The following is a 55,567-nucleotide window of genomic DNA, read 5'->3' on the forward strand; positions in this document are numbered from 1 at the left end:
CCCCGGCCGGCCCGCGCCCGCCCCCGCGCCGGGCCCGGCGGCGGCCCGCCCGGGGCCCCCCGGGCGCGCCCCGCGCCCGCGCCCCGCCCCCCCCCCCCCCCCCCCCCCCCCCCCCCCCCCCCCCGCCGCCCCCGCGGGGAGCGGCACACCAGCCCCGGTTCCTGGTTCGTCCTGCTCTGCGTCGTCGCGGTGCTCGGCGCCTGGCTGTACAGCCTCTTCGGGCGGTACCCCTACTGAGGTGCCGCCCCGGTCAGAAGGCGGTGACGGGGTAGTGGTCGGAAAGGTTGGTGTAGGTGTACTGCGTGCCCCAGCTGGAGACCGTCCACGGCGCGCTCTGCTCCAGGACCACGTTGTTGGTCCAGCCCGCGGGGCGGGCGTTCCCGGCCCGGTAGAGGACGTAGTCGAGGTCCTCGCGCGGGTCGGTGGGGTAGCGGTAGGAGGCGATCGAGTTCAGCTGGGTGTCGAAGGAGTACGGGTGGCCGGTGCGGGCGTCGGCCGCCACCAGGCCCGCGTCCGCGAGCATCGTGCCGTACTCGGGCGTGTGCGAGTCGACGTTCATGTCGCCCGCCACGACGACCTGCTCGTTCGCCGGGATGTTCTTGGCGTCGAGGAAGGCGTCGATCGTCTTGAACTGCCGGCTGCGCATCTGCGCCGCCTCGCCCGCCGAGCAGCCCGGGTCGGTCGACTGCGCGTGCGTGCCGACGACGTGGACGAGGCTGCCGTTCACGTTCAGGACGGTGTAGGCGAAGCCCTTGTTCGAGTACCAGTCGGCGCCGCAGGCGTCCTTGTAGACGTACTGCTCCTTGCGGACGATCGGCCACTTGCTGAGGATCGTCACCCCGCCGTCCTCGGGCGTGGTCGAGGAGTAGGCCCCGCCGGTGGCGTCCCAGCCGGTCTTGCCGCGGCCGACGACGGGGGTCTGGTACGGGTACTGCGCGGCGGCGTTCGCCTTGAGGGCGTCCGAGGCGGAGTTGTCGAAGGCCTCCTGGAGTACGACGACGTCCTGCCCCTGGAAGAAGGGCGCGGCGGGGATCGCCTTGGCCCGGTGGTCCTGCCCCCAGTTCGGGTACAGGGTCTTGGAGAACAGGAAGGTGTTGTAGGTGAGCACCTTCAGCCGGGGTGCCTCGGTGGAGGCGGCGGTCGCGGCCGGGGCGGCCGTCACCAGGGTGGCGGCGGCGAGCGCGAGCGAAAGGGCGGCGCCGGGGGCGCGGCGGAGCGCGGCGAACGACACGTGAACTCCCATGAGTACGTGGGGGGTTGGACTGGCGCCGCACATACAATCAGCCGGGGTTACCTTCCGGTAGCCTTTGGATGCCGGGAATCTTGCCGAGCCTGCAAGATCACGCCAACTCTCGCCCGAGTGCCCGATTTGGTGTGTTTTGGAGCAGGTAGAATGCGCGCATGACCCTCGCGACGAACTCCACTGTCTTCAAGATGGACCTCGGTCCGCTCAACCCCGTCTGGGCCGAGCTCATCCTCGGTCTGGTGTTGTTCGGGCTCACCTTCCTGATCCTGGCGAAGGGCATCCTTCCGAAGATCAAGCGCACCCTCGACGAGCGCGACGACGCCATCGAGGGCGGCACCGGCCGCGCCGACGACCTGCGCGCCGAGGCCGCCGCGATCCGCGAGCAGTACGAGGCGGAGCTCGCCGAGGCCCGCCACGAGGCCGCCCGCATCCGCTCCCAGGCCACCGAGGAGGGCTCGGCCGCCATCGCCGCGGCCCGCGCCGAGGGCCAGGCCGAGCGCGACGCGATCCTCGCCGCCGGCTCCGCCAAGATCGCCGAGGAGCGCGCCGCCGCCGAGCGCGAGCTCAACGCCGACGTCGAAGCCTGGGCCCACGCCCTCGCCGCCCGCATCGTCGGCGAGCCGGTCGGCGCCGACCGCGCCTGATCCCGCACTCCCCCGAAGGGGCCGTCACCAGGGCCGCAGCGCCCGCGTGACGGCCCCTTCGTCATGGGTGCAGTCTGGACACGTGAGGAGAAGGCCATGGACCGTGTGAAGCCGCTCGACGACCGCGCGAAGCCGCTCGACCGCGCCCCGGCCGGTCACGACCCCGTGCCGCCGCCCGTCGGCGGAGTGCTGTGGAGCGTCGCGGGGGACGTCCGGGCGCTCCTGATGCTGCCCGCCGCCCTCACCCTGCAGGTCGCCCACCCCGCGATCGGCGCCGGCGTCGACGACCACTCCGTCTTCCGCACCGACCCCTGGGGCCGCGGGGAACGGTCCCTGCGCTCGCTCCAGCTGTGGATCTACGGTGGCGAGGAGGCCGCCCGGGAGGGCCGCCGGCTCCGGGAGCTGCACCGGACCATCCAGGGCACCGACGCCCACGGCCGCCGCTACCACGCCCTCACCCCGGCCTACTACTCCTGGGTGCACGCGACCGGCTTCCCGATCTACCGGCACGGCCTCCGCCTCCTCGCCCGCCCCCTCACCGAGGCGCAGGAGCGGCAGCTCTACGCCGAGTGGCTCCGGGTCGGCCGGGTCCTCGGCATCCACGACCGGGACATGCCCCGGACGATCGAGGACTTCTGGCCGTACTACCGGAAGGTCCTCGCCGAGGAGATCGAGGCCACCACCGTCGTACGGGAGCTGCTCGACACCGACGCGCCGGTGCCCGCCCCGGACCGGGGCCCGCTGCCGCTGCGGCTCGCCCTCCGTCTCCTGTGGCCCGTCCTCCGCCGCCCCTTCCTGAGGCTGCGGGCCTTCCTCACCGTCGGCCTGATGCCGCCGGACGCCCGGGAGGCCATCGGCCTGGAGTGGACGGACGCGCAGGAGCGCACCCTGCGCCGGTTCGCCCGGGTCGTCCGGGCCGTGGTCCCCGTCCTGCCCGAGCGGCTGCGCTATCTGCCCCTGGCCCGGAAGGCCCGCGCGGCCGCCCGCGCCCAGTCCTAGCACCCACGCCCCGCCCCGTTGCGAGCGCGCCGACCGGTGCGGCGCCCACCCTGTTGCGGGCGCGCGCCCGCAGGGGCGGTGCCCACCCCGCGCCCCCCCCGTTGCGGGGGCGCCCGCCGGTGCGGTGCCCCCGCCGTTGTGGGCAGTCCCCGCGGGGCGGTGCCCACCCCCGCGCCCCCCGTTGTGGGCAGTCGTTCCGCTGGGGCGGAACGGGTGGGCACAACAGACCCGCGCCCTGCCGGCGTCAGAGGCTGTGGTGCCTGAACCCGCACCCCTAGGTGCGCCGCGCACGGGGTGCGGGTCCAGGCGCGGAACGCGGAGGCGCCGCTAAGGGCGCCGTCCCGTGTGCCCACCCGTCCCGCCCCAGCGGGACGATTGCCCACACGGGCAGCGGGGAGCCGCCCCCCAGGGCGGGCGCCCACACGGGCAGGGGCCGCCCGCCAGGGCGCGGGTCCCGCGCGGGCGGGGCCTCGTCCCGTCGTGGGGGCGCCGCGCGGGGGCGGGCCGGGGCGCAGCGAAGCCTTTCGGCCCGGCCCGCGGCCGGATCAGTGCCCGGCGTGGCCCTCGTGGATCGTGTTCGTCTCCGCGATCTTCTTCCACGACTTCGGCTGCGCGGGCCTCGCCGGCTTCGCGACGGAGCGGGCCGACGGCGCCGCCGCCGCGGCGGCCTGCCCGGCCGGGGCCGCCGCCGGAGCGGCCGGCTTCGACGGCTGGTAGAGCCAGGTGTCGAAGAGCGCGGCCAGCGGCTTGCCGGAGACGCGCTCCGCGTACCGCACGAAGTCCGAGACGTGCGCGTTGCCGTACGCGTGCTCCTGCGGCCAGCCCTTCAGGATCGCGAAGAAGTCCTCGTCGCCGACCTCGTTGCGCAGCGCCTGGAGCGCCAGCGCGCCCCGGTCGTACACGGCGCCGTGGAACTGGTTCTCGGCGCCCGGGTCGCCCGGCTTCACCGTCCAGAACGGGTCGTCGGCCGCCCGGGTGGCGTACACGTAGTCCGCCAGCTCCTGGGCCGTGCCCTCGCCCTCCTTCTCCGACCACAGCCACTGGCTGTAGCGGGCGAAGCCCTCGTTGATCCAGATGTCCTTCCAGTCGGCCACGGACACGCTGTCGCCGTACCACTGGTGCGCCAGCTCGTGGACGACCACCGACACGTTCGATCCGTTGGCGAACTGGCGCGGGCTGTAGAAGGGACGGGTCTGCGTCTCCAGGGCGAAGCCGCTGGTCACGTTCGGCACGTAGCCGCCCAGGGAGTTGAAGGGGTACGGCCCGAAGACCGACTCCAGCCACTCCGCCACCTCGGTCGTGCGCTCGATCGAGGCGCGCGCCGCGCCCGCGTTGTCGCCGAGGTCCTTGCTGTACGCGTTGAGGACGGGCAGCCCGTTCGCCGTCCTGTCCGTCGTGATGTCGAACCTGCCGACGGCCAGCGTCGCCAGGTACGTCGCCTGCGGCTTGTTGGAGCGCCAGTTGAAGCGGGTCCAGCCGAGCCGCGAGGACTGCGACTGCAGCACGCCGTTGCTGATGGCCTGGTGGCCGTCCGGCACCAGGACCGACACGTCGAAGGTGGCCTTGTCCAGCGGGTGGTCGTTGGACGGGAACCACCAGACGGCCGAGTCGGGCTCCTGCGCGGCCACGCCGCCGTCGGGGGTACGGGCCCAGGCCGACCAGCCGTCGATCTTGAACTCGGAGGGCTTGCCCGCGTAGCGGACGACCACCGAGATCGGCGTGCCCTTCGCCAGCGGGGACGCCGGGGTGACCTCCAGCTCGTGGTCGCCCGACGTGGCGAACTTCGCCGGGCGGCCGTTCACCCGGATCTCACTGACCTTCAGACCGAGGTCCAGGTTGAATCGGGACAGGTCCTGCTTGGTGGTGGCGAGGATCGTCGCCGTCCCCTCCAGGAGGTCCGTCGCCGGCTGGTACTTCAGCCGCAGGTCGTAGTGGGAGACGTCGTAACCGCCGTTGCCGCTGGCGGGGTAGTAGGAGTCGCCGATGCCCGGGGCGCCCGGGGCGAAGGAGGCCGCCGATGCCGGGATCGCCAGCAGCAGGGAGGCCGCGAGGGCGCTCGGAACGATGAGTCTGCGGTGCACAGGTGCTCCCCAAGTCATAAGAAACGTAAGACGCGCGGGTGGTCGTCGGTCCTTAGTTCGACCTTATTCAGCCCTCCGACGCACCGTCACGTCCAGAGGACCTCCCGTCACACGATCGCCATTCGGCCGACATGAACCCGTCCGTCACCGGAATGCCCCCGAATCCCCCCTGATTCCCTACGGCACTCTTTTGCCCGGGAGTTGACCGGGGTACGTTCCGGCGCATGCCGATGCGAAAGCGGAGAACCCGCGGAGCCCGACTGACGTACGGAACCCTCGTGTCCGCGGCCACGGCCGCCCTGTTCGCCACCCTGGTCACCCCCGCCGGAGCCCGGCCGGAACCGGTGTCGTCCTTCCCGCGCGAGTCCCGGCCCGTCCACTCGTACGCCGACGCCGTCCGCGAGTCCGTCTGGGTGGACACCGGCCTCGACGGCGACGGCGACGGGCGAGCCGACCGGGTGGCCGTCGACATCGTGCGGCCCCGCGAGCCCGCGGCGGCCGGCCGGAAGGTCCCGGTCATCATGGACGCCAGCCCGTACTACTCCTGCTGCGGGCGCGGCAACGAGGGCCAGAAGAAGACCTACGACGCCGACGGCAACCCCGTCCAGCTCCCGCTCTTCTACGACAACTACTTCGTCCCCCGCGGCTACGCCTTCGTCGCCGTCGACCTCGCCGGCACCAACCGCTCCGACGGCTGCGACGACGTCGGCGGACGCTCCGACGTCCAGTCCGCGAAGGCCGTCGTCGACTGGCTGAACGGCCGCGCCCGCGGCTACACCTCCCGCACCGGCGGAACCCCGGCCCGCGCCACCGCCTGGAGCACCGGGAACGTCGGCATGATCGGCAAGAGCTGGGACGGCACCATCGCCAACGGCGTCGCCGCCACCGGCGTCGAAGGGCTGAAAACGATCGTTCCGATCGCCGCGATCTCCTCCTGGTACGACTACTTCCACTCACAGGGCGCGCCGCTCTACGACGCCAACCCGAGCTGGCTCTCCGATTACGTGGACAGCCCCGAGGCGCAGGGCCGCTGCGGCGCCGTCCAGGACCGGGTCACCGCGGGCACCCCCTACAGCGGCGACTGGACCCCGGCCTGGACCGAGCGCGACTACGTGAAGGACGCCGGCAAGGTCAGGGCCAGCGTCTTCGTCGTCCACGGACAGCAGGACCTCAACGTCCGCACCGGCCACTTCGGCCGGTGGTGGGACGCGCTCGCCGCCCAGGGAGTCGAGCGGAAGATCTGGCTCTCCCAGACCGGACACGTCGACCCCTTCGACTTCCGGCGCGCCGACTGGGTCCGCACCCTGCACCGCTGGTTCGACCACTACCTCCTCGGCTACGACAACGGCGTCGACCGCGAACCCGTCGCGGACGTCGAGCGGGCGCCGGACGTCTGGGCCACCGACCGGCAGTGGCCGGCGCGCGCCGCGACGACCACCACCCTGCGCCCCGCCCCCGGCGCCGCCTCCGGACCGGGCGTCCTCGGCCGCGCGCCCGCCGCCCCCGGCTCCACCGCGACCTTCACCGACGACCCCGCCCTGGGCGAACTGGACTGGGCCGCCCGGATCGACGGCGCGACCCCCGAGAAGGCCGGGTTCGTCACCCGTCCGCTCTCCCGGGACCTGCGGATCTCCGGCTCCTCGAAGGTGACGGTCACCGCGACCCCGACCACCTCCACCGCGCACCTCTCCGCCGTCCTCGTCGACCTCGGCCCCGACACCATCCGGGACTACGCGGCGGACGGCGAGGGCATCACCACCCTCACCGACCGCACCTGCTGGGGCGCGAGCACACCCGGCGACAGCGCCTGCTTCAAGGAGACCGCGGCCCGGACGGCGGACGTGGCGTACACGGTCGTCAGCCGGGGCTGGGCCGACCTCGGCACCTGGGCCGACCCGCGCCGGGAACGCCCGCTGACCCCCGGAAGGGCGTACACCCTCACCCTGGACCTCGCCCCGACCGACCACGTCGTCCCGGCCGGCCACCGGCTCGCCCTGATCGTCGGCGGCACGGACAAGGACCTCCTCGACCCTCCGTCGACCACCCCGACCCTCACCCTCGACCTCGCCCGCACCTGGGCGAAGCTGCCCCTCGTCGGCGGCGCCGGGGCGTTCGAGCGGGCGACGACCGGAGCGGCCCCGGCCGTGCCCTCGCCCACGACGGGCCCGTCCCTGAGCGGTCCCGTCCCGCCGGCCGCCGTCACCGGGCCGCGGCTGCCCGGCCCGGGAGCGGCCCGATGAACTCTCTCACCAGACACCGGAGTTCCCGGCGGACGTTCGCCCTCGTCGTGGGGGCCGCCGTCCTCGCCCTGCCGCTCGTCACCGTCCCCGCCAAGGCGGCGGACAGCGCGCCCGCGCGGGCCCTGCCGCGCACCGGCTTCGAGGAGAGCCGGGGAGCCCGGTGGACGACCGGGGCGGAGGAGGGCGAGTTCCTCGCGGCGGTCGACCGGGGGAGCGACCGGGTGTCGCTGCGCGAGATCGGCACCACCGGCCAGGGCCGTCCGCTGCGGCTCGCCGCCCTCGGCACCGGCGGCACGACCGTGCTGCTCGTCTGCAGCCAGCACGGCGACGAGCCGGCGGGCCGGGAGGCCTGTCTGAGCACGGTGCGCGACCTCGCGTACGCCCGGGACCCGGAGACCCGGCGGTTCCTCGCCCGCACCACCCTCCTCGTCGTCCCCACCGCCAACCCCGACGGCCGGGAGGCCGACACCCGGGGCAACGGCGACGGGATCGACGTCAACCGCGACCACCTCGCCCTGCGGACCGCCGAGGCGCGCGCGATCGCCGCCGTCGTCCGCGACCGGAAGCCCGCTCTCGTGTACGACCTCCACGAGTACGGCGCCACCCCCCGCTACTACGACAAGGACCTGCTCGCCCTCTGGCTCCGCAACCTCGACACCGACCCGCGCGTCCACGACGAGTCCCGGACGCTCTCGGAGTCCTACGTCCGGCCCGCCGCCGGGCTCGCCGGTTACAGCAGCGGCATCTACGGCATCTGGACCGACCCCCTCACCGGCGAGCCGGTCAAGCAGGTGGCCGGTGACGGCCAGGAGCGGATCCTGCGCAACACGGCCGGCGTCAAGCACTCCGCCGGGCTGCTCGTCGAGACCCGGGTGGACGCCCTCGACCAGGCGGAGAAGGACGATCCGGCCCTCAACCACCGGCGTCGCGTCGCCACCCAGCACGCCGCGCTGAAGGGGGCCTTCGCCTATCTCGACGAGCGGCGCGGGCCCCTCACGGCGGCCACCGTCCTCGCCCGGCACGCCGGCTTCGCCGACCGGGGCCCGGTCTACCTCGGCGGCGCCGACAACGACCCGGCCGAGCCGGGGGAGATCCTCGCCGACCCGCCCTGCGGCTACCGCCTGGACGCCGCCCAGTACGCCGAGGCCGGCGACGAACTCGCCCTGCACGGCGTGACCGTACGACCGGAGGGCGCCGGGGCGTTCGTGCCGCTGCGCCAGTCGCAGCGCGCGCTCGTCCCGCTGCTGCTGGACGCGCGGGCGACCTATCACCTCGTCAGTGGGAGTCCTGTGGAGAGCTGTTGACGATCGGGTGCCCCCGGCCGGGCGTGGCGTGATTCCGATGTTTGCCGAGGTAAAGTTACCTGCTGGTACTGACCATGCCTCGAACGGGCCCTCATGGCCCCGAAGTTGGAGAACCATCATGCGCCACACCAAGCCCGCGCGCCGTACCCTGACGGCCCTGCTCGCCACGACGCTGCTCGCCGGGGGCGTGCTGCTCGGGCAGACGGCGACCGCCGAGCCGGCCGCCGCCAAGACCGTCACCTGCAACGTCAAGGCGCTGCGGGCGGAAGCCCACCGGGAGCGCGACCGGGCCGCCCGGCTCAAGAGGGACGGCGCCCCGGCCGAGGCCCGCAAGGCCCTCGCCCACGCCGACGCCCTGGAGCGCCGCGCCAAGCAGTGCGCCGACGCGGACAACAACAGCAGGCCGCCGCTCTGGAAGTAGGCGGCGGTACGTCGCGCGGGGCGGTTGCCATCCGAAAGGACGGCAACCGCCCCGCGGTCGTTCCGGTCGTTCAGCCGGCGACCAGGTCCGCCGCCGCCTCCGCACAGCCCCAGGCCACCGTCACCCCCGCGCCGCCGTGGCCGTAGTGGTGGACGAGCCGCCCGCCGCCCGGCAGCGGCACCGCCTCGATCCGCACCCCGCCCGTCCGCGCGGGCCGCAGCCCCACCCGGTGCCCGAGGATCCGGGCCCCCGCGATCTCCGGCCGCACCCGCGCGCACCGCGCCACGATCGCCGCCGCCGTCGCCGGATCCGGGACGAGCCGCTCGTCGTCCTCCTCCGCCGTCCCGCCGAGCACCAGACGGTCGGCATGGGGGAAGTAGTACGTGGTCTCGCCCGCCGACTCGTCCGCGGCCGTGAACCACTCCTCGATCCCCGGGTTCTCCACCAGCACCAACTGCCCCCGCACCGGCCGCACTCCGGGATCCGGTACGAGCTCCCGCGCCGCGAGCCCCGTGCAGTCGACCACCACCGGGGCCAGCGCCGCCGCCTCGTCGAAGCCGGCGACCCCGCGCTCCTCGAAGACCCCGCCCATCGCCTCGAACCGGCCGCGCAGGAAGGCCAGGTGGACCGGCATGTCGATCAGCGGCAGACGCGCCGCGAGCCCCGTCCGGTACGGCCCCGGAACCTCCTCCGGCGCCAACTGCCGCAGCCCCGCGACCTCCCCGGCCCACGGACCGAGCCCGTCGAGGACCGTGCCCGCGTGGACCCCGGACACCCACCGGACCCCGCTGCGCCCCGGATCGACGGCCAACTCCTCGTACACCCGCAGGGAGGCGAGCGCCCAGGCCCCGACCTCGGCCGCCGGCTCGATCCGGTACGGCCACCACAGGGCGCCCGCCACCGCCGAGGTCGTTCCCGTCACGGGGTCCCGGGACCATATCCGTACCCGGAGACCCCGTTCCGCCAGCCTCGTCGCCGTCGTCAGACCGACGACCCCGCCTCCCACCACGATCACGTCGCTCCTCATGACCGGACCGTACCGGGAACGGCCCGGACCGTACCGGGACCGGGACATTTCCGGGACGGCGCGGCCACGGAAGGGCGGAAGACTCGAGTCATGCCGGTCCCGCACACGTCTCTCGACCTCGTCCCCGCCGCCCCCTCGGACGGCGACCCCCGCCACCACGACTTCCTCGTCGACGGCAGGCCGCTGCTCCACCGGCTCGACGAGAACGACGGCCACGACGCCGTCTCGCCCCTCGCGGCGGACCTCCCGCCCACCGTCCGCGCCGAGCACGCCCACCGCCTCCTCCTGGCCGACGGCACCCGTCAGGTGATCCACTCCTGCCCCGACTGCGAGGACCCCGGCTGCGGCGCGGTCACCGCCGTCGTCGCCCGCGAGGGCGGGGACGTCGTCTGGCGCGACTTCGCCTGGCAGACCGGCACCGCCGCCGACCCCGTGCGCGAGGGCTACCCCGGTGTGGGGCCGTACCGCTTCCACGGCGCGACCTACCGGTCCGTACTGCTCCGGCTCCTCGAATCCTCGGCGTGTCTCCGCGTCGCCTAGGATTCGTTCCCTGATGACTGCAACCCTCGTCGCCAAGGACCTCGCCGCCGGCCACGGCGAACGCACCCTCTTCGCCGGGCTCGACCTAGTCGTCGCCCCCGGTGACGTCATCGGCCTCGTCGGCGTCAACGGCGCCGGCAAGTCGACCCTGCTGCGGCTGCTCGCCGGGCTCGACACCCCGGAGGAGGGCGAGCTGCGGCTCTCCCCGCCCACCGCCGCCGTCGGCCACCTCCCGCAGGAGCCCGAGCGGCGCGCGGGGGAGACCGTGCGGGAGTTCCTCGCCCGCCGCACCGGCGTCGCCGCGGCCCAGGCCGCCATGGACGAGGCCACCCAGGGCCTCGTCGACGGCACGCCCGGCGCGGACGACGCGTACGCCGTCACCCTGGAGCGCTGGCTGAACCTCGGCGGCGCGGACCTCGACGAGCGCGCCGAGGAGGTCGCCGACTCCCTCGGCCTCACCGTCGGCCTCGACCAGCCGATGACGGCCCTCTCCGGCGGCCAGGCCGCCCGCGCCGGCCTCGCCTCGCTGCTGCTCTCGCGCTACGACGTCTTCCTGCTCGACGAGCCCACCAACGACCTCGACCTCGAAGGCCTGGAGCGCCTGGAGTCCTTCGTGAAGGGGCTGCGCGCCGGGACGGTCGTCGTCAGCCACGACCGCGAGTTCCTCACCCGCACCGTCACCAAGGTCCTCGAACTCGACCTCGCCCAGCAGCAGATCACCCTGTACGGCGGCGGTTACGAGGCGTACCTGGAGGAGCGGGACACCGCCCGGCGCCACGCGCGCGAGGAGTACGAGGAGTACGCCGACAAGAAGGCCGCCCTCGAAGGGCGCGCCCTCATGCAGCGCAACTGGATGGACAAGGGCGTCCGCAACGCCCGCCGCAAGGCCTCCGACAACGACAAGATCGGCCGGAAGCTGCGCGGCGAGGCCAGCGAGAAGCAGGCGGCGAAGGCCCGGCAGACCCAGCGCATGATCGAGCGCCTCGACGTGGTCGAGGAGCCCCGCAAGGAGTGGGAGCTGCGCATGGAGATCGCCGCCGCGCCCCGCTCCGGCTCGGTCGTCGCGACCCTGCGCGAGGCCGAGGTCCGCCGCGGGGACTTCGCCTTCGGGCCCGTCACCCTCCAGATCGACTGGGCCGACCGGGTCGCCGTCACCGGCGCCAACGGCGCCGGGAAGTCGACCCTGCTCGCCGCCCTCCTCGGCCGCCTCCCGCTGGACTCCGGCGACGCGGTCCTCGGCTCGGGCGTCGTCGTCGGCGAGGTCGACCAGGCCCGGAAGCTCTTCCACGGCACGGAGACGCTCCTGGAGGCCTTCTGCGCGGCCGTGCCCGACACCGAGCCCGCCGAGGTCCGCACGCTGCTCGCCAAGTTCGGCCTCAAGGCCGTCCACGTGCTGCGGCCCGCCACCACGCTCTCCCCGGGCGAGCGGACGCGCGCCGCGCTCGCCCTGCTCCAGGGCCGGGGAGTGAACCTCCTCGTCCTCGACGAGCCGACCAACCACCTGGACCTGCCGGCCATCGAGCAGCTGGAGTCCGCCCTGGACTCGTACACCGGCACGCTGCTGCTCGTCACCCACGACCGGCGCATGCTCGACGCGGTCCGCACCACCCGCCGCATCGAGGTCGCCGACGGCAAGGTGACCGAGCTCTGATGCCGGTTCCGCGTCCACGGCGCCCGCGGTGACCGTCTCCTTCGGCCGGGGTCCCGTGGCGGCGCGAGTCCTCGCCGCCGCCCGTGGGGGCGTCGTCGACGTGCTCTCCTCGAACGGCTCCACCGTCGCCGCCCGGGCCGCCTCCGGCGGCGCGACCGTCGTCGCGGGCTCCCCGCGCGACCACTCGGCCGGGGCGAGGCGGCTGCGCGACCGGGGGGACGGCACGGCGGACCGCCCGCTCGCCGTCACCGCGTCGGGCGAGCGGCGGCCCGACGGCTCGCCGCGCCCGGCCCCGGAGGACCTGCCGGGCGCCGGAGCGCTGCTCTCCGCCCTCCGGGGCACGCACACCCTGACCCCGGAGGCGACCGCGGCGGCCACGCTGCGGGACGCGACCGAGGACCCGGTCGCCGCCTTGCACGGCTGCGACTCGGGCCGTGAACTGTACGAGTACGGCTTTCCGCAGGACGTGGCCGTGGCCGCCGGGCTCGACCGCTCGACGACTGTCCCCGTCCTGGTGGAGGGCGCTTTCCAGGAGGCACGATGACCGACCTACTGACCCGGCTGACCGAGATGCTGGACGATCTGGACGCGGACGTGGACGAGACGATCGACCTCGCCGACGAGATCGCCGCCTCGGGCGACGCCGGTCTCCTGCCGCGCCTCCAGGCGGAGCTGGACCGGGCCCTCGCCGAGCGGAACGCCTACGCGCGGGAGCTCCTCGGCGGTGTTCTCGCCGCCCTCGGCGGCCCGGACGTCCTCCCCGCCCTCGTCCGGGCCTCCGCCGTCGACCTCGGGGACGACCAGGACGGCCTGGCCGCCGAGATCGTCGACCTGGTCCAGGCGGACCCGAAGGAGGCCCGTCGCCTCCTGCAGCCGATGACCGGGGACGAGGACCTCTCGGTCGCGAACCGCGCCGACTGGGCGCTGCGCTTCCTGCCGTAGCCCGCGGGGACGCGAAGAGGCCACGGCCCGGTGGGCCGTGGCCTCGCCGCACGAGGACGCGGGGGTCGGCGGTCTACCAGTAGGTGCTGCAGGTGACGTCGCCCGTGCCGGTGTCCTTCAGGCACACGCGGTAGTAGTAGCCGCTGCCGCCGAGCATGTTGGACCAGTCGGAGCCCGGGTCCGGGATCTTGACCGAGAGGCTGCGGACGAGCGGGCCGGCGTAGCCGTTGTGCTTCTCGATGTAGCCGAGGTGGTCCCACCAGTTGTCGGGGCCGTACGGGTCGGTCACGCGGACCCAGGCGGCCTGGCACTTGGGCGACCACCGCAGCTCGGCCTTGTCGATGCCATCGGAGACGGAGGCCTTGGTGACGGCGTCGCCGTCACAGGCCTGCGAGACCGGTCCGAGGTTGTCGCAGCCCGCGCCGGTGCAGCCGGCGGCGTACGAGGTGCCCGCGAGCGGGACCAGGGCCATGGTCATCGCGGCGGCGGAAACGCCCGCCACCTTCGCGATCATGCGCTTCATGGTGTGTTGCTTCCTTCTGGTGCGGGAGCTTCTCGCGGCCTCTGTGGAGGTCGCGGTCGATCTTGATTGCCTGTTCTGTCCGCGTCAACAGGTGAAACGGACCGTCCCGTTCACGCGGGGTCGGCGGGTCTACCAGAAGGGGGTGCAGTCCACCGCGTCCGTGGCGGCGGGGGCGCTGATGCAGGCGCGGTAGTAGTTGCCGCTGCCGCCCAGCATGTTGGTCCAGTCCGTGCCCGGGTTGGGGAACGTCACCTGGAGGCTGCGCTGGAAGCCGGTGCCGTAGCCCGACCACTTCTCGATGACGCCGTACCGCTCGTACCACTGCTCACCGGTGGCGGTGACCCGGGCCCAGGCCGCCTGACAGGTGGGGGACCAGCGCAGCTCGATCCTGAGGCCGGAGTGGGTGCGGGAGGTCGCGCTGCCCTTGGTGACGGCGTCGCCGTCGCAGCCCATGGAGACGGGGCCGCGGTTGTCGCAGCCCGCGCCGCTGCAGCCGGCGGCGTACGAGGTGCCCGCGAGCGGGACGAGGGCCATGGTCATCGCGGCGGCGGAAACGCCCGCCACCTTCGCGATCATGCGCTTCATGGGTGGAACGACCTCCAGGAGCAGGAACACCGTGCGCCTCCCCCGTGGAGGCCGAGGACGATCATGATCGTTTGTTCTGGCTGCGTCAACGGATAAAACAGGCCGCCCCGGCGCGGTGCCCGGATCGAGCCGGGTCGATCCGGGCCGTCCCCGCGCCCCCCCTGTCGTCGGGGAGCGCGCGGACGAACTCGGACCGTCTGCCGGAAAGCACGTCCGGCCCGTGCGTCTACCGGCGCTTGCCGCCGCCCTCGCCGAGCAGGCCGGCCTTGCGGAGGGCGTCCGCCATCGCGCTGTTCGCGGGCGCGGGCGCCGCCGAGCGGTCCCGGCCGCCCCGCTCCCCGCGGTCGCCCCGGTTTCCGCCCTCGGCCCGGCGGCCACCGCCCTGACGCTGCTGCGGCGGCCGGCCGGAACGCTCGCCCCGGTCCCCGCGCTCGCCCCGCTCGCCGCGGTCGCGCCTGGGCGCGCCGCCCTGGCCGCCCGCGCCCGGCTCGTCGTCCAGCCGCAGCGTCAGCGAGATCCGCTTGCGCGGGATGTCCACGTCCACGACCTTCACCTTGACCACGTCGCCGGGCTTCACCACGTCGCGCGGGTCCTTGACGAAGGTCTTCGACATCGCCGACACGTGCACCAGGCCGTCCTGGTGCACACCGACGTCCACGAACGCGCCGAACGCGGCCACGTTGGTGACGACGCCCTCCAGGACCATCCCGGACGCCAGGTCGCCGATCTTCTCGACGCCCTCCCTGAAGGTGGCCGTGCGGAACGCCGGACGGGGGTCGCGGCCCGGCTTCTCCAGCTCGCGCAGGATGTCCGTCACCGTCGGCAGACCGAAGGTCTCGTCGACGAAGTCGTCGGCCCGCAGCGAGCGCAGCGTGCCCGTGTCGCCGATCAGCGCCGCGACCTCGCCGCCGGTCTTCTTCGCCATCCGGCGCACCACCGGGTACGCCTCCGGGTGCACCGCCGAGGCGTCGAGCGGGTCGTCGCCGCCCCGGATGCGCAGGAAGCCCGCGCACTGCTCGTACGCCTTCGGGCCGAGCCTGGCCACGTCCTTGAGCGCCTTGCGGGAACGGAAGGGGCCGTTGGCGTCCCGGTGCGCGACGATGTTCTCCGCGAGGCCGGAGCTGATGCCCGAGACCCGCGAGAGCAGCGGCGCCGAAGCGGTGTTGACGTCCACGCCGACGCCGTTCACGCAGTCCTCGACCACCGCGTCGAGCGAACGCGACAGCTTCACCTCGGCCAGGTCGTGCTGGTACTGGCCGACACCGATGGACTTCGGGTCGATCTTCACCAGCTCCGCGAGCGGGTCCTGGAGCCGCCGGGCGATGGAGACGGCGCCGCGCAACGACACGTCCAGGTCCGGGAGTTCCTGCGAGGCGAAGGCGGAGGCCGAGTAGACCGAGGCGCCGGCCTCCGAGACCATCACCTTGGTCAGCTTCAACTCGGGGTGCTTGGCGAGGAGTTCGGCCGCCAGCTTGTCGGTCTCGCGGGAGGCCGTGCCGTTGCCGATCGCGATCAGCTCGACCGCGTGCTCCTTCGCCAGGCGCGCCAGCTTCTCCAGCGCCTGGTCCCACTTGTTGGCGGGGACGTGCGGGTAGATCGTGTCGGTGGCGACGACCTTGCCGGTCGCGTCGACGACGGCGACCTTCACGCCCGTGCGGAAACCGGGGTCGAGCCCCAGCGTCGCTCGGGTGCCGGCCGGCGCGGCGAGCAGCAGGTCCCGCAGGTTCGCCGCGAAGACCCGGACCGCCTCGTCCTCGGCCGCGGTGCGCAGCCGCAGCCGCAGGTCGATCCCGAGGTGCACCAGGATGCGGGTGCGCCAGGCCCAGCGGACCGTGTCCTGGAGCCACTTGTCCCCGGGACGGCCGCGGTCGGCGACGCCGAAGCGGTGCGCGACGATCCCCTCGTACGAGGAAGGTCCCTCGGTGGGCTCCTCCGGTTCGAGGTCCAGGCTGAGGACGTCCTCCTTCTCGCCGCGCAGCATGGCGAGCACGCGGTGCGAGGGCAGCGCCGTGAAGGGCTCGGCGAAGTCGAAGTAGTCGGCGAACTTCGCTCCCGCCTCCTCCTGCCCCTCGCGGACCTTCGCCACGAGCCGCCCGCGGCCCCACATGCGCTCGCGCAGCTCGCCGATGAGGTCGGCGTCCTCGGAGAACTTCTCGGCGAGGATCGCCCGCGCGCCCTCCAGGGCCGCGGCGGCGTCCGCGACGCCCTTGCCGGCGTCCACGAAGGCCGCGGCGGCGGCCGCCGGCTCGACGGACGGGTCGGCGAGCAGCCCCTCGGCCAGCGGTTCGAGCCCGGCCTCGCGGGCGATCTGGGCCTTCGTCCGGCGCTTCGGCTTGAAGGGCAGGTAGATGTCCTCCAGGCGCGCCTTGGTGTCGGCCGCCCGGATGCTCGCCTCCAGCTCGGCCGTCAGCTTGCCCTGCTCGCGCACCGAGTCGAGGATCGCCGACCGGCGGTCCTCCAGCTCGCGGAGATAGCGCAGCCGCTCCTCCAGGGTGCGCAGCTGCGCGTCGTCGAGCATCTCGGTCGCTTCCTTGCGGTAGCGCGCGATGAACGGCACGGTCGAACCGCCGTCGAGGAGCTCGACGGCTGCCTTCACCTGTCGCTCGCGTACGCCGAGCTCCTCGGCGATCCTTGCTTCGATGGACGTCGTCACGGTGTCCCGACTCGCCTTCTCGTGCCTCAAGCTTGCGAGTGCATTCTGCCGGGTCGGTCACCCGTATGCGGCAACCGACCCGTCCCGCGCGTCCCCGTCCCGCCGGGTCAGCCCTTGCCGAGCAGGTCCGCAGGGAAGGCGCCCGCGCCGACCGCCGCGACCAGGAAGCCGCGTCCCAGCTCGGTGAGCCGCTCGACCCCGGCCGCGCCGAGGTGCTCGTACGGGGCGGAGTCCAGCCGGTCGGTGTGCTCCTCGAGCTCGGCGCGCAGGGCCGCCCCCGACTCCGTCAGCTCGCCCTCGGCGTCGAGGATTCCGCGCTCGCGCAGCCGCTCCCGCGCCGCCTCCCAGTCGGCGCGCCGCCAGCCGCGGGTGCCGAGCACCCAGCGCGGGGACATGCCCTTGCCGGTGGCGGTGTGGGAGGCGAGGGCCTCGACGGGGTCGAGCCCGACGGCGAGCAGGGCCGAGAGGTGGCCGTCGCCGCGGTGCTCGCGGAGCAGGGTGGCGGCGTGCCAGTAGGCGAGGTGGGGCTGCTCGGGCACCGGCAGGTCGGCGTTGGCCGAGTAGAGCGGCCGGGCGTGCCGGGTGCAGGCCTCGGTGGCGCGCAGGGCGAGCTCCGCCGCCTCGGCCATCTCGGGGGAGGCGAGGACGTCGTCGCCGAGCAGCCGCCGCAGGGTGGCGTCGGCGGTGCGCAGCCGCGCGTCCAGGACCTCGGCGGGGGAGGCGGTCTCCCAGACGGCCGGGAGGTGCCCGGAGAGGAACGCGTGGCTGTAGTTGTAGAAGGTCGCGGCGACCGTGCCCGCGCCCACCGCACCGAGTGCGGCGCTCCGCGCGGCGAGCCGCATCGCGTTCTGGTCGGTGAAGCCGAGGGCGGTGAACTCGCGGTCCAGGTCCGGGGAGAAGTACAGCGCGGAGTGCATCGGGTTGAGGGCGTTGTGGCACCGGCGGCCCGCGTGCGGGGGAAGGGCAGTCTTCATGGACCGAACGCTACCGACTGGTCGGTACGAAGGGAACGGCCGGACGGCCCGTCGAGCCGGACGGTCCGCCGAGCCGGTCGCGCGTCGAGCCGGACGACCCGCCGAGCCGGCCACTCGCCGAGCCGGTCCCGCGCGGGACCGGCCCCGCGCGAGACCGGCTCGGAGGCCGTACGCGAAGACTCAGAGGCCGTACGTGAAGCGGGGCGCGCGGCGCTCCAGGAAGGCGGCGACGCCCTCGGCGGTGTCACCGCTGCCGCGCGCCTGCTCCGCCCAGTGGGCGTCCCGGTCCCGCCGGCCGTCGGCGAACTCCTTGGCCGCCGCCTGGGTGAGCAGCGAGCGGGAGGCGAGCAGCCGGGCGAACTCGGCCACCCGCTTGTCCAGCGCGCCCGCCGGGTGCAGCTCGTCCACGAACCCGGTCCGCAGGGCCCGCTCCGCGTCCATCAACTCGCCGGAGAACAGAAGGTACTTGGCGGTCGAGGGGCCCACCAGGGCGGTGAGCCTGCGGGTCGAGGAGGACGGGTAGACGATGCCGAGCTTCGAGGGGGTGATCCCGAAGCGCGCGCCCTCCTCGGCGAAGCGCAGGTCGCAGGCGGCGGCGAGCTGGCTGCCGCCCCCGACGCAGAAGCCCCGCACCGCCGCGACGGTCGGCTTGGGGAAGGCCGCGAGCGCCTCCTCGGCCCGTACCGCGAGCGTCTGCTGCTCGTCCCCGGGCTCCCGGAGCGCCGAGATGTCCGCCCCGGCGCAGAAGGTGTCGCCCTCGCCGGTGAGGACCAGCACCCGGACGGCCGGGTCGGCGGCGAGCCGCTCCAGGACGGCGGGCAGGGCGCGCCACATGCCGACGCTCATGGCGTTGCGCTTGGCGGGGTTGGAGATGACGACGGTGGCGATCCCGTCCGTGACGCTGTCCTTCAGCTGCGGCTCCATGGGCCGGATGCTATCCGCGGGGCCCGAACGTACGATCAGGAAGGGGTCGCTCCGAGGAGGCACCGCATGACCGAGGACGCCCGAGGGGCACGGGTCGACCCCGACCCGGTCCGGGAGATGGCGCGCGAGGGGAAGAAGCTCAGCCGTGGCTTCGGCTGGCTGGCCGCGCTCGGCGCCCTGCTCGTCATCGGCGGTGTCGTCGGTCTGGTCTACACGGGTGTCGCCACCCTGACCTCGATGCTGCTCTTCGGCTGGCTGCTGCTCATCGGCGGCGTCGTGGGGCTGCTGCAGGCCATCCAGTCGCGCGGCACCAGCTACTTCTGGCTCGCCGCGGTGGTGGCCGCCCTGAACATCGCGGCCGGTGTCGTGGTCATCCGTCACCCGCAGGGCTCGGCGGAGGCGCTGACGCTGTTCGCCGCCCTGCTCTTCCTCACCGGCGGGCTGTTCCGGCTGGTGGGCAGTGTGGTGGTGCGCGGGCCGCAGTTCGGCTGGACGCTGCTCCAGGGCGCCTTCGGGCTGCTGCTGGGCCTGTTGGTCCTGTTCGACTGGCCGCACAGCAGCCGGTACGTCCTCGGGGTCTTCTTCTCGCTCGCCCTGCTCTTCGACGGTCTGGGTCTGATCGCGATCGGGGTGGGCGGCAGGCGGATCGTCAGTATGGTGACGCCGTCGCCGCAGGAGACCCCGCCTACGGACTCCCCAGAAACCGTGCAGGATCAGTCGAACAACTGACGTTGGCATACCCACCCGATCAGAAGGTGACCGATAGGTGTCGACTTCTGGTCAGTAGGCCGGTCCGCTCGCGCGTATTGCCAAGACTCGATCCGTGGCGAGAATCGAGCACGAGGGTGGGAACGGGACCGTGGAGACCCACGGGGGTGTCCCCGCCCGGCAACCGTCCTACGAAGGAGTCTGGCGCTTCACCGCCGCGGCGGTCGACGTCTCCGTCCCGCAGGCCCGGCACGCCGTACGCGACCTGCTGGTCCGCCAGGGCGTCCCCGTCCGCGAGGAGATCATGGACGGTCTGCTGCTGATCGTCTCCGAGCTGGTGACCAACGCCGTGCGGCACGCGGCGCTGCTCTCCCCGGAGATAGCGGTGGAGGTCGCGATCGGCCCCGAGTGGGTCAGGGTGTCCGTCGAGGACAACCACCCCTACCGCCCCAAGGCCCTGGAGGCGGACTGGGGACAGACCGGTGGCCGGGGGCTCCTCCTGGTCCGCGAGATCGCCCAGGAGGCCGGCGGCGCCTGCGACGTCGAGCACACCGCGAGCGGCGGGAAGATCATCTGGGCGGCGCTGCCCCTGGGGCCCGCCTGACCGCTCGCCCGGCGAGCGAGCGGACGGGCGGACGGGCCCCGGCCCCGACGGCACCGGGGCCGGAGGCGTGCCGAGGGCGTGCCCGGGGCCGGGGGTCACCAGCCCCCGGACGGACCCGTCAGCTCCCTGATCGCCGGCCGCGCCGCGTCCAGGACCGTCATGAACCAGGCGGAGAAGGGCGCGGCGGCGTGCCGTTCGACCAGCTCCTCGGCGGTCACGAAGTCGGTGGACTCGATCTCCTCGGGGTCCGGCCGCGGGGCGGCCTGCACCAGACCGACGAAGAGGTGGTTGAACTCCTGCTCCACCAGGCCCGAGGCCGGGTCCGGGTGGTTGTAGCGGACGGTGCCGGCCTCCGCGAGCAGCGTCGGCGAGACGCCCAGCTCCTCGAAGGTCCGCCGGGCCGCCGCGGCGAACGGCGCCTCGCCCGGGTAGGGGTGGCCGCAGCAGGTGTTCGACCAGACGCCGGGGGAGTGGTACTTGCCGAGCGCCCGCCGCTGGAGCAGCAGCCGGCCCGACTCGTCGAAGAGGAAGACGGAGAAGGCACGGTGGAGCCGCCCCGGCGCCTGGTGCGCGGCGAGCTTCTCCGCGGTGCCGATGGTCCTCCCCTCCTCGTCGACCAGTTCGAGCATGATCGGCGCCGGGACTCCGGACGGCTGGACACCGTTCGACGTGATCTCCGGCGAGATCTGAGCCGCGGTGGCTGGTGTGGTCGGCATACCCATCCTTCGCATCGGTCCTCGGCCCGGTGGGGCCCCCACAGTGTGCCGTACAAAACCGGCTTGTCCGCACTTCGTCGTCCGGACGTGGCCGCTCCCACCGCACCGGAGTACAAGCGGTGCGGCAGGAGCGGGAGGGGTCCGAAGGGGCACTACACCCCGAAAGGTGCCGGATAGACGAGTGTGCCCCGAGGCACGGGGGCGGAAGCGTCCAGGACGAGCGCCATCATCGCCTCGTCCGGGACCTCGAAACCTGGCTTGATTCCATACTCGGACGCCCGTACGAACCCGAACCGCGGGTAGTACTCCGGATGGCCCAGGACGAGCACGAGCGACTCTCCCCGCAGCCGCGCCGCGTCCAGCACCGCCCGGACGACGGCCTGCCCGGCCCCCGTCCGCTGGTGGGCGGGTGCCACCGAGACCGGGGCCAGCGCGGCCGCGGGGACGCCGTCCACCAGGCACCGGGTGATCAGCGCGTGCGCCGCGACCGTGCCGTCCGGGGCCTCGGCCACGTACGACAGGCCCGGCAGCCAGGCGTCGTCGCGCCGGAGCGCGTCGACCAGCTCGGCCTCCGTCCCCGAGGACGCGGCCCCCGACCCGAAGGCCGTGGCCACGACCCGCCGGATCTCCGCCGCGTCCGCCCCGGTCTCCGGCCGGGTGCGCCAGCGCGGATCGGCGGCCCGCAGGACGAAGCCGGCGTACCCGTAGTCGGAGCCGTGCCCGCGCCGCAGCGCGATCTCGGCGCGGGCCCCCGCCACCGCCTCGGCCATGCCGGGCACGGTGGTGTCCGCCGCGTCGGCGTGCGCGGCGAGCGGGACGTAGTACTCGTCCCAGTCGCTCTCGGGCTGCGGGACGGTCCCCAGGACGTGGTAGCCGGCCGCCACGGCCGCCGCCGCGTTCCCGGCGACGGTACGGAGGACGTAGTGCTCCTCCCAGAAGGCGCGGGCCGCCGGGCCCGGCTCCTCGGTGGTCCAGACGCACTCGGTGAGCACCAGCGTGCCCCCGGGGGCCAGCAGTCGGCGCCATGCGGCCAGCGCCCGGTCGAAGCCGAGGACGAAGACCGAGCTCTCCGCCCAGACCAGGTCGAAGGAGCCGTCGGGGAACGGCAGCGCGCGCATGTCGGCGTTCACGGTGCGGATCGCGCCGTCGAGCCCACGGGCGGCGGCGGCCTCCCGCAGCTCCGCGAGGAACGGTTCGTGCGTGTCGACGGCGGTCACCTCGGCGCCGGCCTCGGCGGCCAGGAGCAGCGCGGAGCGGCCCGGGCCGCAGCCCAGGTCGAGCACGCGCGGGCGCTCCGGAAGGCGGCCCGAGAGCGCGAGGAGCCGACGGGTGGTGGCGTCGGAGCCGGGGCCCTGCCGCGGCAGGCCGTGGTGCAGGGCGAAGAAGGAGTCGTGCAGAGCGTTGTCGGACAACGTGGAAACCCTTGGGGTGAAAGGGCCCCGGCCGACGACGTGACGTACCGGTGGAAGGACCGGGATCAGGTCAGCCGGAGACCCGGAGGCTGAGGGACGACCGGGTGCTGCCGCTCGGGGCAGCCTCCATCGCGACGGTCATCAACCTCAGCTCCTCTCCCCACACGTTCGTACGACGAGACTAACAGCAGGGGGTCGCTCAGAGGCAGAGCTTCGCCTCGTGCTCCGCGTGCCCGGCCGGCTCCAGCTGGAAGGTGCAGTGCTCCACGTCGAAGTGCGAGCCCAGGCAGCCCTGCAGGGCGTGCAGCATCTTCTCGTGCCCGACCGAGTCCAGCGCGTCCTGGTCGACGACCACGTGCGCGGAGAGCACCGGCATCCCCGAGGTGATCGTCCAGGCGTGCAGGTCGTGCACGTCCTCGACGCCCGGCAGGGCCAGGATGTGCGCCCGCACCTCCGCCATGTCGACGCCCTTCGGCGCCGCCTCCAGGAGGACGTCCAGGGTCTCGCGCAGCAGCTTGACCGTGCGCGGCACGATCATCAGACCGATCACGATCGAGGCGATCGGGTCCGCGTACTGCCAGCCCGTCGCCAGGATGATCGCGGCCGCGACGATCACGGTGACCGAACCCAGCGCGTCCGCGAGCACCTCCAGGTACGCCCCGCGCACGTTGAGGCTCTCCTTCTGGCCCCGCATGAGCAGCGACAGCGAGATCACGTTGGCCACCAGGCCGATCACCGCGAACGCGATCGCCAGGCCGCCCTTGGTCTCGGCCGGCTCGATGAACCGCTGGACCGCCTCGTACAGCACGTACCCGCCGACGACGAGCAGCAGCAGACAGTTGGCGAGCGCGGCCAGGATCTCGGCCCGGGCGTACCCGAAGGTGCGGTTCCCCGAGGGGGGACGGTTCGCGAAGTGGATGGCGAGGAGCGCCATCGCGAGGCCGACCGCGTCGGTGGCCATGTGCGCCGCGTCCGCGATCAGGGCGAGCGAGTCGGCGACCAGACCGCCGACGATCTCGATCACCATCACGGAGAGCGTGATGCCGAGTGCGATCCGCAGCCGGTTCTTGTACGCGGCGGCCGCCGTGCCCGTGGGCGGCGGGCCGCCGTGGCTGTGCCCGTGATCGTGTCCAGCCCCCATGACAAGGCCTCCCGGTCGTGTCGTGTGTGTGCCCCGATGCGCAAGTGAACTACGGGTGGGGGGTATGTGCAACACGGTAGTGAACACCGTTGTCATATGCTCTGACCTGCGACGACGTCGGAACGAGAGGCCGCGCCACCGGCCTTGGGCGAAGGGGTTTGTGGGGCGGGCCGCCGATCGCCCATGATGATCTCCGCGGAACGCGGCGCACCCGGACGGACACGGACGGTCCCGGGGGAGTCCTGTCGGCGAAGCCTCGGTGAAATCGCGTTCCGTTCATCCGATAGCCTCAGCCGACGTGTCGCCGCCCGGTGCCGGGCCGCACCGCCGCGCCGGGACCGCCATGGCCCGGCCGGCCCCTCCGTCAGCTCCAAGGAGTGAGTTCGTCTGTCGACCGCCATCCTCACCGGCCCGCCGGCACCCGGATCCTCGCTCGACGGTGATCTGCGGTCGCTCGGCTTCGACGTCCGGATCGCCTCCGGCACCGAGGAGGCCCGCGTCCTGCTGGCCGCCGTCCCGGCGGGCGAGCGCGTCGCGCTCGTCGACCCCCGGTTCGTCGGTCACCTGCACGCGCTGCGCCTCGCCCTGACCGACCCCCGCTTCCCGGCGGCCGCCGCCCCCGGCGCGCTCACCGCCCAGCGGGAGGCCCGCCCCGCGCTCGCCCGCGCCCTGGAGACGGTCTCCACGACCGCCGGGGCCACCGGCAACGGCACGCTCACCGACGCGCACGGCCTCACCGACTCCCTCGCCGAGGCCCTCGACGCCGACGGCGTCGCCGTGCACCGGCCCCAGCTCGGCACCCTCGTCGCCACCGTGCCCACCGACGCGGAGGCCCGCCACGCGGCCCGCGCCGCCGTCGACGCCGTCGACGACGAGGCCGTCCGCCTGCGCTCGGCCGTCAAGGCGCACGACGGCTTCTTCACCACCTTCTTCATCAGCCCGTACTCGCGCTACATCGCCCGCTGGTGCGCGCGCCGCGGCCTCACCCCGAACCAGGTCACCACCGCCTCGCTGCTCACCGCGCTGATCGCGGCCGGCTGCGCGGCCACCGGCGTCCGCGGCGGCTACGTCGCCGCCGGCGTCCTCCTCATCGTCTCCTTCGTCCTCGACTGCACCGACGGGCAGCTCGCCCGCTACGCGCTCAAGTACTCGACGATGGGCGCCTGGCTCGACGCGACCTTCGACCGGGCCAAGGAGTACGCCTTCTACGCGGGCCTGGCCCTCGGCGCCGCCCGCAACGGCGACGACGTCTGGGCGCTCGCCCTCGGCGCGATGGTCCTCATGACCTGCCGGCACGTCGTGGACTTCTCCTTCAACGAGGCGAACGCCGAGAGCACGGGCACCGCGGCCAAGACCAGCCTGGCCCTCTCCAGCAGGCTCGACAGCGTCGGCTGGACGGTCTGGGCCCGCCGCATGATCATCCTGCCGATCGGCGAGCGCTGGGCGATGATCGCCGTCCTCACGGCGGCCACCAGCCCCCGGATCGTCTTCTGGGCCCTGATCGTCGGCTGCGCCTTCGGCGCCTGCTACACCACGGCGGGCCGCGTCCTGCGCTCCCTGACCCGCAAGGCCAAGCGCACGGACCGGGCCGCCCAGGCGTTGGCGGACCTCACGGACTCGGGTCCGCTGGCCGGGCTCGCGGGCCGGCTCTTCGGCCGCGCCGGACTCCAGCTGCTCCCCGGCTTCGTTCTCGCACTGATCGCCACGGGCGTGCTGCTTCCCGCGGTCCTCGGTCGCCCGTTCGGGGACGGCGGCACCGTCGTCGCCGCGGCCATGTACGCGATCTTCGCCGGCGCCGCCGTCGCCCGCCCCCTCAAGGGCGCCCTCGACTGGCTCGTGCCCCCGCTCTTCCGCGCCGCCGAGTACACCACCGTCCTCGTGCTCGCGGCCCGCTCCGACGCCCCACAGGCGCTCCCCGCCGCATTCGGGCTGGTCGCGGCCGTCGCCTACCATCACTACGACACGGTGTACCGCATTCGCGGAGGCACCGGCGCGCCGCCCGCCTGGCTGGTGCGCGTCACCGGCGGACACGAGGGGCGCACGCTCCTGGTGACCGTCCTCGCCGCCCTGTCGGCGACCCGCGGCGACGACTTCACCCTGGCACTGACCGCGCTCGCGGTCGCCGTCGCGCTGGTGGTGCTCGTGGAGTCCATCCGCTTCTGGGTCTCCTCCGGAGCACCCGCCGTTCACGACGAAGGAGAAACAGCATGATCGGCCTCGTACTGGCAGCCGGTGCCGGACGGCGTCTGCGCCCCTACACCGAGACGCTTCCGAAGGCCCTCGTGCCCGTGTCCGGCGAGGGCACCGAGAACGAGCTGACCATCCTCGACGGCACCCTCAAGAACTTCGCCGAGATCGGCCTCACCGAGGTCGCGATCGTCGTCGGCTACCGCAAGGAGGCCGTCTACGACCGCAAGGAGGCCCTGGAGGCCAAGTACGGCCTCCAGATCACCCTGGTCGACAACGACAAGGCCGAGGAGTGGAACAACGCCTACTCCCTGTGGTGCGCCCGTGAGGTCCTCAAGCGCGGTGTGATCCTCGCCAACGGCGACACCGTCCACCCGGTCTCCGTCGAGAAGACGCTGCTCGCCGCCCGCGGCAACGGCCAGAAGATCATCCTCGCCCTCGACACGGTGAAGAACCTCGCCGACGAGGAGATGAAGGTCATCACCGCCGAGGGCAAGGGCGTCCAGCGCATCACCAAGCTGATGGACCCGGCCACCGCCACCGGTGAGTACATCGGCGTCACCCTCATCGAGGCCGAGGCCGCCGAGGAGCTCGCCGACGCCCTCAAGGCCACCTTCGAGCGCGACCCCGACCTCTACTACGAGGACGGCTACCAGGAGCTCGTCAACCGCGGCTTCACCGTCGACGTGGCCCCCATCGGCGACGTCAAGTGGGTCGAGATCGACAACCACGACGACCTCGCGAAGGGCCGTGAGATCGCGTGCCAGTACTGACCCGGCTGATCCCCTCGCCGGTCGTCGTCGACATCCGCCGGGGAGCGCTGGACGACCTGTCCGCGCTCCTCGCGGACCAGCGGATCTCCAGCAACGGCAAGATCGCCGTCGCCATCAGCGGCGGCTCGGGCCTCAAGCTGCGTGACCACTTCGCCCCCGAGCTGCCCGGCGCCGACTGGTACCCGGTATCGGGCGGCACGATCGACGAGGCCGTGAAGCTCGCCGACGCCATGCGCGGCAAGCGGTACGACGCCGTGGTCGCCCTCGGCGGCGGCAAGATCATCGACGTGACCAAGTACGCGGCGGCCCGGGTCGGGCTGCCGCTGGTGGCCATCGCCACCAACCTGTCGCACGACGGGATCTGCTCGCCGATCTCCACCCTGGACAACGACAACGGCCGCGGCTCGTACGGCGTCCCCACCCCGATCGCGCTGGTCATCGACCTCGACGTGATCCGGGACGCCCCCGTGCGCTACGTCCGCTCCGGCATCGGCGATGCGATCTCCAACCTCTCCGCCATCGCGGACTGGGAGCTCTCGCACCGCGAGACCGGCGAGCCGGTCGACGGCCTCGCGGCCGCCATGGCCCGCAGCGCCGGCGAGGCCGTGCTCCGCCACCCCGGCGGCGTGGGCGACGACGACTTCCTCGTGACCCTCTCCGAGGGCCTGGTGATGTCCGGCATCGCCATGTCGATCAGCGGTGACAGCCGTCCCTCCTCGGGCGCCTGCCACGAGATCAGCCACGCCTTCGACCTGCTCTTCCCGGCCCGCGCCGCCAGCCACGGCGAGCAGTGCGGTCTCGGCGCGGCCTTCGCCATGCACCTGCGCGGCGACCGCGACGCGTCCGCCCTGATGGTCGAGACCCTCCGCCGGCACGGGCTGCCCGTCCTGTCGGAGGAGATGGGCTTCACCGCGGACGAGTTCGTCCGGGCGGTGTCCTTCGCCCCGCAGACCCGGCCGGGCCGCTTCACCATCCTCGAACACCTCGACCTGTCCGACGACGAGATCAGGGACGCGTACGCCGACTATGCCAAATCCATCGGTAGCTGAGGCCCGTCCGGTGCGGAAGCCCTCGGTGGCGGAGCTCCGCCCGGTCGTCCACCCCCCGGGCGTGAAGGACCGGCGGAGCGGTGAGCACTGGGGCGGCCGCCTCTACATGCGGGAGATCTCGCTCAGGATCACCCGACAGCTCGTCGGCACCAGCGTCACGCCGAACCAGCTGACGTACGTCATGACGCTCGCGGGCGTCCTCGCCGCACCGGCCCTGCTGGTGCCCGGGATCCCGGGGGCGCTGCTCGGCGCGCTCATGGTCCAGCTCTACCTGCTGCTCGACTGCGTCGACGGCGAGGTGGCCCGCTGGAAGAAGCAGTACTCGCTGGCCGGCGTCTACCTGGACCGGGTCGGCGCCTACCTGTGCGACGCGGCCGTCCTCGTCGGCTTCGGACTGCGCGCCGCCGACCTGTGGGGCTCGGGCCGGATCGACTGGCTGTGGGCCTTCCTGGGCACGCTCGCCGCGCTCGGCGCCATCCTGATCAAGGCCGAGACCGACCTCGTCGGCGTCGCCCGCCACCAGGGCGGCCTGCCGCCGGTCAAGGAGGCGGCGTCCGAGCCGCGCTCCTCCGGCATGGCGCTGGCCCGCCGGGCCGCCGCCGCGCTCAAGTTCCACCGGCTCGTCCTCGGCATCGAGGCCTCGCTGCTCATCGTGGTCCTGGCGATCGCGGACCAGGCCAGGGGAGACCTCTTCTTCTCCCGGCTCGGTGTCGCCGTCCTCGCCGGCATCGCACTGCTCCAGACCGTGCTGCACCTCGTGTCGATCATGGTCTCCAGCAGGCTGAAGTGAGGCCGGCCGTGAGCACGCCGCTCAGGGTGGGTGCCGTCATCATCACGATGGGCACCCGCCCCGACGACCTGCGCGCGCTCATCGACTCGGTCGCCGCGCAGGAGGGCGACCCCGTCGAGGTCGTCGTCGTCGGTCAGGGCACCCCGGTCACCGGGGTGCCCGACTGGGTGCGGACCGTCGACCTGCCCGAGAACCTCGGCATCCCCGGCGGCCGGAACGTCGGCATCGAGGCCTTCGGCCCCGGCGGCACCGACGTCGACGTCCTCCTCTTCCTCGACGACGACGGGCTGCTCGCCCACCGGGACACCGTCGAACTGGTCCGGCAGGCCTTCACCGCCGACCCGCGCCTCGGCATCATCAGCTTCCGGATCGCCGATCCGGAGACCGGGGCCACCCAGCGCCGGCACGTGCCGCGGCTCCGCTCGGCCGACCCGATGCGCTCCTCGCGGGTGACCACCTTCCTCGGCGGCGCCAACGCCGTCCGCACCAAGGTCTTCGCCGAAGTCGGCGGCCTGCCGGACGAGTTCTTCTACGCGCACGAGGAGACCGACCTCGCCTGGCGCGCGCTCGACGCCGACTGGATGATCGACTACCGTTCCGACATGGTGCTGCTGCACCCCACCACAGCCCCGTCCCGGCACGCCTCGTACCACTTCAACGTGGCCCGCAACCGAGTGTGGCTGGCACGTCGCAATCTGCCCGCGCCCCTGGTGCCGGTCTACCTCGGCGTCTGGCTCCTGCTCACGCTGGCCCGGCGGCCCTCGCCCTCCGCGCTGAAGGCGTGGCTCGGCGGATTCCGCGCGGGCTGGACGACCCCCTGCGGACCGCGCCGCCCCATGAGGTGGCGTACGGTGTGGCGCCTGACCCGGCTGGGTCGCCCCCCGGTCGTCTGACATCGTGGTACTCCACGTGCCGCGCATCTTGAACACGAAAGTTTCGACTGTGAGTGACACACACCTGGGCGGGGCGGTCGCGACGAGCGCGCCTCCGTCCTCCGTCGACGAGGGCCTGGAGCCGGCCGCCCTCGCCGCGAAGTACGGCCTCGCCGTCAGCGGTGCCCGGCCCGGCCTGTTCGAGTACGTCCGCGATCTGTGGAGCCGTCGCCACTTCATCCTGGCCTTCTCCTCGGCGAAGCTGACCGCCCAGTACAGCCAGGCGAAGCTGGGCCAGGTGTGGCAGGTGGCGACCCCCCTGCTGAACGCCCTGGTGTACTACCTGATCTTCGGGCTGATCCTCGGCGCCGGTAAGGGCCTGAGCGAGGACGTCTACATCCCGTTCCTGGTCACCGGCATCTTCGTGTTCACCTTCACCCAGAACTCGGTGATGGCGGGCGTCCGGGCCATCTCGGGCAACCTCGGCCTGGTCCGGGCCCTGCACTTCCCGCGCGCCACCCTCCCGATCTCCTTCTCGCTCCAGCAGCTCCAGCAGCTGCTGTTCTCGATGATCGTGCTCGTGGCGGTCGCGATCTCCTTCGGCAGCTACCCCTCCCTCCGGTGGCTGCTGCTGGTCCCGGCGCTGATCCTGCAGTTCGTGTTCAACATCGGGCTGGCCCTGATCATGGCCAGGATGGGCGCCAAGACGCCCGACCTCGCCCAGCTGATGCCGTTCGTCATGCGCACGTGGATGTACGCGTCCGGCGTGATGTTCTCGATCCAGGCCATGCTGGCGGACAAGCCGGCGTGGATCGCCGACGTCCTCATGTACAACCCGGCGGCGGTCTACATGGACCTGATCCGCTACTCCCTCATCGAGGGCTACGGCGCCGAGAACCTGCCGTCGCACGTCTGGATGACCGCCCTCGCCTGGGCCCTCGTCTTCGGCATCGGCGGGTTCGTCTACTTCTGGAAGGCAGAGGAGAAGTACGGCCGTGGCTGACACCAACCAGGACCGCGTCCCCACCGTCATCTGCGACGACGTCCACATCGTCTACCGGGTCAACACCGGAGGCGGCGGCAAGGGCAGCGCCACGGCGGCGCTCAGCCGGATCGTCGGCCGGGGCAAGGCGGAGGTCTCCCGGGGCGTCCGCAAGGTCCACGCCGTCCGCGGCGTCACCTTCACCGCCTACCGGGGCGAGGCCATCGGCCTCATCGGCACCAACGGCTCCGGCAAGTCCACGCTGCTGCGCGCGATCGCCGGCCTGCTTCCCACCGAGAGCGGCAAGGTCTACACCGACGGGCAGCCCTCGCTCCTGGGCGTCAACGCGGCCCTCATGAACGACCTCACCGGCGAGCGCAACGTGATCCTGGGCGGCCTCGCCATGGGCATGAGCCGCGAGGAGGTGCGCTCCCGCTACGAGGACATCGTCGACTTCTCCGGCATCAACGAGAAGGGCGACTTCATCAGCCTCCCCATGCGGACGTACTCCTCCGGCATGGGCGCCCGGCTCCGCTTCGCCATCGCGGCCGCCAAGAACCACGACGTCCTCCTCATCGACGAGGCGCTCGCGACCGGTGACCGCAAGTTCCAGATCCGTTCCGAGGAGCGCATCCGCGAGCTCCGCAAGGAGGCCGGCACGGTCTTCCTGGTGAGCCACAGCAACAAGTCCATCCGGGACACCTGCGACCGGGTGCTCTGGCTGGAGAAGGGGCAGCTCCTGATGGACGGCCCCACGGAGGAGGTCCTCAAGGCGTACGAGCGGGAGACCGCGCGCTGAGGCCCGAGGCCCAGGAGCCCCTGCCGGATCGATTCATCCGGTAGGGGCTCTTCCGGTTCCCGCGCGTCGCTCCCCCACCTGGAATGTTCATGCGGTTAACTTCGGGCAGGATACGTCCATGGCAGCGACCTCGGCGGGAAAGACCTACCACCATGGCGATCTGCGCAACGCGCTGATCTGCGCGGCCGTCGACCTCGCCACCGAAGGAGGACCCGAGCGGGTCGTCCTGCGCGAGGCGGCCCGCCGGGTCGGCGTCTCGCCCACCGCCGCCTACCGGCACTTCGACGGGCGCGGCGAACTCCTCAGGACCGTCCGGGCCCACGCCCGGCGGGAACTCGCCGCCGCCATGGAGCGGGCCGCCGCCCGCGAGCCCGGCGCCGACGACCCCGGCCTCGCCGCCGAGCGCCGGGTCACCGCCCTCTGCCGGGGATACGTCGGCTTCGCCGTGGAGCAGCCCGGTCTTTACCGGGCCGCGTTCTGCGTCCCCCGCCCCGCCGCGGACGAGCCCGTGCCCGTCCGGCCGCCCGCCGAACCCGAGATCCGGGCGTTCGCCCTGCTCAGGGAGGCGCTCGAAGCGCTCGCCCGGCAGGGCGCCGCACGGCCCGGCGGCCGCCCCGCCACCGCCGCCGCCGCGTGGTCGGCCGTGCACGGACTGTCACTCCTCCTGGTCGACGGGCCTCTCCGTCGCCTCTCCGCCCAGGGCCGCGGCGTCGTCGTCGAGGCGACCCTCGCGATGGTGGTCTCCGGGGCGACGGTCGGCTGATCCCGAACTCCCTTGCCGGGCGAGGGCGTTGACGGCCACCGTGAACTCCGTGCGGACGCGGCGCGCGACGCCCGCCACCCCGGAATGGCGAAGGTCGTCGTACAACGTAAGCTGGACCGGTCTGTTTCGCGGCAAGTAGGGCGGTACCCGCGGCCGTCGGGCCCGCGGGTGGCGGACCTACGGTCAGGGGTCGGCGGCGTGTCCGAAATAGGATGGATTGGATCGGCAGTGTAGAACGGGAGACGTGACGGCCATGACGCAGAATCTCCAGCTCCACGAGGGTGTCGCCGTCCCTCCGTCAGGAAGCGCCCAGTGACGGAGACCCGGCAGGCGCGCACCGACGCCTCCTCACGCACCACACTCGGCAAGGCCGCGGACGAGAACTTCCCCGTGGCCCCCTTCTTCCTGCCCCGCGCCTGGCGCGACGACCTCATGGCCGTCTACGGATTCGCCCGGCTCGTCGACGACATCGGCGACGGCGACCTCGCCCCCGGCGGCGCCGACGCCCGTCACCTCGGCGTCGGCCCCGAGGCCGCGGACGACCGGGTCGCCCTCCTCGACGCCCTGGAGACCGACCTCCGGCGGGTCTTCGACTCCACCCCCCACCACCCCCTGCTGCGCGCCCTCCAGCCGACCGTCCGGCGCCGCGGGCTCACCCCCGAGCCCTTCCTCGGCCTGATCGCCGCCAACCGGCAGGACCAGCTGGTCCGCCGCTACGAGACGTACGACGACCTCCTCGCGTACTGCGAGCTCTCCGCCAACCCCGTCGGCCGGCTCGTCCTCGCCCTCACCGGCACCGACACCCCCGAGCGGATCCGCCGCTCCGACGAGATCTGCACCGCCCTGCAGATCGTCGAGCACCTCCAGGACGTCGCCGAGGACCTCGCCCGCGACCGGATCTACCTCCCCGCCGAGGACCTGAAGCGCTTCCACGTCACCGAGCGCGACCTCGCCGCGCCCACCGCGGGCGCCTCCGTGCGGGCCCTGATCGCCTTCGAGGCCGAGCGGGCCCGCGCGCTCCTCCACGCGGGCACCCCCCTCGTCGGCAGCGTCCACGGACGGCTCCGCGTCCTCCTCGCCGGCTTCACCGGCGGGGGACTCGCGGCGCTCGACGCGATCACCGACGCCGGGTACGACGTGCTGACCGGCCCACCGAAGGCCACCAAGCCGAGCCTGATGCGCCAGGCGGGAGCGGTTCTGCTCCGGGCGCGGAGAGAGGGGTGAGCGCGACCGTGGAGGCCCAGCACCAGCCGTCCGCACCGGTCCAGGCCGCCTACAGCTACTGCGAGGCGGTCACCGGACAGCAGGCCCGCAACTTCGCCTACGGGATCAGGCTGCTCCCGGCCGAGAAGCGACAGGCGATGTCCGCGCTGTACGCCTTCTCGCGGCGCGTCGACGACATCGGCGACGGCACGCTCGCGCCCGAGGAGAAGCGGGAGCGGCTCGAAGCCACCCGCGACGTCCTCGACCGCATCCGCAAGGGCCTGGTCGAGGAGGACGACACCGACCCCGTCGCCGTCGCCCTCGCCGACTCCGCCCGCCGCTTCCCGATCCCGCTCGGCGGCCTCGACGAGCTCATCGACGGCGTCCTCATGGACGTGCGCGGCGAGGCCTACGAGACCTGGGACGACCTCAAGGTCTACTGCCGCTGCGTCGCCGGCGCCATCGGCCGGCTCTCCCTCGGCGTCTTCGGCACCCAGCCCGGCGCCCAGGGCGCCGACCGGGCGCCCGAGTACGCCGACACCCTGGGCCTCGCGCTCCAACTCACCAACATCCTCAGGGACGTACGCGAGGACGCCGGGAACGGGCGCACCTACCTGCCCGCCGACGACCTCGCCAAGTTCGGCTGCGGAGACGGCTTCCACAGCGAGACCCCGGCGTCCGGGGCCGACTTCGCCGGCCTCGTCCACTTCGAAGTGCGGCGCGCCCGCGCCCTGTTCGCCGAGGGCTACCGGCTCCTGCCGATGCTCGACCGGCGCAGCGGTGCCTGCGTCGCCGCCATGGCCGGCATCTACCGGCGCCTCCTCGACCGGATCGAGCGCGACCCCGAGGCCGTCCTGCGCGGCCGCGTCTCGCTGCCGGGCCGCGAGAAGGCGTACGTCGCGGTGCGCGGCCTCTCCGGCCTCGACACCCGCCACATCGCCCGGCGCACGGTCAGGAGGCGCGCCTGATGCGCCCGTCCCTCCTGCGGGCAACCCCGGACGCCGCCCCGGCGTCCCTGCCCGAGGCACCCCCGAATCCGACCGCGACGACGACCCGAACGGAGGCGGCGTGAACCACGAGGAAACCGAGCGGACCACCCCGCCGGGCCCGCCCGCCGGGGACACCGCTCCGGCACCCGCCGGACCCGTCTCCGGCACCCGCCGGGGTGCGGCGGCCACCGGCACCGGTCCGGGCGGGGCCGTCGACGACGCCGGGTCCGGCTCCGGGACCGGGTACGGCACGGGTTCCGTCTCCCGTACCGGTGCGGATGCGTCCGTCTCCGGGCCCGGATCCGTCTCCCGTACGGGCGCTGATGCGCCTGCCGGCGGCACCGGGTCCGTCTCCCGTACCGGTGCGGACGCCTCTGCCGGAGGCACCGGCACCGGCTCCCGTACCGCTGCGGGTGCCCCTGCCGGAGGCTCCGGCACCGGCACCGGTGGTTCGCAGCACCGGGCCGTCGTCGTCGGGGGCGGGCTCGCCGGGATCACCACCGCGCTCCGGCTCGCCGAGAGCGGCGTCCGCGTCACCCTGCTCGAAGGCCGGCCCCGGCTCGGCGGCCTCGCGTTCTCCTTCCGCCGGGGCGACCTGACCGTCGACAACGGCCAGCACGTCTACCTGCGCTGCTGCACTGCCTACCGCTGGTTCCTCGACCGGGTCGACGGCGCCCGCCTCGCCCCCCTCCAGGACCGCCTCGACGTCCCCGTCCTCGACGTCGCGCACCCCCGCGGCCCCCGGCTCGGCCGGATCCGCCGCGACGAGCTCCCCGTGCCGCTGCACCTCGCGCGCAGCCTCGCCACGTACCCGCACCTCTCCCTCGCCGAACGCGCCTCCGTCGGCCGGGCCGCGCTCGCCCTGAAGAAGCTCGACCCCGCCGACCCGGCGCTCGACGGCATCGACTTCGCCACCTGGCTCGGCCGGCACGGACAGTCCCCGCGGGCCGTGGAGGCCCTCTGGGACCTCGTCGGCATCCCCACCCTCAACGCCCCAGCCCCCCGGGCCGCCATGGGGCTCGCCGCGATGGTCTTCAAGACCGGGCTCCTCTCCGAGCCCGGCGCCGCCGACATCGGCTGGGCCCACGTCCCGCTCGGCGAACTCCACGACACCCGGGCCGCGAAGGAGCTCGACGCCCTCGGCGTCCGCACCCTGCTCCGCGCCAAGGCCGAGCGGATCTCCCGTACCGACGACGGACGTTGGGCCGTCGACGTGCCGGGGGAGCGGATCGAGGCCGACGCCGTCGTCCTCGCCGTCCCGCAGCAGGAGACCCACGGCCTGCTCCCCGAGGGCGCCCTCGACGACCCCGACCGGCTCCTCGACATCGACACCGCCCCCATCCTCAACCTGCACGTCGTCTACGACCGCAAGGTGCTGAAGCGACCCTTCTTCACCACGCTCGGCTCGCCGGTGCAGTGGGTCTTCGACCGCACGGACTCCTCCGGACTCACCGGCGGGGGCCAGTACCTCGCCGTCTCCCAGTCCGCCGCCCAGGACGAGATCGACGAGCCCGTCGCCGCCCTGCGCGCGAAGTACCTCCCTGAGCTGGAGCGGCTCCTGCCCGCCGCCCGCGGCGCCGGGATCCGCGACTTCTTCGTCACCAGGGAGCGGACGGCCACGTTCGCCCCCACCCCGGGCGTCGGCCGGCTCCGGCCCGGCGCCCGCACCAGGGCCCCGGGGCTGTACCTGGCCGGGGCCTGGACCGCCACCGGCTGGCCCGCGACCATGGAGGGTGCAGTCCGCAGCGGATTCAGCGCCGCGGGCGCCGCGCTCTCCGCCCTCGGCCGCCGCCATGACCATCCGCTGCAGGAGGCGGTATGAGTGTGAGTACCGGAACAAGAGGAGAGACCGTGCCGACAGCGCCGCCGGAACATCCGGCCGTCGACACCGCGGACGTGTCCGCACTGCTGGAGCGGGGGCGGACCCTGTCCACCCCCGTACTGCGGGCGGCCGTCGACCGCCTCGCGCCGCCCATGGACACCGTGGCCGCCTACCACTTCGGCTGGATCGACGCGCAGGGCAACCCCGCCGACGGCGACGGCGGCAAGGCCGTCCGCCCGGCGCTCGCCCTGCTGTCGGCCGAGGCCGCGGGCGCCGCGCCCGAGGTCGGGATCCCCGGCGCCGTCGCCGTGGAGCTCGTGCACAACTTCTCGCTGCTCCACGACGACCTGATGGACGGCGACGAGCAGCGCCGCCACCGCGACACGGTGTGGAAGGTGCACGGCCCCGCGCAGGCGATCCTCGTCGGCGACGCCCTCTTCGCCCTGGCCAACGAGATCCTCCTCGAGATCGGCACCGTCGAGGCCGGCCGCGCCACCCGCCGACTGACCACGGCCAGCCGCAAGCTCATCGACGGCCAGGCCCAGGACATCTCCTATGAGCACCGCGAGCGGGTCACCGTCGAGGAGTGCCTGGAGATGGAGGGCAACAAGACGGGCGCCCTGCTCGCCTGCGCGGTCTCCATCGGCGCCGTCCTCGGCGGGGCCGACGACCGCACCGCCGACAAGCTGGAGGAGTACGGCTACCACCTCGGCCTCGCCTTCCAGGCCGTGGACGACCTGCTCGGCATCTGGGGCGACCCGGAGGCCACCGGCAAGCAGACCTGGAGCGACCTGCGGCAGCGCAAGAAGTCCCTGCCGGTCGTCGCCGCCCTCGCCGCGGGCGGCCCGGCCTCCGAGCGGCTCGGCGAGCTGCTCGCCGCGGACGCCAAGTCCATCGACTTCGACACCTTCTCCGAGGAGGAGTTCGCCGCCCGCGCGGCCCTCATCGAGGAGGCCGGAGGACGCGAGTGGACCTCCCAGGAGGCCCGCCGCCAGCACGCGATCGCGATCGCGGCGCTGAACGAGGTGGACATGCCGGCGCGGGTGCGGGACCAGCTCGTCGCACTGGCCGATTTCGTGGTCGTACGGAAGAGATGATCACCATCACCCTGATATGAGTTCGCAGTCGCCGGCCGGTGCCATCCGGCGCCGGCCGACGGCAGACCCGCAGGAGCAGAAGAAACCGACTGCACGAAGGGGAAGCCATGACAGCGACGACCGACGGAAGCGCCGGGGCCGTGGGCCCCCGGGCAGCCGCGGCCAGCAAGACGAACGACACCGGTGCCACGGCTGCGCCCGGCGCGCCCGGGCCGGACGGGGCCGCCCCGGCCGCCGGCCCGGTCCCCGGCGGGACCGCCCCCGGCGCCCTCGGCCTCGACGGCACCGCCGCGCGGGCCGTCGAACGGGCCGTCGAGCACCTGCTCGCCCGGCAGGACCCGGCCGGCTGGTGGAAGGGCGACCTGGAGACCAACGTCACCATGGACGCCGAGGACCTGCTCCTCCGCCAGTTCCTGGGCATCCTCGACGCCGACACCACCCGCGCCGCCGCCCTCCACATCCGCCGCGGACAGGGCGAGGACGGCGCCTGGGCCACCTTCTACGGCGGGCCCGGCGAGCTCTCCGCCACCGTCGAGGCCTACGTGGCCCTGCGGCTCGCCGGAGACCCGCCCGAGGCCCCGCACATGGTCCGCGCCTCCGCCTGGGTCCGCGCCCGGGGCGGGATCGCCGCCACCCGGGTCTTCACCCGGATCTGGCTGGCCCTCTTCGGCTGGTGGCGCTGGGAGGACCTGCCCGAGCTGCCGCCGGAGCTGATCTTCCTGCCGAAGTGGTTCCCGCTCAACATCTACGACTTCGGCTGCTGGGCCCGGCAGACGATCGTGCCGCTCACCGTGGTCTCCGCGAAGCGCCCGGTCCGGCCCGCGCCCTTCCCCCTGGACGAACTGCACACCGACCCCGCGCGGCCGAACCCGCCCCGGCCGCTCGCCCCGGCCACCGGCTGGGACGGGATCTTCCAGCGGCTCGACAAGGCACTGCACGTCTACCACCGCTTCGCCCCGCGCGGACTGCGCAGGACGGCCATGAACGTCGCCGCCCGGTGGATCGTCGAGCGCCAGGAGAACGACGGCTGCTGGGGCGGCATCCAGCCCCCCGCCGTCTACTCGGTCATCGCCCTCCACCTCCTCGGCTACGACCTCGGACACCCGGTCATGCGGGCCGGCCTGGAGTCCCTCGACCGGTTCGCCGTCTGGCGCGAGGACGGCTCGCGGATGATCGAGGCCTGCCAGTCGCCCGTCTGGGACACCTGCCTCGCCACCATCGCCCTCGCCGACGCGGGCCTCCGCCCCGACCATCCGGCGCTCGTGAAGGCCGTGGACTGGATGCTCGACGAGGAGATCACCCGGACCGGCGACTGGGCGGTGCGCCGGCCCGGACTCCCGCCGGGCGGCTGGGCGTTCGAGTTCCACAACGACAACTACCCCGACATCGACGACACCGCCGAGGTCCTGCTCGCCCTGCGCCGGGTCGAGCACCCCGACCCCGCCCGGGTGGAGGCGGCCGTCGCCCGCGGCGCCCGCTGGACGCTCGGCATGCAGTCGCGCAACGGCGCCTGGGGGGCCTTCGACGCCGACAACACCAGCGCCTTCCCCAACAAGCTGCCGTTCTGCGACTTCGGCGAGGTCATCGACCCGCCCTCCGCCGACGTCACCGCCCACGTGGTGGAGATGCTCGCGTACGAGGGAATGGCCGACGACCCGCGCGCCCGCCGGGGCATCGAGTGGCTGCTCGCCGAACAGGAGCCCAACGGCGCCTGGTTCGGCCGCTGGGGCGTCAACCACGTGTACGGCACGGGCTCGGTGCTCCCCGCGCTCGCCGCCGCCGGCCTGCCGGCCTCCCACCCGGCGATCCGCCGGGCCGTCGCCTGGCTCGCGACCGTGCAGAACGACGACGGCGGCTGGGGCGAGGACCTCCGCTCGTACAAGGAGGAGGAGTGGGTCGGGCGCGGCCCCTCCACCGCCTCCCAGACGGCCTGGGCGCTGATCGCCCTCCTCGCCGCCGGCGAGCGCGACTCCGAGCCCGTCCGCCGGGGCGTCGCCTGGCTGGCCGAGAGCCAGCGGGAGGACGGCTCCTGGGACGAGCCGCACTTCACCGGCACCGGCTTCCCCTGGGACTTCTCCATCAACTACCACCTCTACCGGCAGGTGTTCCCGCTCACGGCACTCGGCCGCTACGTGCACGGCGACCCCGCGCCGCGCAAGGCGGACTGATGGGCCGCGAGCCCGGCCCGGGTGCCGGCCCGCCGCTGCTGATCGCCTGCGCGCTCGGCATCGAGCAGTTCGCCCTGCGTAGCGGGGAGCGGGGCGGCGCGTCCGGCCCGGTGACCGTGCTGCGCACCGGCATGGGCCCGGACCGGGCCCGGCGGGCCGTGTCCCGGGTCCTCGGCGAGGAGCCCCGGCGGGACGCCGCGGTGATCGCCTCCGGCTTCTGCGCGGGCCTCGCGCCGGGCATGCACCCGGGGGACCTGATCGTCGCCGACGAGACCCGCGGGCCCGACGGCACGACCCTCTGCACCGGGACCGAGCTCCTGGTGAAGGCCCTGACCAAGGCGGTGCCCCGGCACGCCGTCCACACCGGGCCGCTGATCGGCTCCGACCACGTGGTGCGCGGCCCCGAGCGGGCCGCGCTGGCCGCCGGCGGCGCGATCGCCGTCGACATGGAGTCCGCCGCCACGCTCCGTACCGCGACGTCGTGCGGACCCCGCCCGGTTGCGGCCGTCCGGGTGGTCGTGGACGCTCCGGAACATGAACTGGTCCGGATCGGCACGGTACGCGGGGGAATATCAGCCTTCCGTGTTCTTCGTGCCGTCCTTCCCGCTTTCTTCGAATGGCACCGTTCTTTGCTGCTCCCCAGGAGGTGAACGAGTTATGGCCATGCCGCTCCGTCAGTCCATCCGGGTCGGGACCTACCTCTTCGAACAGAAGCTCCGCAAGCGGGACAAGTTCCCGCTGATCGTCGAGCTGGAGCCGCTCTACGCCTGCAACCTCAAGTGCGAGGGCTGCGGAAAGATCCAGCACCCGGCGGGTGTCCTCAAGCAGCGCATGCCGGTCGCCCAGGCGGTCGGCGCGGTCCTGGAGTCCGGCGCGCCCATGGTGTCCATCGCGGGCGGCGAGCCCCTGATGCATCCTCAGATCGACGAGATCGTGCGCCAGTTGGTGGACCGGCGCAAGTACGTCTTCCTCTGCACCAACGCGCTGCTGCTGCGCAAGAAGCTGGAGAAGTTCACCCCCTCCCCGTACTTCGCCTTCGCCGTCCACATCGACGGCCTGCGGGAACGGCACGACGAGTCCGTCGCCAAGGAGGGCGTGTTCGACGAGGCGGTGGCGGCCATCAAGGAGGCCAAGCGGCGCGGCTTCCGGGTCACCACCAATTCGACCTTCTTCAACACCGACACCCCGCAGACCGTCATCGAGGTGCTCAATTTCCTCAACGACGACCTCCAGGTCGACGAAATGATGATCTCGCCCGCCTACGCCTACGAGAAGGCTCCCGACCAGGAGCACTTCCTCGGCGTCGAGCAGACCCGCGAGCTCTTCAGGAAGGCCTTCGCCGGCGGCAACAGGCGCCGCTGGCGGCTCAACCACTCGCCGCTCTTCCTGGACTTCCTGGAAGGAAAGGCCGACTTCCCCTGCACCGCCTGGGCCATTCCCAACTACTCGCTCTTCGGCTGGCAGCGACCCTGCTACCTGATGAGCGACGGATACGTCCCCACGTACCGCGAGCTCGTCGAGGACACCGACTGGGACAAGTACGGCCGCGGCAAGGACCCGCGCTGCGCCAACTGCATGGCGCACTGCGGCTACGAGCCCACCGCCGTCCTCGCCACCATGGGCTCCCTCAAGGAGTCCCTGCGCGCGATCCGGGAGACCGTCTCCGGGAACACCCCGTCATGACCGGCGGGTTCGACCTGCGGGCGCTGCTCTCCGAGCGCGGCGCCGAGCGGTACGAGCTGCACGCCCGGTACCTCAATCCCCAGCTGCCGCGCATGCTGCACACCATCGGCTTCGACAAGGTCTACGAGCGGGCCGAGGGCGCCCACTTCTGGGACGCCGACGGCGTCGACCACCTCGACATGCTCGCCGGCTTCGGCGTGATGGGTCTCGGACGGCACCACCCCGTCGTCCGCAAGGCCCTCCACGACGTCCTGGACGCCCGGCTCGCCGACCTCACCCGCTTCGACTGCCAGCCGCTGCCGGGCCTCCTCGCCGAGAAGCTGCTCACCCACAGCCCCCACCTCGACCGGGTCTTCTTCGGCAACAGCGGCACCGAGGCCGTGGAGACCGCCCTCAAGTTCGCCCGGTACGCCACCGGGCGGCCGAGGGTCCTCTACTGCCACCACGCCTTCCACGGGCTCACCACCGGCTCCCTCTCCGTCAACGGCGAGCAGGGCTTCCGGGAGGGCTTCGACCCGCTCCTGCCGGACACCGCGATCGCCCTCGGCGACCTCGACGCCCTGGAGCGGGAGCTGCGCAGGGGCGACGTGGCCGCCTTCGTCGTCGAACCCATCCAGGGCAAGGGCGTCCACGCGGCGCCCCCGGGCTTCCTCCGGGACGCCCAGGAGCTGCTGCACCGGCACGGCGCGCTGCTCGTCGCGGACGAGGTGCAGACGGGGCTCGGCCGGACCGGCGACTTCTACGCCTACCAGCACGAGGAGGGCGTCGAGCCGGACCTGGTCTGCGTCGCCAAGGCGCTCTCCGGCGGCTACGTCCCGGTCGGCGCCACCCTCGGCAAGGACTGGATCTTCAAGAAGGTCTACTCGTCGATGGACCGGGTCCTGGTCCACTCGGCGAGCTTCGGGTCGAACGCCCAGGCCATGGCCGCCGGGCTCGCCGTCCTCTCGGTGATGGAGGACGAGGGCACCGTCGCGCACGCCCGCCGGATCGGCGACCTGCTCTCCGGTCGTCTGCGGGAGCTCGTGCCGCGGTACGAGCTGCTGCACGAGATCCGCGGGCGCGGCCTGATGATCGGGATCGAGTTCGGGCGGCCGTCCTCGCTCGGACTGCGCGGGCGCTGGACGATGCTCCAGGCGGCCCGCAAGGGTCTCTTCGCCCAGATGGTCGTCGTCCCGCTGCTCCAGCGGCACCGGATCCTCACCCAGGTCTCCGGGGACCACCTGGAGGTGATCAAGCTGATCCCGCCGCTGATCATCGACGAGGCGGACGTGGACCGGTTCGTCACCGCCTTCACCGCGGTCATGGACGACGCCCACGGCGGCGGCGGACTGATGTGGGACTTCGGAAAGACGCTGGTCAAGCAGGCGGTCGCGCAGCGCTGACCGGTTCTCGACGTTGTTTTTGCCTCTGAGGCAAGAAACTTGCCTCAGAGGCACGATCCTGGCGGAATGGAGGCATGGACCACGTCCCCGGGGACACCTCCCCGGACCCCGCCCCCTCCGACGCCCTGCCCGACGTCGCCCCGCAGCTGCGGGCCCTGCGCCGCCGCCGCGGACTCACCCTGGAGGCCGCCGCCCAGCGGGCCGGCCTCTCGCCGGCCCACCTCTCGCGCCTGGAGACGGGGAACCGGCAGCCCTCGCTGCCGATGCTGCTGGCCCTGTCCCGTATCTACGGTACGACGGTCTCCGAGCTCCTGGGTGAGGCGCCCCCCGAGCGCGACCCCGTCGTCCGGGCCGACCGCTCCGAACCCGTCGAGGCCGACGGCTGGATCTACCGCCAGGCGGGCGGCGCCGGGCGCGCCCTCCAGTGCCTGCGGGTCCACGTGCCGTACGCCACCCGGGCCGACATCGTGCGCGTCCACCCCGGCGAGGAGTGGATCCACGTCCTGGAGGGGCGGGTCCGGCTCGCGCTCGGCGAGGCCGTCCACGTCCTCGATCCCGGGGACAGCGCGCACTTCGACTCGCTGACCCCGCACCGGATCGGCGCCGCCACGTCCGGCGGGGCCGAGCTGCTCTTCGTCCACACCCTGATGCAGAGCCCCGTCGCCGAGCTGTGCCTCGGCGACGGGACCCCGCACCGGCGCTGACGTCCAGAAAGGATCGACATGTCCGAGAAGTCCGCACCGGTCACCGGCGAGGAGCGCGGTGAAGGCAAGTTCCCCAAGGGGCTCGTGCTGCGCCTCTTCGCCTACCTGATCGCAGGCCACCTCTTCGCCGGCTTCCTCTATCTGCTCTTCATGATGGGCGCGCAGAACCAGTAGGCGGCCTCAGGCCTCCGTGAGCAGCTGCTCCCGCAGGCGCTCGCGGGTCTCCGGGGCCAGCTTCAGACCCTTCGCGAGGTAGGCGTCCACCGAGCCCCAGGTCGCCTCGATCGCCTCGAAGGCGGCCCGCAGGTACTCCACCCGCGCGTCGAAGAGCGGGCTCAGCAGCTCCATCACCTCGGGCGACATCGCGTCCGGGGAGGTGGAGCTGCGGCGCACCTTGTAGCGGCGGTGCGGGGCGTTCGACTTCACGTAGTCGGCCTCGATGGCCTCCCGCTCGACGCCGACCGCGAGCAGGGTGATCGCGACGGCGAGCCCCGCCCGGTCCTTGCCGGCCGCGCAGTGCATGAGCGCCGGGACGCTCTCCTCCGCCATGGAGTGCAGGATCCGGCTGTGCTCCACGGTCCGCTCGATCACCATCTTCCGGTACGAGTCGGACATGCGGGCGGCCGCCTTGCCGTCGCCGAGGACCTCCCGCAGCTGTGCGATCTCGCCGTCGCGCACCAGCTTCCAGAACTCCTTGCCGTCGGCCGGGTCGTTGAGGGGTATGTTCACGTTCCGCACGCCGGGCAGGTCGACGTCCGCGCCCTCGACCTTCCGGTCCGACTCGTTGCGGAAGTCGAAGACGGTGTGCAGGCCCAGCGAGGCGAGGAAGGCGGCGTCGTCCTCCGTCGCGTGGGCGAGGTGACCGCTGCGGAAGAGGCGGCCGGGGCGGACGGCGCGCCCGTCCGTCGTCGGCAGGCCGCCCACGTCCCGGAAGTTGCGGACCTCCGTCAGTACGGGCTCGGCGGCTTCGGCGGGCGGGACCTGCGGCAGCTGCTGCGTCACGGCTGCTCCTGTTCTGTCGATCGGTTTCTGGCGCAATCATCCCGGCTGGGAGCCCCGGCACGCACCCCCTCGGACGGGAATGGGTGATCTGTCCGTATTGGGGAGTTCGACATAACCCGCCCCGGTTGAATGGGAGATGGGAATCGGCGCGTGAGCAGCGTCATAACCGTGACGGACCGTGCCTGATCGTCTTTTCCAAATACCCCCCGGGAAAAGGAGATCGAAGGACCGTCATCCACGGAGGGTGACCGGAATTCCGGCCGGATATCAGCAGGATCCCGAAGAATCCCGGCGCACTTGAAAACTGCGGCTTGTTCACGCCGACCCCCCTCGTCTAGCGTCGCGCTCAATCCGGACGGACCGCCGAATCCTGCCACCGACCGGAATCCGCACTCACCCGTACGAGGCAGGAGCGGGGGACCCAGGTAAGTCGCCGATCCCTCGAAGAAGGACGGCTCGGGGTGAAGTCGCGTGAACACGCGGCCGGACATCTCCAGTCCGAACCCGACAGCTCACCTCGCAGGCGCCGGAGAGGAATTCGCCATGCCCGCGAAGGGTAAGCACCGCCGCCCCAAGTCCAACCGTCTGACCCGCGGCATGGCCGCCGCCGGCACCGGTGGCGCCGTCGTCGCCCTCCCGCTCCTCGGAGCCACCGGCGCCCACGCCGCCGAGCAGGCCGCCCCGGCCGCCGCCCCCGCCCGGGCCGTCGCCCACGTGCAGACCGCCGCCCCCGCCACCGCGAAGGCCGCGCCGAAGACGTACTCCGTCGTCCGGGGCGACTGCCTCTCGGAGATCGCCACCGAGCACCACCTCGCGGGCGGCTGGCAGAAGCTGTACAAGGACAACCGCCGGGTCATCGGCGCGGACCCCTCGCTGATCCTGCCCGGCACGAAGCTCACCCTCGGCACGAAGAACACCGCCGCGCCGAAGCCCGACCACCAGGGCTCGTGGGGCTCCGGCAAGAACGGCGACAGCGCCCCCCGCGCCTCCCGCGGCAGCGAGCGCTCCTCGGCCCCGGCCGCCGCGCCCGCCGCCACCACCTCGTCGCCGTCCTCGTCGGCCGGCACGACCTCCTCCTCCGGCTGGGTCGCCCCGATCGCCGGCGCCGGCATGTCGACGCCGTACCACCAGGCCGGCTCCATGTGGTCCTCCGGCTACCACACCGGCGTCGACTTCATGGCCTCCACCGGCACCCCCGTCCACGCGGTCGGCCCCGGCACCGTCTACTCCGCCGGCGACGGCGGCGCGTACGGCAACCAGGTCGTCATCCAGCACGCCGACGGCACCTTCTCGCAGTACGCCCACCTCTCCTCGATCTCCGTCTCCGCGGGCCAGACCGTCAGCGGCGGCGACCAGATCGGCCTGTCCGGCGCGACCGGCAACGTCACCGGCCCGCACCTGCACTTCGAGATGCGCACCGGGCCGGAGTACGGCTCCGACATCGACCCGCTGGCCGCCCTGCGCCAGCACGGCGTGAGCATCTGACGCCACATCGGCACCCGGGGCCCGGCACTCACGTGCCGGGCCCCGGCGTATTCCGGCTTTGGCAAATTCTTTATCGGTGGCATATATCACCCACCGTCAACCCCTCCTTACGGTCGCGTAGGTCACATCCGAAGAGGAAGGATGTGCTCCCGTGGCAGACGATTCGAGATCAACAGACAAGAACGCATTCGGGTCGTACGCGGCGATCGGTGACAGCTTCACCGAGGGCGTCGGCGACCCCGGCCCCGACGGGACGTACGTCGGCTGGGCGGACCGCTTCGCGGTCCTGCTCGCCGACCAGCTGCCGGAGCACGACGCCTTCCGCTACGCCAACCTGGCCGTACGCGGGCGCCTCCTCGACCAGATCGTGGCGGAACAGGTCCCGCGGGCGAAGGAACTCGCCCCCGACCTGGTGACCTTCTGCGCGGGCGGCAACGACATCATCCGCCCCGGGACGGACCCGGACGACGTGGCCGAGCGCTTCGAGCGCGCCGTCGCCGACCTGACCTCCGCCGTCGGCACCGTCATGGTGACCACCGGCTTCGACACCCGCGGCGTGACCCTCCTCAAGCACCTGCGCGGCAAGATCGCCACCTACAACGGCCACGTCCGGGCCGTCGCGGACCGCTACGGCTGCCCGGTCCTCGACCTGTGGTCGCTGAAGTCCGTCCAGGACCGGCGCGCCTGGGACGACGACCGGCTGCACCTCTCGCCGGAGGGACACACCCGCGTCGCCCTGCGCGCCGCCCAGGTGATCGGCCTGCCCGTGCCCGCCGACCCGGACCAGCCCTGGCCGCCGGTCCCGCCGCGCGGCACGCTGGAGGTCCGCAAGGACGACATCCACTGGGCCCGGGAGTACCTGGTGCCCTGGATCGGGCGCCGGCTGCGCGGCGAGAGCTCCGGCGACCACGTCGAGGCGAAGCGCCCCGACCTCATGCCCCTGTAGCTCGCGGTGCGGCGGGGATCCGCTCCAGGACCCCGCCGGCGAACACGTCGTACAGCGGCAGCGTCTCCAGGTGGACGTAGCCGATGTGGCAGTCGCAGACGGCGAGGGGGCAGGCGCGGGGACGCAGCGCGGCACGGTACGAACCGTCGTACAGGTTCCCCAGTTCGGCCCTGACGAAGTGGCAGCGCCGCACCGTCCCCTCACCGTCCACCGAGACCACCGACTCCCCGGTGCGGCAGGGCAGCCCCGCCGAGCGGTGCGGATGTCGGCTGTACGGGAACAGCGGGTCGAGCTCCGTCCACCCCTCGGCCTCCGCGTCGGTGTACGCGTGCCCCTCGGCCGCGTTCACCCAGAGGTAGACGTGCGGCGGCAGCGCCTCCCGCAGCCGGCGGGCGTGCTCCCGGTGCTCGGGCAGACCGACCACCCCGACGCTGTACCGCACGCCCCGCTCCGCCAGCTCGTGGCACTTCGCCAGGAACCGCTCGTACGGGGTCTGCCCCGGGTGGTAGGTGCACCACAGGGCCACGCTCTCCGGGTCCGCCTCCGCCAGCCACTCCGTCCGGCAGCTCAGATTGGTCTGGATCGCCACCCGCTCCACGTGCGGCAGCCGGGACAGCTCGACCAGCGCCCGCCGGTACCAGGAGCGGACCAGCCCCTCGCCCCACGGGGTGAAGAGGATCCGCAGCCGGTCCCCGGTCTGCGCGGCGGCCCAGCCGGTGAACCGTTCGAGCGCCGCCCGGTCCGCGCGCAGCTGCTCCCGGCTGTCCCGGCGCTTGGCGAAGGGACAGTACGGGCAGTCGAAGTCGCAGGAGGAGAGCGGGCCCCGGTAGAGCAGGGTCAGGTCCACGGCCGCCGCCTACTTCGCCTCGTACGCGGCCATCGCGGCCCGCACGGCGGGGGAGAACAGCTCGGGGCCGAGCCCGTCGGAGTGCGCGAGCCCCTCGGGCGACAGCCGCAGCAGCCCCGCCGGGGCGTCCGCGAGCCAGCCGTACTCCTCGAACCGGGCGAGCTCCGGGCCGAAGTCCGCGAACGGCGAGGAACCGAACCGCTCCTCGTACCCCGCGACCGGCATCCCCTCGGCCTGCAGCAGCGACTGGAGCAGATGCCGGCGACGCGCCTCGTCCCCGTCCACCGCGCGGCCCACCTCCGCGCGGGAGAAGTCCTCCGTTTCCGTGTACGCGTCGATGATCGAGCGGATCTCCCGCATGTCGACGGCGTAGTCGAAGGAGTAGTGCAGGGCCGAGGTGTACGAGCGGGCACCGCAGCCCAGGCCGATCATGCCGTCCGTCTGGCAGGCGTGGTCGTCCGGCCCGGCGGGGCCCGCGTCCGCGCGGCGGAACATCCGCATCGACACCTGCTCGTAGCCGTGCGCCAGGAGGTGGTCCCGGCCGTACCGGTACAGCCGCAGCCGCGCCTCGTCCCACTCCCGGTCGGCGGCCGCCGGGTCCTGGATCCGGCCGAGACCGGTGAGCGGGCGCACGTACAGCGGGTAGAGGTACAGCTCCTCGGGCCGCCAGGCGAGGGCCGCGTCGAGCGAGACCCGCCAGGACCGCTCCGTCTGCCCGTCGATGCCGTAGATCAGGTCGATGTTGAGCACGGGCACGCCCGTGTCCCGGATCCGGCCGAGCGCCGCCTCGACGTCCGCGCGGCGCTGCGGCCGGGCCGCCGCCCGCGCCTCGGCCTCCACGAAGCTCTGCACGCCGATGCTGAGCCGCGTCGCGCCCCGGTCCGCGAGCAGCGCGAGCCGGTCGGCGGTCGCGGTCGCCGGCGAGGTCTCCACGGAGAGCGGCACCGCCCGCAGGTCCACGCCCATCCGCTTCTCCGCGATGTCGCACAGCCGCTCCAGCTCGGCGGCGGTGAGGAAGGTGGGCGTGCCGCCGCCGAACGCGGCCGTGGCGAACCGCACCGGCGACGCGTCCCCCAGGGCCTCGCGGACGGCGACGGCCTGGCGGTCGAGGGCGTCGAGGTAGCGGGTGGTCAGCTCGTCCGGGGCGCCGATCCGGGTGAAGAGGTTGCAGAAGCCGCAGCGGACCTCGCAGAACGGTATGTGCGCGTACAGGGAGAGCGCGTCCTTCGGCTCCCCGGCCCAGAGCGCCGACAGCTCCGGGCGCTCGGGGAGCGCGCGGTACGCCGTCTTGTGCGGGTAGGCGTAGACGTAGCTCCGGTACGGACGGGGGGTGCCGCTCATGCCGTGGCCTCCTCGCCGTCCGGGCCCGGCAGGACGAACTGCGCGTACGGCACGGTCCACACGACCTCGTGGCCGAGCCGGTGCCCGGTGAAGCCGTCCTCCCCGTACGCGGTGCCGTGGTCGGAGCAGACGATCGCGAAACAGGGGCGGCGACCGCTCATCGCGGCGAAGAGCCGCCCGATGTGCCGGTCGACGTACTCCAGGGCGGCCGCGTGCGTCTCCCGGGAGTCACCCGCCTCGCGGGTCGCCCCCGGCAGATGGAACCAGTTGGGCTGGTGCAGCGCCGACACGTTGACGAAGAGGAAGAGGCGCTCCTCGCGGGGGAGGCCGGCGACGACCTCCTCCGCGCACGCCACCTGGGACTCGAAGGAGGTCGGCGAGGCGACGCCGAAGGAGGGCTCCCAGTGGCTCTCCCGGAACAGGCCGGGGAGCACGGAGCCCAGGGGCGGCTGCTTGTTGAAGAAGCCCACCCCGCCCACGCACACCGTCCGGTAGCCCTCGGCCGCCAGCGCGGAGACGAAGTCCGGGGTGTCGTGGACCCAGGTGCCGTCCGCCGTCGACTCGCTGCCCGCGAACCGGGCCGCGAACAGCCGTGGATGGGGGCCCTGAACCGCGGGGGTCGGCAGGAATCCGGCGAAGATCGCCTGGTGGGAGGCGTACGTGAAGCTCCCGGGCGCGTGCCGCCGCTCCCAGACACCGCCGGGGAGGTGACGGGCCAGGTTCGGGATGCGGCCCTCGGCCGCCAGCTCGGCGGCCACGTCGTACCGGAGGGTGTCGAGGGTGACCAGGAGCAGATCGTGGCTGCCGACGATCGCGTTCATGTCGGGCTGGTTCACGTGGTGCTCGTTCCTGTGGTGCGGGGGGTGCTCAGGGGGGTGCGGGAGGCGCCCAGGGGGGTACGGGGGGTGCTCGGGGGCGTACGGGGGACGCCGGACGCGCTCCGGAACTGCGCCGCGACCTGCGCCGCGTACGTGTCGAGCCCCTCGGCGCCGCCGCCGGGCAGACCCGTGAGACCGGGCAGCAGATCACCGAAGGCGTTCACCTCGCCCACGGCGAACCGGCGCCAGCCGGTCGCGGGCAACAGGTCGACCCCCACGCACCGGGTGCCCGGGAAGACGGCGGCGGCCCGCTCGCAGACCGCGAGCGCGTCCGCCCACCGGCCACCGGCCGCGGCGATCGCCGCCCGAGCGGCGTCCAGATCGCCCCGGGCACCGCCCAGGTGCAGATTGGTCATGGGGGAACGGCTGGTGCGGAGCACGGCATGGGTGGCCCGCCCGTCGACCACCACCACCCGCAGATCGGCCGCACGGCCGTCCTGGGTCGCCTTCGGCAGCCAGCGCTCGACGTGCAGGCCGTCAGGGGCGAGGGCGTCCACGATCGCGGCGACCTCGCGCTCGCCCGTGTAGCGCCGCACCCGCAGGGAGTTGAAGAGCCGCCCGTCGGCCCCGCGCTCCACCGAGGTCGTGGCCTGGAACCGGCCCGCGCCGTTCGTCTCCACCGCCAGCACCCCCGAGGCGGAGGAGCCGTGCGCGAGCTTGACGAACACCCGGCGCATACCCGCCCCGGCGGTCAGCGCCCTGACGTCCGCCCAGCCCCGTACGACCGGGGCGTCGGGACCCGAGGTCGGGGACTCGGGCACCGGGACCCCGGCCGCCCGGAGCCGGCCGTGGCTCAGCCTCTTGTCGAACAGGACCGCGAGCTCGGCGGGATCGTCGACGAGGACGGCGCCCGCCTCCGCGACGGAGTGGGCGAGGTCCGCCACGGCGGCGGTGAACCGTCCGTACCAGCGGCCGGTGCCCTCGACCCGGGCCGGATCGTCGACCCCGCGCAGCAGCCGGTCGGCCTCCGGGTCCTCGCCGGGCGAGTCGAGGCGCACGGTCTCCCCGGCGGCGAACCGCGCCCGGCCCCGGAGGACCTCCGGCCAGGACACCGCCCGCGCCTCGGGCAGCCCGGCGGCCCGCAGCGCGTCCTGGAAGAACGCGACGCGGCGGCCCGCCGGATCGCCGACGACCACGAGGCGCGGGCCGGAGGTCATTCGGCGACCGCGACGTAGCGCCAGACGTCCCCGTCGCCGTCGTCCTCGCCCACCTGCGCGTCACTGAGGTCGACGGTCACGCCGTACGGCACGAGCGCGGCGCGGACCCGCTCGCACATCGCCTCCGACAGGTAGTGGTGGGAGAGGTCGAGGTGGGCGAGATGGGTCAGCGGCTGCCCGTCGAGGAGGGCCGCCGCACCCTCGTCGGTGAGCACGCCCATGGACAGGTCGAGCCGCTCCAGGCGGGCGACGACGGGCGCGCCCGCGACGGCCGCGGCCACGGCGTCCTGGATCACGCTGTCGCACAGGCCCAGACGGCGCAGGGCGGGGAACGCCGTGCCGGCGAGGAGCGGCGCCAGGTCCTCGGGGGTGCTGTCACCGCCGTACTCGTCGGTGCCGAGCCAGAGTTCCAGCTTCTCCAGGGCGGGCAGGTCGCTGCCCACGATCCCCCGCACCACCTCGGCGGGCAGGCCGCCGGTCTCCACGACCAGGGTCTCCAGACCGGTGTGCCGGACCGACGGGAAGGCCAGCTCCGAGCCACCGCGCACGCCGAACTCCCGGAGGGCCGGGTAGGCGGCGAGGAGCGGCGTCACGTCGGACTGGACGATCCACGAGATCTCGCAGTCCTCGCCGGTCATGTCGCCGAGGAACACCGCCTCCAGGGCCGTCAGCCGGTCGTTGGCGCCGATCAGGGCGGTGACGATGTCCGCGGAGGAGTTCTCGTACGCCTCGTCCCAGCCGCCGACGACCAGCGCGCGCACCCGACCCGTGTCGACCGTCTTCAGGAACCGCTCGAACCGCGGCTCCCACAGCTCGTCACCGGGGTCGGAGTACGTCGGGGCGGAGATCCGCCAGGCGACCGAGTCCGCCGCCGGCAGCTCGACCCGCGCGTCCGCACCCGGAAAGTCGAACACGGGCAGGCCGTGGAATTCCTGCAGGTGGGTGCCAACGGTCATGACGGTGCTCCAGACAACGGTCGAGTGGGTCGGCTGATGGAGAGAGTTCTACCAAGCGGCACCGACAACACCCCTCGCCGGGTCGCCTCCCGACCGATTGTCAGTGCCGGGTCCTAGCGTCGTTCTCGTGTTCGGCCGCGGGTGCCGGACGGGGAGGGGAGAGCCATGTACCGGCAGGGAGACGTGCTGATCGCGCCCGTCGCGGAGGCGGCCGTTCCGGAGAGGGTGAAGGGGGCGGCGGGGGAGCCGAGGGACGGCCGGGGCCGCCTGCTCCTCGCCCTCGGCGAGGTCACCGGGCACGCCCACGCGATCCCCGGCCCCGGCCGGCTCGTGCGGGAGCCGGGACCCCTCGGCCCGCTCCTGCTCGAACTGCCGGAGGGCGGACGGGTGGTGCACGAGGAACACGCGCCGATACCCCTCCCCAAGGGCTGGTACCGGGTGGTGCGGCAGCGGGAGTACGTGCCCGGCGCGTACCGGATCGTCGCGGACTGATGTCCGACGGAGGAGCAGTGAAGGACATGGGGGACACCGGGATGAACCGCACCACCGAGGCCGGCAAGTGGCGGGCCGTCGCCGCCGCCACCGGGCCCGCCGACCGCGCCGCCGCCGAGGCCGGCGTCCGGCTCGCCTACCGCTCGGCGGGCCTCGCCGAGCCCGAGCGGATCCTCTGGGCGGACTCGCCGCTCGCGGCCGTCACGCTCCTCCGGGGCCTGGCGGGCACGGGCCGTTCGGTACGGGACGAGGTGCGCACCCGGCCGTGGGCCGAGGAGCGCCGCCGCCTCCACGACGCGCTCGGCCCGGCCGGCTGGGCGGACCACTGGCAGACGACCGGGGCACCGCTCTGGGACCTCACGCGGGCCCTCGTCGACCGGATACGCGCCGCGGTGACGGAGGCCGTCGAGGAGGCGGGGGCCGTCGAGCGGGCGGGGGCCGTCGAGCGGGCGGGGGCCGTCGAGCGGGCGGGGGCTGTTGAGCGGGCGGGGGCCGCCGGGGAGGCGGGGGCTGTCGAGCGGGCGGGGGCCGCCGGGGAGGGCGACGTGCGGCTCGTGCTGCTCGACGCGGTGCTCGGCCAGCACGACGCCGCCTGGCTCGCCGCCTTCGACGGACACGGGGAGCGCCTCGCGGGCCTCGCCGCCGTCGCCGGGCACGCCGGCTGGTGGTGGCCCTACGAGAACGCCGCCGTGCTCTGCGAGCGGCCCGTCGAACTCCACCGGGACGAGGCCGGACGCCTCGACCGGGGCGACGGTCCCGCACTCGCCTTCCGCGACGGGTTCGCCCTCCACGCCTGGCGGGGCATGCGGGTCTCCGCCGACTTCCTCGCCGGACTCGCCGACCTCACCCCCGAGCGGATACGCGAGGAGGAGAACGCCGAACTGCGGCGCGTGATGCTGGAGTACTACGGCTACGACCGCTACCTCGCCGCCTCCGGGGCCCGGCACGAGCACAGCGACGAGACGGGCGTCCTCTGGCGGATCGGACTCGCCGACGACGAGGACGTCGTGATGGTCGAGGTCGTCAACTCCACGCCCGAGCCGGACGGCACCCACCGCACGTACTGGCTGCGGGTGCCACCTAGGACCCGGACCGCGCGGGAGGGCGTCGCCTGGACCTTCGGCCTGCGGCCCGAGGAGTACGAGCCGCTCGTCCAGACCTGACCGCACGCCCCGGACCCGGCCCCGGTTGGTGCGGAGAGGTGAAGGGAGCCGCCGGTCAGGAGTGGCGCGCGGGAGGCGGCGGCGCCGGGTGCTGGGATGTGCCCGCCGGAGCCCCGGCACCCACCCCCCGAAAGGACCGCCTGTGACGATCCGCCGGCCCAGCGCCGCCCGCACCGCCCGTCTGCTCGCCGCCACCGCCGTGCTCGGTGGCCTCCTCGCCGGCACCGCGGCCCCCGCCCTGGCCGCCGCGCCCGGGCGGACCGCCCTCAGCGCCGGCGCCCGGGAGACCGCCCCGGCCACCGTCACCGTCACGGGCAACGGCCGCGCGTCCGCCGCGCCCGACCTGGCGATCCTGTCCGTCGGGGTCGAGGCCACCCGCCCGACGGCGAAGGAGGCGATGGCGGCCCAGAGCACCGCCGCCGAGGCGGTGCTCGACGTGCTGCACAGACAGGGGATCGCCGACCGGGACATCCGCACCGACAGCCTCTCGCTCGCCCCCGTCTACACCCAGAACAAGGACGGGGACAGCAAGGTGACCGGCTATCAGGCGGGTCAGTCCTTCTCCGTGAAGGTCCGCGACCTCGGCAGGACCGGTCAGGTCATCGGCGCGGTCAACGACGCGAAGAAGGACGCGGGCCGGATCAACGGCGTCGTCTTCGACGTCGCCGACCCGTCCGCGCTGCGCGCGAAGGCCCGCGAGGCCGCGTACCAGGACGCGTACGACAAGGCCGCGCAGCACGCCCGGCTCAGCGGCCACCGACTCGGCCGGCTCGTCTCGCTGAGCGAGGGCGAGTCCGTACGTCCCGGCCCCGGCGCGGGCGCGGCCCCCGAGGTCTCGGCGGACGAGCCGACCGTTCCCCTGGCACCGGGCGAGATCGAGGAGCAGGTCACGGTCTCGGCGGTCTACGAACTGATCTGAGGGGGCAGGCCCTGGTCCCGGCCCTGGTCCTGGTCTCAGGCCGGCCCTGGTCCTGGTCTCAGACCGGCCCCGGTCCCGGCCTCAGGCCCGGTCCCGGGCTCAACGGGCCTCGGACCCGAGCTCGGGCTCGGCCCGGCCCCGGGTTCGACACCGGCACCGGCCCCGGGCTCGGCGTCCCGGTCCGTGGTCGCCAGGTCCTGGTCCGGAAGGTTCGGTTCACGGGCGGGGGCCGTGTCCGCCCAGCGGAGCATCGCGGCGCGCGAGAGGGAGCCGGCGTAGGCCGTCGTCCGGACGGCGAGGCCGTCGGGGAAGGCGGTCAGCCGCCAGGCCGCCGGGTCCGCGCAGCGGCCCCCCCCGGCGGCCGCCCGCTCCTCGATCACCCGGGTCGGCGCTGTCTTCCACTCCTGGTCGAGGAAGGCGGCGACCCGGCGCGGCTCCGGGTCGCGGAGCGGGACGGCCCAGCCCCCGATCCACAGCCGCCGGCCCTTGGCCGGGCCGGTCGGGGCGTACCAGCGCGCCGCGGCCCGCAGCCGTCGCACCGCGGTGGAGCGCCGTCCGAGCAGCCGCCGGAGCCGGGCGAGGGCGGTACGGACCGTCGTACCCGGTCGAAGGCCTGACCGGCGTCGGCCCCGATGTCGCCGAAGAGCGTCCACCGCCGGGCGCCGGTGCGGGAGCGGGAGGGGCAGGACGGGGTCGTACTGAATTGTTGTTCGGTAGGGCGGACCGGCCCGGCCGTCTCCGGAGCGGGCCGCCCATAATGGAACGACCCCCAGAGATCAGGAGGTCCTGTGACCGGTACCGGCTCCGACCGTTCGCCACGGGCCCGGCTGCGCGACCTGCGCCCCGAGTCCTTCGGCGCGGAACCCACGGGTGCGCGTCTCGCCCGGATCCGCCGCTCGCCGAACTTCGCGGACGGGATCTTCCAGAACCCCGAACCGGCGCGGCGCGGCCCCTCCGGCTCCACCGTCGAGTTCGCCAAGATCTACTTCGAGAAGGAGGGGCGCGCGCGCAGGGCCCCCACCGGCGCGATCCCCGTCCACCCCACCACCCTCGCCGACCTGGCCGCGCCACCGGCCACCGGCCTGCGCCTGACCTGGATGGGGCACTCCGGAGTCCTCGCGGAGATCGACGGCCACCGGGTCCTCTTCGACCCGGTCTGGGGCGACCGCTGCTCCCCGTTCCCCTTCGCCGGTCCCAAGCGGCTCCACCCGGTGCCCGTGCCGCTCGCCGAGCTCGGTCCGGTCGACGTCGTCGTGATCTCGCACGACCACTACGACCACCTCGACCTGCCGACGATCAAGGCGCTGGCCACCACGGACACGCTCTTCGCGGTGCCGCTCGGCGTCGGCGCACACCTCGAACGCTGGGGCGTGCCCGCCTCCCGGCTGCGCGAGCTGGACTGGAACGAGTCCACCGAGGTCGGCGAGCTCCGGCTCACGGCCACCCCGGCGCGGCACTTCTGCGGCCGTGGCCTGCGCAACAAGCAGCACACGCTCTGGGCCTCCTGGGTGGTGCGGGGTCCGGCCCACCGGATCTTCCACAGCGGCGACACCGGCTACTTCTCCGGCTTCAAGGACATCGGCGCCGCCCATGGCCCCTTCGACGCCACCATGATCCAGATCGGCGCCTACTCGGAGTTCTGGACCGACATCCACATGACTCCGGCCGAGGGCATGCGGGCCCACCTGGACCTCCAGGGCGGCGCTCCGGGCGGTGTGCTGCTGCCGATCCACTGGGGCACCTTCAACCTCGCCCCGCACGCCTGGGCGGAGCCGGGGGAGTG

The 55,567-nt window shown here is 73.5% G+C and carries 52 protein-coding genes, 1 pseudogene and 1 riboswitch (1 of these 54 cut by a window edge); of the genes and pseudogenes, 35 read left to right on the forward strand and 18 right to left on the reverse strand.

Going from position 1 to position 55,567, the window contains the following annotated elements; translation table 11 throughout:
* Window positions 1-250: 250 nt before the first annotated feature.
* Window positions 251-1,276 (reverse strand): sphingomyelin phosphodiesterase, encoded by a 1,026-nt coding sequence (gene sph / locus ACIGW4_RS12565; RefSeq protein ID WP_399172003.1) that lies wholly within the window; start codon window positions 1,274-1,276, stop codon window positions 251-253.
* 125 nt (window positions 1,277-1,401) lie between these two features.
* On the opposite strand from sph, the gene ACIGW4_RS12570 reads away from it, so the two are divergent.
* Window positions 1,402-1,890, forward strand: a complete 489-nt coding sequence (locus ACIGW4_RS12570; protein WP_123456295.1) for a hypothetical protein — start codon at window positions 1,402-1,404, stop codon at window positions 1,888-1,890.
* Between the two features lie 96 nt (window positions 1,891-1,986).
* Window positions 1,987-2,889, forward strand: a complete 903-nt coding sequence (locus tag ACIGW4_RS12575; RefSeq protein WP_398711626.1) for an oxygenase MpaB family protein — start codon at window positions 1,987-1,989, stop codon at window positions 2,887-2,889.
* 545 nt (window positions 2,890-3,434) lie between these two features.
* Here the strand turns inward: ACIGW4_RS12575 and ACIGW4_RS12580 are convergent.
* A complete protein-coding gene (locus ACIGW4_RS12580) occupies window positions 3,435-4,970 on the reverse strand; it encodes a M1 family metallopeptidase (protein ID WP_399580099.1) in 1,536 nt (511 codons plus the stop codon).
* 224 nt (window positions 4,971-5,194) lie between these two features.
* Here ACIGW4_RS12580 and ACIGW4_RS12585 point away from each other — a divergent pair, with 224 nt between their 5' ends.
* From ACIGW4_RS12585 to ACIGW4_RS12595, 3 genes are all read left to right on the forward strand, one after another.
* A complete protein-coding gene (locus ACIGW4_RS12585; protein WP_399580101.1) occupies window positions 5,195-7,210 on the forward strand; it encodes a Xaa-Pro dipeptidyl-peptidase in 2,016 nt (671 codons plus the stop codon).
* Window positions 7,207-8,514 carry a M14 family metallocarboxypeptidase gene (locus tag ACIGW4_RS12590; protein ID WP_399580103.1) on the forward strand — a complete coding sequence of 436 codons (1,308 nt, stop codon included), beginning with the start codon at window positions 7,207-7,209 and terminating at the stop codon, window positions 8,512-8,514. Before ACIGW4_RS12585 ends, ACIGW4_RS12590 begins: the two co-directional genes overlap by 4 nt.
* A 118-nt stretch (window positions 8,515-8,632) precedes the next feature.
* The gene (locus tag ACIGW4_RS12595; protein WP_123456300.1) at window positions 8,633-8,935 is read left to right on the forward strand and encodes a hypothetical protein; all 303 of its coding nucleotides are present in this window, start codon (window positions 8,633-8,635) and stop codon (window positions 8,933-8,935) included.
* A gap of 70 nt (window positions 8,936-9,005) precedes the next feature.
* On the opposite strand, the gene ACIGW4_RS12600 is transcribed toward ACIGW4_RS12595, so the two are convergent.
* Window positions 9,006-9,962, reverse strand: a complete 957-nt coding sequence (locus tag ACIGW4_RS12600; RefSeq protein WP_399580105.1) for an FAD-dependent oxidoreductase — start codon at window positions 9,960-9,962, stop codon at window positions 9,006-9,008.
* Window positions 9,963-10,052: 90 nt separating this feature from the next.
* Between ACIGW4_RS12600 and ACIGW4_RS12605 the strand changes: the two genes are divergently transcribed.
* Genes ACIGW4_RS12605 through ACIGW4_RS12620 form a run of 4 tightly spaced genes read left to right on the forward strand, consistent with a single transcriptional unit; the run spans window position 10,053 to window position 13,095 of the window.
* A complete protein-coding gene (locus ACIGW4_RS12605; protein WP_123456301.1) occupies window positions 10,053-10,502 on the forward strand; it encodes a hypothetical protein in 450 nt (149 codons plus the stop codon).
* A 13-nt stretch (window positions 10,503-10,515) separates the two neighbouring features.
* Entirely contained in the window at window positions 10,516-12,153 is a 1,638-nt protein-coding gene (locus ACIGW4_RS12610) for an ABC-F family ATP-binding cassette domain-containing protein (RefSeq protein ID WP_123456302.1), read from the forward strand.
* 28 nt (window positions 12,154-12,181) lie between these two features.
* A complete protein-coding gene (locus ACIGW4_RS12615; RefSeq protein WP_398709467.1) occupies window positions 12,182-12,697 on the forward strand; it encodes a 2-phosphosulfolactate phosphatase in 516 nt (171 codons plus the stop codon).
* Window positions 12,694-13,095 carry a hypothetical protein gene (locus tag ACIGW4_RS12620; protein ID WP_123456304.1) on the forward strand — a complete coding sequence of 134 codons (402 nt, stop codon included), beginning with the start codon at window positions 12,694-12,696 and terminating at the stop codon, window positions 13,093-13,095. The genes ACIGW4_RS12615 and ACIGW4_RS12620 overlap by 4 nt, the downstream gene beginning before the upstream one ends.
* Window positions 13,096-13,168: 73 nt before the next feature.
* Here the strand turns inward: ACIGW4_RS12620 and ACIGW4_RS12625 are convergent, their stop codons facing one another.
* The 5 genes from ACIGW4_RS12625 to ACIGW4_RS12645 all read right to left on the reverse strand — a co-directional run bounded on the left by ACIGW4_RS12625 (window position 13,169) and on the right by ACIGW4_RS12645 (window position 18,754).
* Window positions 13,169-13,618 (reverse strand): DUF2690 domain-containing protein, encoded by a 450-nt coding sequence (locus tag ACIGW4_RS12625; protein ID WP_123456305.1) that lies wholly within the window; start codon window positions 13,616-13,618, stop codon window positions 13,169-13,171.
* A 129-nt stretch (window positions 13,619-13,747) separates the two neighbouring features.
* Window positions 13,748-14,203: a DUF2690 domain-containing protein gene (locus ACIGW4_RS12630; protein ID WP_148086913.1), complete on the reverse strand. Its 456-nt coding sequence runs from the start codon at window positions 14,201-14,203 to the stop codon at window positions 13,748-13,750.
* A gap of 226 nt (window positions 14,204-14,429) precedes the next feature.
* Window positions 14,430-16,856 carry a Tex family protein gene (locus ACIGW4_RS12635; RefSeq protein WP_399580108.1) on the reverse strand — a complete coding sequence of 809 codons (2,427 nt, stop codon included), beginning with the start codon at window positions 16,854-16,856 and terminating at the stop codon, window positions 14,430-14,432.
* A 107-nt stretch (window positions 16,857-16,963) separates the two neighbouring features.
* Window positions 16,964-17,830, reverse strand: a complete 867-nt coding sequence (locus ACIGW4_RS12640; RefSeq protein WP_399580110.1) for a hypothetical protein — start codon at window positions 17,828-17,830, stop codon at window positions 16,964-16,966.
* Window positions 17,831-18,010: 180 nt separating this feature from the next.
* Window positions 18,011-18,754: an enoyl-CoA hydratase/isomerase family protein gene (locus ACIGW4_RS12645; RefSeq protein ID WP_398709461.1), complete on the reverse strand. Its 744-nt coding sequence runs from the start codon at window positions 18,752-18,754 to the stop codon at window positions 18,011-18,013.
* Window positions 18,755-18,820: 66 nt separating this feature from the next.
* Here ACIGW4_RS12645 and ACIGW4_RS12650 point away from each other — a divergent pair, with 66 nt between their 5' ends.
* Together ACIGW4_RS12650 and ACIGW4_RS12655 are read left to right on the forward strand one after the other, a co-directional pair.
* Window positions 18,821-19,483, forward strand: coding sequence for an HdeD family acid-resistance protein (locus ACIGW4_RS12650; protein ID WP_398709459.1), 663 nt, complete (start codon window positions 18,821-18,823; stop codon window positions 19,481-19,483).
* Between the two features lie 130 nt (window positions 19,484-19,613).
* Entirely contained in the window at window positions 19,614-20,066 is a 453-nt protein-coding gene (locus ACIGW4_RS12655; RefSeq protein WP_123456310.1) for an ATP-binding protein, read from the forward strand.
* Between the two features lie 95 nt (window positions 20,067-20,161).
* On the opposite strand, the gene idi is transcribed toward ACIGW4_RS12655, so the two are convergent.
* The 3 genes from idi to ACIGW4_RS12670 all read right to left on the reverse strand — a co-directional run bounded on the left by idi (window position 20,162) and on the right by ACIGW4_RS12670 (window position 23,335).
* Window positions 20,162-20,782, reverse strand: coding sequence for an isopentenyl-diphosphate Delta-isomerase (gene idi / locus ACIGW4_RS12660; RefSeq protein WP_359590554.1), 621 nt, complete (start codon window positions 20,780-20,782; stop codon window positions 20,162-20,164).
* 152 nt (window positions 20,783-20,934) lie between these two features.
* The gene (locus tag ACIGW4_RS12665) at window positions 20,935-22,194 is read right to left on the reverse strand and encodes a GNAT family N-acetyltransferase (protein ID WP_399580113.1); all 1,260 of its coding nucleotides are present in this window, start codon (window positions 22,192-22,194) and stop codon (window positions 20,935-20,937) included.
* Between the two features lie 199 nt (window positions 22,195-22,393).
* The gene (locus ACIGW4_RS12670; RefSeq protein ID WP_123456313.1) at window positions 22,394-23,335 is read right to left on the reverse strand and encodes a cation diffusion facilitator family transporter; all 942 of its coding nucleotides are present in this window, start codon (window positions 23,333-23,335) and stop codon (window positions 22,394-22,396) included.
* A gap of 387 nt (window positions 23,336-23,722) precedes the next feature.
* On the opposite strand from ACIGW4_RS12670, the gene ACIGW4_RS12675 reads away from it, so the two are divergent.
* The 18 genes from ACIGW4_RS12675 (at window position 23,723) to ACIGW4_RS12760 (ending at window position 42,772) form a co-directional block, all read left to right on the forward strand.
* The gene (locus tag ACIGW4_RS12675; RefSeq protein WP_399580375.1) at window positions 23,723-25,546 is read left to right on the forward strand and encodes a DUF5941 domain-containing protein; all 1,824 of its coding nucleotides are present in this window, start codon (window positions 23,723-23,725) and stop codon (window positions 25,544-25,546) included.
* On the forward strand, window positions 25,543-26,295 hold the full coding sequence (locus ACIGW4_RS12680; protein WP_123456315.1) for a sugar phosphate nucleotidyltransferase: 753 nt from the start codon (window positions 25,543-25,545) through the stop codon (window positions 26,293-26,295). Before ACIGW4_RS12675 ends, ACIGW4_RS12680 begins: the two co-directional genes overlap by 4 nt.
* The gene (locus ACIGW4_RS12685) at window positions 26,283-27,344 is read left to right on the forward strand and encodes an iron-containing alcohol dehydrogenase family protein (protein ID WP_123456316.1); all 1,062 of its coding nucleotides are present in this window, start codon (window positions 26,283-26,285) and stop codon (window positions 27,342-27,344) included. Before ACIGW4_RS12680 ends, ACIGW4_RS12685 begins: the two co-directional genes overlap by 13 nt.
* 10 nt (window positions 27,345-27,354) lie before the next feature.
* A complete protein-coding gene (locus tag ACIGW4_RS12690) occupies window positions 27,355-28,134 on the forward strand; it encodes a CDP-alcohol phosphatidyltransferase family protein (RefSeq protein WP_123456317.1) in 780 nt (259 codons plus the stop codon).
* 47 nt (window positions 28,135-28,181) lie between these two features.
* Entirely contained in the window at window positions 28,182-29,027 is an 846-nt protein-coding gene (locus ACIGW4_RS12695; RefSeq protein WP_123457584.1) for a glycosyltransferase family 2 protein, read from the forward strand.
* A 49-nt stretch (window positions 29,028-29,076) separates the two neighbouring features.
* A complete protein-coding gene (locus tag ACIGW4_RS12700; protein WP_123456318.1) occupies window positions 29,077-30,009 on the forward strand; it encodes an ABC transporter permease in 933 nt (310 codons plus the stop codon).
* Window positions 30,002-30,787, forward strand: coding sequence for an ABC transporter ATP-binding protein (locus ACIGW4_RS12705; RefSeq protein WP_123456319.1), 786 nt, complete (start codon window positions 30,002-30,004; stop codon window positions 30,785-30,787). Before ACIGW4_RS12700 ends, ACIGW4_RS12705 begins: the two co-directional genes overlap by 8 nt.
* Window positions 30,788-30,905: 118 nt before the next feature.
* Complete coding sequence (locus ACIGW4_RS12710) at window positions 30,906-31,550, forward strand: TetR/AcrR family transcriptional regulator (RefSeq protein WP_123456320.1); 645 nt, start codon at window positions 30,906-30,908, stop codon at window positions 31,548-31,550.
* 312 nt (window positions 31,551-31,862) lie between these two features.
* Window positions 31,863-32,774, forward strand: a complete 912-nt coding sequence (hpnC, locus tag ACIGW4_RS12715) for a squalene synthase HpnC (protein ID WP_398709452.1) — start codon at window positions 31,863-31,865, stop codon at window positions 32,772-32,774.
* The gene (gene hpnD, locus ACIGW4_RS12720) at window positions 32,771-33,721 is read left to right on the forward strand and encodes a presqualene diphosphate synthase HpnD (RefSeq protein ID WP_123456322.1); all 951 of its coding nucleotides are present in this window, start codon (window positions 32,771-32,773) and stop codon (window positions 33,719-33,721) included. Before hpnC ends, hpnD begins: the two co-directional genes overlap by 4 nt.
* 100 nt (window positions 33,722-33,821) lie before the next feature.
* Window positions 33,822-35,564, forward strand: coding sequence for a hydroxysqualene dehydroxylase HpnE (gene hpnE / locus ACIGW4_RS12725; protein ID WP_399580120.1), 1,743 nt, complete (start codon window positions 33,822-33,824; stop codon window positions 35,562-35,564).
* Entirely contained in the window at window positions 35,561-36,661 is a 1,101-nt protein-coding gene (locus ACIGW4_RS12730) for a polyprenyl synthetase family protein (protein ID WP_359590558.1), read from the forward strand. Before hpnE ends, ACIGW4_RS12730 begins: the two co-directional genes overlap by 4 nt.
* Before the next feature lie 107 nt (window positions 36,662-36,768).
* Window positions 36,769-38,829: a squalene--hopene cyclase gene (gene shc / locus ACIGW4_RS12735; RefSeq protein WP_399580123.1), complete on the forward strand. Its 2,061-nt coding sequence runs from the start codon at window positions 36,769-36,771 to the stop codon at window positions 38,827-38,829.
* Window positions 38,829-39,479 (forward strand): 1-hydroxy-2-methyl-2-butenyl 4-diphosphate reductase, encoded by a 651-nt coding sequence (locus tag ACIGW4_RS12740; protein WP_123456325.1) that lies wholly within the window; start codon window positions 38,829-38,831, stop codon window positions 39,477-39,479. The genes shc and ACIGW4_RS12740 overlap by 1 nt, the downstream gene beginning before the upstream one ends.
* A 7-nt stretch (window positions 39,480-39,486) precedes the next feature.
* Window positions 39,487-40,512 carry an adenosyl-hopene transferase HpnH gene (hpnH, locus tag ACIGW4_RS12745; RefSeq protein WP_123456326.1) on the forward strand — a complete coding sequence of 342 codons (1,026 nt, stop codon included), beginning with the start codon at window positions 39,487-39,489 and terminating at the stop codon, window positions 40,510-40,512.
* Window positions 40,509-41,894, forward strand: a complete 1,386-nt coding sequence (locus tag ACIGW4_RS12750) for an aspartate aminotransferase family protein (RefSeq protein WP_123456327.1) — start codon at window positions 40,509-40,511, stop codon at window positions 41,892-41,894. Before hpnH ends, ACIGW4_RS12750 begins: the two co-directional genes overlap by 4 nt.
* Before the next feature lie 74 nt (window positions 41,895-41,968).
* On the forward strand, window positions 41,969-42,598 hold the full coding sequence (locus ACIGW4_RS12755; RefSeq protein WP_359590560.1) for a helix-turn-helix domain-containing protein: 630 nt from the start codon (window positions 41,969-41,971) through the stop codon (window positions 42,596-42,598).
* Between the two features lie 18 nt (window positions 42,599-42,616).
* Window positions 42,617-42,772 (forward strand): DUF6126 family protein, encoded by a 156-nt coding sequence (locus ACIGW4_RS12760; RefSeq protein WP_185094682.1) that lies wholly within the window; start codon window positions 42,617-42,619, stop codon window positions 42,770-42,772.
* Between the two features lie 6 nt (window positions 42,773-42,778).
* Here the strand turns inward: ACIGW4_RS12760 and ACIGW4_RS12765 are convergent, their stop codons facing one another.
* Window positions 42,779-43,600, reverse strand: coding sequence for a tyrosine-protein phosphatase (locus tag ACIGW4_RS12765; RefSeq protein WP_398709435.1), 822 nt, complete (start codon window positions 43,598-43,600; stop codon window positions 42,779-42,781).
* 351 nt (window positions 43,601-43,951) lie between these two features.
* A riboswitch (cyclic di-AMP (ydaO/yuaA leader) is annotated at window positions 43,952-44,139 on the forward strand.
* 4 nt (window positions 44,140-44,143) lie between these two features.
* Between ACIGW4_RS12765 and ACIGW4_RS12770 the strand changes: the two genes are divergently transcribed.
* Together ACIGW4_RS12770 and ACIGW4_RS12775 are read left to right on the forward strand one after the other, a co-directional pair.
* Entirely contained in the window at window positions 44,144-45,085 is a 942-nt protein-coding gene (locus ACIGW4_RS12770; protein WP_123456330.1) for a M23 family metallopeptidase, read from the forward strand.
* Between the two features lie 151 nt (window positions 45,086-45,236).
* Window positions 45,237-46,031 carry an SGNH/GDSL hydrolase family protein gene (locus tag ACIGW4_RS12775; RefSeq protein ID WP_123456331.1) on the forward strand — a complete coding sequence of 265 codons (795 nt, stop codon included), beginning with the start codon at window positions 45,237-45,239 and terminating at the stop codon, window positions 46,029-46,031.
* On the opposite strand, the gene ACIGW4_RS12780 is transcribed toward ACIGW4_RS12775, so the two are convergent.
* Genes ACIGW4_RS12780 through ACIGW4_RS12800 form a run of 5 tightly spaced genes read right to left on the reverse strand, consistent with a single transcriptional unit; the run spans window position 46,018 to window position 51,210 of the window.
* Window positions 46,018-46,878 (reverse strand): STM4011 family radical SAM protein, encoded by an 861-nt coding sequence (locus ACIGW4_RS12780; protein WP_123456332.1) that lies wholly within the window; start codon window positions 46,876-46,878, stop codon window positions 46,018-46,020. The genes ACIGW4_RS12775 and ACIGW4_RS12780 overlap by 14 nt on opposite strands.
* Before the next feature lie 9 nt (window positions 46,879-46,887).
* Window positions 46,888-48,219 carry an STM4012 family radical SAM protein gene (locus ACIGW4_RS12785; RefSeq protein WP_399580127.1) on the reverse strand — a complete coding sequence of 444 codons (1,332 nt, stop codon included), beginning with the start codon at window positions 48,217-48,219 and terminating at the stop codon, window positions 46,888-46,890.
* Entirely contained in the window at window positions 48,216-49,040 is an 825-nt protein-coding gene (locus ACIGW4_RS12790) for an STM4013/SEN3800 family hydrolase (RefSeq protein ID WP_123457586.1), read from the reverse strand. The genes ACIGW4_RS12785 and ACIGW4_RS12790 overlap by 4 nt, the downstream gene beginning before the upstream one ends.
* An 11-nt stretch (window positions 49,041-49,051) precedes the next feature.
* Window positions 49,052-50,254 (reverse strand): STM4014 family protein, encoded by a 1,203-nt coding sequence (locus ACIGW4_RS12795; protein WP_359590566.1) that lies wholly within the window; start codon window positions 50,252-50,254, stop codon window positions 49,052-49,054.
* On the reverse strand, window positions 50,251-51,210 hold the full coding sequence (locus ACIGW4_RS12800) for an STM4015 family protein (protein WP_123456335.1): 960 nt from the start codon (window positions 51,208-51,210) through the stop codon (window positions 50,251-50,253). Before ACIGW4_RS12800 ends, ACIGW4_RS12795 begins: the two co-directional genes overlap by 4 nt.
* Window positions 51,211-51,375: 165 nt before the next feature.
* Between ACIGW4_RS12800 and ACIGW4_RS12805 the strand changes: the two genes are divergently transcribed.
* The 3 genes from ACIGW4_RS12805 to ACIGW4_RS12815 all read left to right on the forward strand — a co-directional run bounded on the left by ACIGW4_RS12805 (window position 51,376) and on the right by ACIGW4_RS12815 (window position 53,784).
* Entirely contained in the window at window positions 51,376-51,702 is a 327-nt protein-coding gene (locus tag ACIGW4_RS12805; RefSeq protein ID WP_123456336.1) for a hypothetical protein, read from the forward strand.
* A gap of 26 nt (window positions 51,703-51,728) precedes the next feature.
* The gene (locus tag ACIGW4_RS12810) at window positions 51,729-52,865 is read left to right on the forward strand and encodes a DUF6745 domain-containing protein (RefSeq protein WP_399580130.1); all 1,137 of its coding nucleotides are present in this window, start codon (window positions 51,729-51,731) and stop codon (window positions 52,863-52,865) included.
* A 142-nt stretch (window positions 52,866-53,007) separates the two neighbouring features.
* Window positions 53,008-53,784: an SIMPL domain-containing protein gene (locus ACIGW4_RS12815; protein ID WP_399580132.1), complete on the forward strand. Its 777-nt coding sequence runs from the start codon at window positions 53,008-53,010 to the stop codon at window positions 53,782-53,784.
* Window positions 53,785-53,819: 35 nt separating this feature from the next.
* Here ACIGW4_RS12815 and ACIGW4_RS12820 read toward each other — a convergent pair.
* Window positions 53,820-54,365: pseudogene (locus tag ACIGW4_RS12820) on the reverse strand (TetR family transcriptional regulator C-terminal domain-containing protein); the annotation flags it as partial.
* Between the two features lie 207 nt (window positions 54,366-54,572).
* On the opposite strand from ACIGW4_RS12820, the gene ACIGW4_RS12825 reads away from it, so the two are divergent.
* Window positions 54,573-55,567 carry the 5' portion of an MBL fold metallo-hydrolase gene (locus tag ACIGW4_RS12825; protein ID WP_123456338.1) on the forward strand. Its footprint extends 205 nt past the window's final position, so only the first 995 of its 1,200 coding nucleotides appear in the window; its start codon is at window positions 54,573-54,575; its stop codon lies beyond the right edge, outside the window.

Source organism: Streptomyces sp. NPDC053513 (genome assembly GCF_044544765.1).
GTDB lineage: Bacteria > Actinomycetota > Actinomycetes > Streptomycetales > Streptomycetaceae > Streptomyces > Streptomyces litmocidini.

Excerpts from the sequence above, each read along its gene's own strand:
- sph (WP_399172003.1), bottom strand. The coding sequence starts at position 1,276 with ATGTGCGGCGCCAGTCCAACCCCCCACGTACTCATGGGAGTTCACGTG.
- ACIGW4_RS12570 (WP_123456295.1), top strand. The coding sequence starts at position 1,402 with ATGACCCTCGCGACGAACTCCACTGTCTTCAAGATGGACCTCGGTCCG.
- ACIGW4_RS12575 (WP_398711626.1), top strand. The coding sequence starts at position 1,987 with ATGGACCGTGTGAAGCCGCTCGACGACCGCGCGAAGCCGCTCGACCGC.
- ACIGW4_RS12585 (WP_399580101.1), top strand. The coding sequence starts at position 5,195 with ATGCCGATGCGAAAGCGGAGAACCCGCGGAGCCCGACTGACGTACGGA.
- ACIGW4_RS12590 (WP_399580103.1), top strand. The coding sequence starts at position 7,207 with ATGAACTCTCTCACCAGACACCGGAGTTCCCGGCGGACGTTCGCCCTC.
- ACIGW4_RS12595 (WP_123456300.1), top strand. The coding sequence starts at position 8,633 with ATGCGCCACACCAAGCCCGCGCGCCGTACCCTGACGGCCCTGCTCGCC.
- ACIGW4_RS12600 (WP_399580105.1), bottom strand. The coding sequence starts at position 9,962 with ATGAGGAGCGACGTGATCGTGGTGGGAGGCGGGGTCGTCGGTCTGACG.
- ACIGW4_RS12605 (WP_123456301.1), top strand. The coding sequence starts at position 10,053 with ATGCCGGTCCCGCACACGTCTCTCGACCTCGTCCCCGCCGCCCCCTCG.
- ACIGW4_RS12610 (WP_123456302.1), top strand. The coding sequence starts at position 10,516 with ATGACTGCAACCCTCGTCGCCAAGGACCTCGCCGCCGGCCACGGCGAA.
- ACIGW4_RS12620 (WP_123456304.1), top strand. The coding sequence starts at position 12,694 with ATGACCGACCTACTGACCCGGCTGACCGAGATGCTGGACGATCTGGAC.
- ACIGW4_RS12625 (WP_123456305.1), bottom strand. The coding sequence starts at position 13,618 with ATGAAGCGCATGATCGCGAAGGTGGCGGGCGTTTCCGCCGCCGCGATG.
- ACIGW4_RS12630 (WP_148086913.1), bottom strand. The coding sequence starts at position 14,203 with ATGAAGCGCATGATCGCGAAGGTGGCGGGCGTTTCCGCCGCCGCGATG.
- ACIGW4_RS12640 (WP_399580110.1), bottom strand. The coding sequence starts at position 17,830 with ATGAAGACTGCCCTTCCCCCGCACGCGGGCCGCCGGTGCCACAACGCC.
- ACIGW4_RS12645 (WP_398709461.1), bottom strand. The coding sequence starts at position 18,754 with ATGGAGCCGCAGCTGAAGGACAGCGTCACGGACGGGATCGCCACCGTC.
- ACIGW4_RS12650 (WP_398709459.1), top strand. The coding sequence starts at position 18,821 with ATGACCGAGGACGCCCGAGGGGCACGGGTCGACCCCGACCCGGTCCGG.
- idi (WP_359590554.1), bottom strand. The coding sequence starts at position 20,782 with ATGCCGACCACACCAGCCACCGCGGCTCAGATCTCGCCGGAGATCACG.
- ACIGW4_RS12670 (WP_123456313.1), bottom strand. The coding sequence starts at position 23,335 with ATGGGGGCTGGACACGATCACGGGCACAGCCACGGCGGCCCGCCGCCC.
- ACIGW4_RS12680 (WP_123456315.1), top strand. The coding sequence starts at position 25,543 with ATGATCGGCCTCGTACTGGCAGCCGGTGCCGGACGGCGTCTGCGCCCC.
- ACIGW4_RS12695 (WP_123457584.1), top strand. The coding sequence starts at position 28,182 with ATGGGCACCCGCCCCGACGACCTGCGCGCGCTCATCGACTCGGTCGCC.
- ACIGW4_RS12710 (WP_123456320.1), top strand. The coding sequence starts at position 30,906 with ATGGCAGCGACCTCGGCGGGAAAGACCTACCACCATGGCGATCTGCGC.
- ACIGW4_RS12730 (WP_359590558.1), top strand. The coding sequence starts at position 35,561 with ATGAGTGTGAGTACCGGAACAAGAGGAGAGACCGTGCCGACAGCGCCG.
- shc (WP_399580123.1), top strand. The coding sequence starts at position 36,769 with ATGACAGCGACGACCGACGGAAGCGCCGGGGCCGTGGGCCCCCGGGCA.
- ACIGW4_RS12740 (WP_123456325.1), top strand. The coding sequence starts at position 38,829 with ATGGGCCGCGAGCCCGGCCCGGGTGCCGGCCCGCCGCTGCTGATCGCC.
- hpnH (WP_123456326.1), top strand. The coding sequence starts at position 39,487 with ATGGCCATGCCGCTCCGTCAGTCCATCCGGGTCGGGACCTACCTCTTC.
- ACIGW4_RS12750 (WP_123456327.1), top strand. The coding sequence starts at position 40,509 with ATGACCGGCGGGTTCGACCTGCGGGCGCTGCTCTCCGAGCGCGGCGCC.
- ACIGW4_RS12755 (WP_359590560.1), top strand. The coding sequence starts at position 41,969 with ATGGACCACGTCCCCGGGGACACCTCCCCGGACCCCGCCCCCTCCGAC.
- ACIGW4_RS12760 (WP_185094682.1), top strand. The coding sequence starts at position 42,617 with ATGTCCGAGAAGTCCGCACCGGTCACCGGCGAGGAGCGCGGTGAAGGC.
- ACIGW4_RS12770 (WP_123456330.1), top strand. The coding sequence starts at position 44,144 with ATGCCCGCGAAGGGTAAGCACCGCCGCCCCAAGTCCAACCGTCTGACC.
- ACIGW4_RS12785 (WP_399580127.1), bottom strand. The coding sequence starts at position 48,219 with ATGAGCGGCACCCCCCGTCCGTACCGGAGCTACGTCTACGCCTACCCG.
- ACIGW4_RS12790 (WP_123457586.1), bottom strand. The coding sequence starts at position 49,040 with ATGAACGCGATCGTCGGCAGCCACGATCTGCTCCTGGTCACCCTCGAC.
- ACIGW4_RS12795 (WP_359590566.1), bottom strand. The coding sequence starts at position 50,254 with ATGACCTCCGGCCCGCGCCTCGTGGTCGTCGGCGATCCGGCGGGCCGC.
- ACIGW4_RS12800 (WP_123456335.1), bottom strand. The coding sequence starts at position 51,210 with ATGACCGTTGGCACCCACCTGCAGGAATTCCACGGCCTGCCCGTGTTC.
- ACIGW4_RS12805 (WP_123456336.1), top strand. The coding sequence starts at position 51,376 with ATGTACCGGCAGGGAGACGTGCTGATCGCGCCCGTCGCGGAGGCGGCC.
- ACIGW4_RS12810 (WP_399580130.1), top strand. The coding sequence starts at position 51,729 with ATGGGGGACACCGGGATGAACCGCACCACCGAGGCCGGCAAGTGGCGG.